This window comes from Maridesulfovibrio pacificus (SeqCode) (assembly GCF_048612815.1).
GTDB classification, from domain to species: Bacteria; Desulfobacterota; Desulfovibrionia; order Desulfovibrionales; family Desulfovibrionaceae; genus Maridesulfovibrio; species Maridesulfovibrio pacificus.
In genome coordinates, this window is the sequence record NZ_JBLZNE010000001.1 from 1,582,843 (window position 1) to 1,640,513 (window position 57,671).

56 protein-coding genes (2 of these 56 only partly in view) are annotated in these 57,671 nt (G+C 46.6%); 16 read left to right on the forward strand and 40 right to left on the reverse strand.

Translation table 11 applies throughout. The features are described from left to right. Nucleotides 1-771, forward strand: partial view of a methyl-accepting chemotaxis protein gene (locus ACNI23_RS07400; RefSeq protein ID WP_420247583.1) — the end only. 1,650 nt of this gene lie to the left of the window's left edge; 771 of the gene's 2,421 nt are visible here — the last part of the coding sequence; the start codon falls outside the window, past its left edge; its stop codon occupies nucleotides 769-771. Nucleotides 772-846: 75 nt separating this feature from the next. Here the strand turns inward: ACNI23_RS07400 and ACNI23_RS07405 are convergent, their stop codons facing one another. The 8 genes from ACNI23_RS07405 to ACNI23_RS07440 form a co-directional block, all read right to left on the reverse strand. Further along, nucleotides 847-1,842 carry a DUF6976 family protein gene (locus ACNI23_RS07405; RefSeq protein WP_420247585.1) on the reverse strand — a complete coding sequence of 332 codons (996 nt, stop codon included), beginning with the start codon at nucleotides 1,840-1,842 and terminating at the stop codon, nucleotides 847-849. 8 nt (nucleotides 1,843-1,850) lie between these two features. After that, nucleotides 1,851-2,084, reverse strand: a complete 234-nt coding sequence (locus tag ACNI23_RS07410; RefSeq protein ID WP_420247587.1) for a hypothetical protein — start codon at nucleotides 2,082-2,084, stop codon at nucleotides 1,851-1,853. Between the two features lie 195 nt (nucleotides 2,085-2,279). Then, nucleotides 2,280-3,272 (reverse strand): hopanoid-associated sugar epimerase, encoded by a 993-nt coding sequence (hpnA, locus tag ACNI23_RS07415; protein WP_420247589.1) that lies wholly within the window; start codon nucleotides 3,270-3,272, stop codon nucleotides 2,280-2,282. Nucleotides 3,273-3,450: 178 nt separating this feature from the next. After that, nucleotides 3,451-4,080, reverse strand: a complete 630-nt coding sequence (locus tag ACNI23_RS07420) for a hypothetical protein (protein ID WP_420247591.1) — start codon at nucleotides 4,078-4,080, stop codon at nucleotides 3,451-3,453. 151 nt (nucleotides 4,081-4,231) lie between these two features. Continuing rightward, nucleotides 4,232-5,974, reverse strand: coding sequence for a carbon starvation CstA family protein (locus ACNI23_RS07425; protein ID WP_420247592.1), 1,743 nt, complete (start codon nucleotides 5,972-5,974; stop codon nucleotides 4,232-4,234). Nucleotides 5,975-6,359: 385 nt separating this feature from the next. Further along, the gene (locus tag ACNI23_RS07430) at nucleotides 6,360-7,112 is read right to left on the reverse strand and encodes an N-acyl homoserine lactonase family protein (RefSeq protein ID WP_420247594.1); all 753 of its coding nucleotides are present in this window, start codon (nucleotides 7,110-7,112) and stop codon (nucleotides 6,360-6,362) included. A 78-nt stretch (nucleotides 7,113-7,190) separates the two neighbouring features. Then, nucleotides 7,191-7,526: a YciI family protein gene (locus ACNI23_RS07435; protein ID WP_420247596.1), complete on the reverse strand. Its 336-nt coding sequence runs from the start codon at nucleotides 7,524-7,526 to the stop codon at nucleotides 7,191-7,193. A gap of 9 nt (nucleotides 7,527-7,535) precedes the next feature. Beyond that, a complete protein-coding gene (locus ACNI23_RS07440) occupies nucleotides 7,536-7,952 on the reverse strand; it encodes a MarR family winged helix-turn-helix transcriptional regulator (protein ID WP_420247597.1) in 417 nt (138 codons plus the stop codon). 440 nt (nucleotides 7,953-8,392) lie between these two features. Between ACNI23_RS07440 and ACNI23_RS07445 the strand changes: the two genes are divergently transcribed. From ACNI23_RS07445 to ACNI23_RS07470, 6 genes are all read left to right on the forward strand, one after another. Further along, complete coding sequence (locus ACNI23_RS07445; protein ID WP_420247599.1) at nucleotides 8,393-9,166, forward strand: DUF169 domain-containing protein; 774 nt, start codon at nucleotides 8,393-8,395, stop codon at nucleotides 9,164-9,166. Nucleotides 9,167-9,340: 174 nt separating this feature from the next. Then, nucleotides 9,341-10,501 (forward strand): sulfite exporter TauE/SafE family protein, encoded by a 1,161-nt coding sequence (locus ACNI23_RS07450; protein ID WP_420247601.1) that lies wholly within the window; start codon nucleotides 9,341-9,343, stop codon nucleotides 10,499-10,501. A 123-nt stretch (nucleotides 10,502-10,624) separates the two neighbouring features. After that, nucleotides 10,625-11,251 carry a hypothetical protein gene (locus tag ACNI23_RS07455; protein ID WP_420247602.1) on the forward strand — a complete coding sequence of 209 codons (627 nt, stop codon included), beginning with the start codon at nucleotides 10,625-10,627 and terminating at the stop codon, nucleotides 11,249-11,251. Between the two features lie 52 nt (nucleotides 11,252-11,303). Then, entirely contained in the window at nucleotides 11,304-12,248 is a 945-nt protein-coding gene (locus tag ACNI23_RS07460) for a phosphate/phosphite/phosphonate ABC transporter substrate-binding protein (protein WP_420247604.1), read from the forward strand. Between the two features lie 10 nt (nucleotides 12,249-12,258). Further along, a complete protein-coding gene (locus tag ACNI23_RS07465) occupies nucleotides 12,259-14,187 on the forward strand; it encodes an ATP-binding protein (RefSeq protein WP_420247606.1) in 1,929 nt (642 codons plus the stop codon). A gap of 45 nt (nucleotides 14,188-14,232) precedes the next feature. Beyond that, nucleotides 14,233-16,179, forward strand: a complete 1,947-nt coding sequence (locus tag ACNI23_RS07470; protein WP_420247608.1) for a PEP/pyruvate-binding domain-containing protein — start codon at nucleotides 14,233-14,235, stop codon at nucleotides 16,177-16,179. A gap of 12 nt (nucleotides 16,180-16,191) precedes the next feature. On the opposite strand, the gene ACNI23_RS07475 is transcribed toward ACNI23_RS07470, so the two are convergent. From ACNI23_RS07475 to ACNI23_RS07510, 8 genes are all read right to left on the reverse strand, one after another. Next, complete coding sequence (locus tag ACNI23_RS07475; RefSeq protein ID WP_420247611.1) at nucleotides 16,192-16,935, reverse strand: tetratricopeptide repeat protein; 744 nt, start codon at nucleotides 16,933-16,935, stop codon at nucleotides 16,192-16,194. A 76-nt stretch (nucleotides 16,936-17,011) separates the two neighbouring features. Further along, nucleotides 17,012-18,628, reverse strand: a complete 1,617-nt coding sequence (locus ACNI23_RS07480) for a SpoIID/LytB domain-containing protein (protein WP_420247612.1) — start codon at nucleotides 18,626-18,628, stop codon at nucleotides 17,012-17,014. Continuing rightward, nucleotides 18,618-21,008: a right-handed parallel beta-helix repeat-containing protein gene (locus tag ACNI23_RS07485; RefSeq protein WP_420247614.1), complete on the reverse strand. Its 2,391-nt coding sequence runs from the start codon at nucleotides 21,006-21,008 to the stop codon at nucleotides 18,618-18,620. Before ACNI23_RS07485 ends, ACNI23_RS07480 begins: the two co-directional genes overlap by 11 nt. Before the next feature lie 2 nt (nucleotides 21,009-21,010). After that, on the reverse strand, nucleotides 21,011-23,185 hold the full coding sequence (locus ACNI23_RS07490) for an AsmA family protein (protein ID WP_420247617.1): 2,175 nt from the start codon (nucleotides 23,183-23,185) through the stop codon (nucleotides 21,011-21,013). Nucleotides 23,186-23,204: 19 nt separating this feature from the next. After that, nucleotides 23,205-24,176 carry a TP0624 family protein gene (locus tag ACNI23_RS07495; protein ID WP_420247619.1) on the reverse strand — a complete coding sequence of 324 codons (972 nt, stop codon included), beginning with the start codon at nucleotides 24,174-24,176 and terminating at the stop codon, nucleotides 23,205-23,207. A gap of 14 nt (nucleotides 24,177-24,190) precedes the next feature. After that, the gene (locus ACNI23_RS07500; RefSeq protein WP_420247621.1) at nucleotides 24,191-25,396 is read right to left on the reverse strand and encodes an S-layer homology domain-containing protein; all 1,206 of its coding nucleotides are present in this window, start codon (nucleotides 25,394-25,396) and stop codon (nucleotides 24,191-24,193) included. A gap of 18 nt (nucleotides 25,397-25,414) precedes the next feature. Beyond that, entirely contained in the window at nucleotides 25,415-26,521 is a 1,107-nt protein-coding gene (locus tag ACNI23_RS07505; protein WP_420247623.1) for a hypothetical protein, read from the reverse strand. Between the two features lie 30 nt (nucleotides 26,522-26,551). Further along, nucleotides 26,552-27,493 carry a hypothetical protein gene (locus tag ACNI23_RS07510; RefSeq protein ID WP_420247624.1) on the reverse strand — a complete coding sequence of 314 codons (942 nt, stop codon included), beginning with the start codon at nucleotides 27,491-27,493 and terminating at the stop codon, nucleotides 26,552-26,554. Nucleotides 27,494-28,015: 522 nt separating this feature from the next. Here ACNI23_RS07510 and ACNI23_RS07515 point away from each other — a divergent pair. Continuing rightward, complete coding sequence (locus ACNI23_RS07515; RefSeq protein WP_420247626.1) at nucleotides 28,016-28,486, forward strand: hypothetical protein; 471 nt, start codon at nucleotides 28,016-28,018, stop codon at nucleotides 28,484-28,486. 60 nt (nucleotides 28,487-28,546) lie between these two features. Here ACNI23_RS07515 and ACNI23_RS07520 read toward each other — a convergent pair whose 3' ends face one another. Together ACNI23_RS07520 and ACNI23_RS07525 are read right to left on the reverse strand one after the other, a co-directional pair. Continuing rightward, nucleotides 28,547-29,038, reverse strand: coding sequence for a YajQ family cyclic di-GMP-binding protein (locus ACNI23_RS07520; protein ID WP_420247628.1), 492 nt, complete (start codon nucleotides 29,036-29,038; stop codon nucleotides 28,547-28,549). Between the two features lie 94 nt (nucleotides 29,039-29,132). Then, nucleotides 29,133-29,462, reverse strand: coding sequence for an STAS domain-containing protein (locus ACNI23_RS07525; RefSeq protein ID WP_420247630.1), 330 nt, complete (start codon nucleotides 29,460-29,462; stop codon nucleotides 29,133-29,135). Nucleotides 29,463-29,601: 139 nt separating this feature from the next. Between ACNI23_RS07525 and ACNI23_RS07530 the strand changes: the two genes are divergently transcribed. After that, nucleotides 29,602-29,898 (forward strand): YciI family protein, encoded by a 297-nt coding sequence (locus ACNI23_RS07530; protein WP_420247632.1) that lies wholly within the window; start codon nucleotides 29,602-29,604, stop codon nucleotides 29,896-29,898. Between the two features lie 81 nt (nucleotides 29,899-29,979). On the opposite strand, the gene ACNI23_RS07535 is transcribed toward ACNI23_RS07530, so the two are convergent. After that, entirely contained in the window at nucleotides 29,980-31,110 is a 1,131-nt protein-coding gene (locus ACNI23_RS07535; protein WP_420247634.1) for a hypothetical protein, read from the reverse strand. 463 nt (nucleotides 31,111-31,573) lie between these two features. Between ACNI23_RS07535 and nhaB the strand changes: the two genes are divergently transcribed. Continuing rightward, nucleotides 31,574-33,196: a sodium/proton antiporter NhaB gene (gene nhaB, locus ACNI23_RS07540; RefSeq protein WP_420247636.1), complete on the forward strand. Its 1,623-nt coding sequence runs from the start codon at nucleotides 31,574-31,576 to the stop codon at nucleotides 33,194-33,196. Nucleotides 33,197-33,355: 159 nt separating this feature from the next. Continuing rightward, nucleotides 33,356-33,754: a tRNA (N6-threonylcarbamoyladenosine(37)-N6)-methyltransferase TrmO gene (tsaA, locus tag ACNI23_RS07545; RefSeq protein ID WP_420247638.1), complete on the forward strand. Its 399-nt coding sequence runs from the start codon at nucleotides 33,356-33,358 to the stop codon at nucleotides 33,752-33,754. Nucleotides 33,755-34,102: 348 nt separating this feature from the next. On the opposite strand, the gene infA is transcribed toward tsaA, so the two are convergent. From infA to ACNI23_RS07605, 12 genes are all read right to left on the reverse strand, one after another. Then, on the reverse strand, nucleotides 34,103-34,321 hold the full coding sequence (gene infA / locus ACNI23_RS07550; RefSeq protein ID WP_015852266.1) for a translation initiation factor IF-1: 219 nt from the start codon (nucleotides 34,319-34,321) through the stop codon (nucleotides 34,103-34,105). A 185-nt stretch (nucleotides 34,322-34,506) separates the two neighbouring features. Further along, entirely contained in the window at nucleotides 34,507-34,773 is a 267-nt protein-coding gene (rbp, locus tag ACNI23_RS07555; protein WP_319780147.1) for an RNA-binding regulator, read from the reverse strand. Between the two features lie 284 nt (nucleotides 34,774-35,057). Continuing rightward, the gene (gene ilvC, locus ACNI23_RS07560; RefSeq protein ID WP_420247639.1) at nucleotides 35,058-36,047 is read right to left on the reverse strand and encodes a ketol-acid reductoisomerase; all 990 of its coding nucleotides are present in this window, start codon (nucleotides 36,045-36,047) and stop codon (nucleotides 35,058-35,060) included. Nucleotides 36,048-36,170: 123 nt separating this feature from the next. Beyond that, entirely contained in the window at nucleotides 36,171-36,653 is a 483-nt protein-coding gene (gene ilvN, locus ACNI23_RS07565) for an acetolactate synthase small subunit (RefSeq protein WP_420247641.1), read from the reverse strand. A gap of 9 nt (nucleotides 36,654-36,662) precedes the next feature. Then, on the reverse strand, nucleotides 36,663-38,357 hold the full coding sequence (gene ilvB / locus ACNI23_RS07570) for a biosynthetic-type acetolactate synthase large subunit (RefSeq protein ID WP_420247643.1): 1,695 nt from the start codon (nucleotides 38,355-38,357) through the stop codon (nucleotides 36,663-36,665). Between the two features lie 12 nt (nucleotides 38,358-38,369). Next, nucleotides 38,370-38,588, reverse strand: coding sequence for a DUF465 domain-containing protein (locus ACNI23_RS07575; protein ID WP_420247644.1), 219 nt, complete (start codon nucleotides 38,586-38,588; stop codon nucleotides 38,370-38,372). Between the two features lie 30 nt (nucleotides 38,589-38,618). Then, nucleotides 38,619-38,939: a DUF167 domain-containing protein gene (locus ACNI23_RS07580; protein ID WP_420247646.1), complete on the reverse strand. Its 321-nt coding sequence runs from the start codon at nucleotides 38,937-38,939 to the stop codon at nucleotides 38,619-38,621. Further along, the gene (locus ACNI23_RS07585) at nucleotides 38,936-39,439 is read right to left on the reverse strand and encodes a DivIVA domain-containing protein (RefSeq protein ID WP_420247648.1); all 504 of its coding nucleotides are present in this window, start codon (nucleotides 39,437-39,439) and stop codon (nucleotides 38,936-38,938) included. The genes ACNI23_RS07580 and ACNI23_RS07585 overlap by 4 nt, the downstream gene beginning before the upstream one ends. A 15-nt stretch (nucleotides 39,440-39,454) precedes the next feature. After that, on the reverse strand, nucleotides 39,455-39,745 hold the full coding sequence (locus ACNI23_RS07590) for a YggT family protein (protein WP_420247650.1): 291 nt from the start codon (nucleotides 39,743-39,745) through the stop codon (nucleotides 39,455-39,457). Between the two features lie 191 nt (nucleotides 39,746-39,936). After that, the gene (locus tag ACNI23_RS07595; RefSeq protein WP_420247651.1) at nucleotides 39,937-40,647 is read right to left on the reverse strand and encodes an HAD family hydrolase; all 711 of its coding nucleotides are present in this window, start codon (nucleotides 40,645-40,647) and stop codon (nucleotides 39,937-39,939) included. Between the two features lie 11 nt (nucleotides 40,648-40,658). Further along, entirely contained in the window at nucleotides 40,659-41,453 is a 795-nt protein-coding gene (locus ACNI23_RS07600; RefSeq protein WP_420247653.1) for a hypothetical protein, read from the reverse strand. Nucleotides 41,454-41,491: 38 nt separating this feature from the next. Then, complete coding sequence (locus ACNI23_RS07605; protein ID WP_420247655.1) at nucleotides 41,492-41,860, reverse strand: hypothetical protein; 369 nt, start codon at nucleotides 41,858-41,860, stop codon at nucleotides 41,492-41,494. 197 nt (nucleotides 41,861-42,057) lie between these two features. On the opposite strand from ACNI23_RS07605, the gene ACNI23_RS07610 reads away from it, so the two are divergent. Beyond that, nucleotides 42,058-42,243: a twin-arginine translocase TatA/TatE family subunit gene (locus tag ACNI23_RS07610; RefSeq protein WP_015852278.1), complete on the forward strand. Its 186-nt coding sequence runs from the start codon at nucleotides 42,058-42,060 to the stop codon at nucleotides 42,241-42,243. Between the two features lie 72 nt (nucleotides 42,244-42,315). Here the strand turns inward: ACNI23_RS07610 and ACNI23_RS07615 are convergent, their stop codons facing one another. Genes ACNI23_RS07615 through ACNI23_RS07645 form a run of 7 tightly spaced genes read right to left on the reverse strand, consistent with a single transcriptional unit; the run spans nucleotide 42,316 to nucleotide 48,563 of the window. Beyond that, nucleotides 42,316-42,891, reverse strand: a complete 576-nt coding sequence (locus tag ACNI23_RS07615; protein WP_420247657.1) for a CDP-alcohol phosphatidyltransferase family protein — start codon at nucleotides 42,889-42,891, stop codon at nucleotides 42,316-42,318. Nucleotides 42,892-42,903: 12 nt separating this feature from the next. After that, on the reverse strand, nucleotides 42,904-43,860 hold the full coding sequence (locus ACNI23_RS07620; protein ID WP_420247659.1) for a hypothetical protein: 957 nt from the start codon (nucleotides 43,858-43,860) through the stop codon (nucleotides 42,904-42,906). An 18-nt stretch (nucleotides 43,861-43,878) separates the two neighbouring features. Beyond that, nucleotides 43,879-44,928, reverse strand: coding sequence for a TP0624 family protein (locus tag ACNI23_RS07625; protein WP_420247660.1), 1,050 nt, complete (start codon nucleotides 44,926-44,928; stop codon nucleotides 43,879-43,881). 55 nt (nucleotides 44,929-44,983) lie between these two features. Next, nucleotides 44,984-45,904 carry a tRNA (adenosine(37)-N6)-dimethylallyltransferase MiaA gene (miaA, locus tag ACNI23_RS07630; RefSeq protein ID WP_420247661.1) on the reverse strand — a complete coding sequence of 307 codons (921 nt, stop codon included), beginning with the start codon at nucleotides 45,902-45,904 and terminating at the stop codon, nucleotides 44,984-44,986. Next, complete coding sequence (coaD, locus tag ACNI23_RS07635; protein WP_420247663.1) at nucleotides 45,905-46,405, reverse strand: pantetheine-phosphate adenylyltransferase; 501 nt, start codon at nucleotides 46,403-46,405, stop codon at nucleotides 45,905-45,907. It lies immediately after the preceding gene. After that, entirely contained in the window at nucleotides 46,393-46,953 is a 561-nt protein-coding gene (gene rsmD / locus ACNI23_RS07640; protein WP_420247664.1) for a 16S rRNA (guanine(966)-N(2))-methyltransferase RsmD, read from the reverse strand. The genes coaD and rsmD overlap by 13 nt, the downstream gene beginning before the upstream one ends. Before the next feature lie 2 nt (nucleotides 46,954-46,955). Further along, complete coding sequence (locus ACNI23_RS07645) at nucleotides 46,956-48,563, reverse strand: MBL fold metallo-hydrolase RNA specificity domain-containing protein (protein WP_420247667.1); 1,608 nt, start codon at nucleotides 48,561-48,563, stop codon at nucleotides 46,956-46,958. Between the two features lie 122 nt (nucleotides 48,564-48,685). On the opposite strand from ACNI23_RS07645, the gene ACNI23_RS07650 reads away from it, so the two are divergent. The 3 genes from ACNI23_RS07650 (at nucleotide 48,686) to wtpA (ending at nucleotide 51,562) form a co-directional block, all read left to right on the forward strand. Further along, nucleotides 48,686-49,573, forward strand: coding sequence for a DMT family transporter (locus ACNI23_RS07650; protein ID WP_420247669.1), 888 nt, complete (start codon nucleotides 48,686-48,688; stop codon nucleotides 49,571-49,573). Nucleotides 49,574-50,043: 470 nt separating this feature from the next. Then, the gene (locus ACNI23_RS07655) at nucleotides 50,044-50,259 is read left to right on the forward strand and encodes a hypothetical protein (protein WP_420247671.1); all 216 of its coding nucleotides are present in this window, start codon (nucleotides 50,044-50,046) and stop codon (nucleotides 50,257-50,259) included. Nucleotides 50,260-50,584: 325 nt separating this feature from the next. Continuing rightward, nucleotides 50,585-51,562 carry a tungstate ABC transporter substrate-binding protein WtpA gene (wtpA, locus tag ACNI23_RS07660; RefSeq protein WP_420247673.1) on the forward strand — a complete coding sequence of 326 codons (978 nt, stop codon included), beginning with the start codon at nucleotides 50,585-50,587 and terminating at the stop codon, nucleotides 51,560-51,562. Between the two features lie 134 nt (nucleotides 51,563-51,696). On the opposite strand, the gene ACNI23_RS07665 is transcribed toward wtpA, so the two are convergent. Both ACNI23_RS07665 and xrtD read right to left on the reverse strand, forming a co-directional pair. Further along, on the reverse strand, nucleotides 51,697-54,081 hold the full coding sequence (locus tag ACNI23_RS07665; RefSeq protein ID WP_420247674.1) for a tetratricopeptide repeat protein: 2,385 nt from the start codon (nucleotides 54,079-54,081) through the stop codon (nucleotides 51,697-51,699). Nucleotides 54,082-54,117: 36 nt separating this feature from the next. Beyond that, on the reverse strand, nucleotides 54,118-55,626 hold the full coding sequence (gene xrtD, locus ACNI23_RS07670; protein ID WP_420247676.1) for a VPLPA-CTERM-specific exosortase XrtD: 1,509 nt from the start codon (nucleotides 55,624-55,626) through the stop codon (nucleotides 54,118-54,120). Between the two features lie 421 nt (nucleotides 55,627-56,047). On the opposite strand from xrtD, the gene ACNI23_RS07675 reads away from it, so the two are divergent. Beyond that, a protein-coding gene (locus ACNI23_RS07675) for a GGDEF domain-containing protein (RefSeq protein ID WP_420247678.1) crosses the window boundary here: on the forward strand, nucleotides 56,048-57,671 show its 5' portion. 647 nt of this gene lie beyond the right edge of the window; the window shows 1,624 of its 2,271 coding nt (coding positions 1-1,624); its start codon is at nucleotides 56,048-56,050; the stop codon falls past the right edge of the window.

Sequence of the window (57,671 nt, forward strand, 5' to 3'; positions counted from 1 at the left end):
GAAGTAGACGTTGTTGATAATGCAGCAACTGACCAACAAAGGCTTCTTTCAGAAACCGTGGCGGCTTTTGGACAAATGAATGACAGTGTTCTCGACATAGCTGAAAATGCATCTCTTGCAGCAGGTAAGACACAGGAGACCAGAGATAAAGCCGAAGAAGGAGCTCGCATCGTAATGGATGCCTCCACAGCAATTAATTCAGTGCAAACCCAAACTGAAACCATGCGTGCAAGCATGACCGAACTAGAAGAACAAGCGGATAAAATTGGAACTGTCCTCAATGTGATTAACGACATCGCCGATCAAACTAACCTGCTGGCCCTTAATGCCGCTATTGAAGCCGCCCGCGCCGGGGACGCCGGACGAGGATTTGCCGTTGTAGCTGATGAAGTGCGCAAATTGGCTGAAAAAACAGTTGAAGCCACGAAGGAAGTTGAGACTGTAATAATAGGAATCCAAAATCAGGCAGGTACCACTCGCCAATTAACGGAAAAGACTAACAATCTTGCTGAACAAGCTGCTGAATTTGCAAATAAATCTGGAAAATCACTGCAATCAATTGTTGATCTGGCTCAGGATTCAGCATCAAGCGTAAGCAACATCGCTACAGCAGCAGAACAACAATCCGCCAGCTCTGAACAAATTAATAAAGCAATGTCAGAAGTAAATCAGCTTGCAATGAAAGTTGCGGATAGGGTCAAGAATTCAGTTGAGTCACTTAATGGGATCATCAGGCTGGCAGAAGAACTTGGCGATGAAGCCGGCAAATAATAAACACATATTCTAACAAACAAAGCCCCCGGCAACCTTCTGGTTACCGGGGGCTAGATAATATTAAATGATCATTTAACTATCATGAATATCCACATAAACCAAAGTCTGGTTCAAAAGCTGATATGCAATTTCGCCAAATGTTATGGGCCCTACAAAAGGATCTGTCTTTTTGCCTTCCAGTTCTGAATAGAGATAATTAAGGATGCAGTTGCAGGAAAAAGCGATCTTCTTGCCTGCAACATTATTTTCCATGAGCTGTTTACTAAAGGCTCCAGCATAGTCAGCTAAAGGCTTAGCATGCTTATAGTGAACGCCGGAAAATACGGGTGCGTAAAAACTGACGCCGTCTTCAGGTGACACAGCCTGAAAACTAATATTAATCAGTGCTCCGTAATAGTCGGCAACAAGAGGCAACTTTGTATCAAGGTCTTTCTCGGCGATATATTCCGCAAAATTCTTTTCAATTCCGTTGACCAGGACAGACTCAGCTGCAAAAGCATCCTTACTAAATGTCAGAGTATCGCCGTCCCCCTGTTCAAAAATGTTGACAATCCCAACATCAATTGTCTTACCGGGAAGCAAGTCCACATGCATTACCAAAGCTTCTTCTTCATAACTATTACCGGTAGCACCGCTGAAAACCTTTGGCTTCACCTTTCCAAGATCATCAAGCAACACACCGGAAATCCAACCAACCAGAGGCTGAGACCCGAAATCCTGATAATTTGGCGCGTTGAGGGCAAAAGACACATGTGCAGGGCTGGAAGCAGGTATTATTATAAAGCTAAACCCGCCTTCTCCGGCATCAAGATATACATTCCCGAGCTCGTTCTGAGCATATTTTTTCAAGGTAACCGAAGCTGCAACATCAGAAATATCACTTACAAAAAGCTGCTCCTGAGTTGCAAGTCCACCCTTGGAAGAAGAAACAAAATAAGGAATGGTTCCACCAATCCACTTACCCTTAGGAAGTTCGGCTAGAAGCTTTTCATCTCCAGCGATCAGGAGTATTTTTCCCTCAGCAATCATATCAACAGTTTCTTTGACGCTACGAAGTACTTGGTTCATACCCCCTCCTAACCGAACATGGTTTGCAGATCTTCTTTCGCCGAAGCATTATCTGCATTTTTAGTGTAAATAGCATGAAGTTCAGCAACGGCCTTAGACACATTCTCCGGAGAACCATCCGCTTTAACATTACGTACAAGACGCCCCAACAAAATTTTTGCAGCCAAAAATTTTAAAGTGTAAGCTTTCTTGCCAGTTACAACATCTTTCCACCTAGAGTTTGAACTCGGAGGAACACCCATTAAAATACCCTCCACTTTAATTAAAAACGACTCAACTCAATCCACTAAATAAAACATTCTCTTTTGATGATTACCAGCATACTAGCATTCATCCTTTTTTTTGTCTTGCTCTTTAAAAAAATACCTTCACACACAAAAAAACCCGGAAACGTTAATACGTAACCGGGAATTATCATTACTTATCGAAAAAACAGCTTAATCGAGCATCTGCTGATCTTTAAACCAGCAAACCGCATCCTGAACCGCTTCAAGAGCCGGACGATGAATGTAACCCAATTCTTTTTCTGCCCGCTCAGAACTGTAATACATCTTTTTAGATGCCATGCGCACACTATCCATGGTCGCCACAGGATTCTTGATCAATCCCAGCCTTGCCATAACTTCTCCGGTAAACCCCGCAATATACATTACGATCTGCGGGACCTTGAATCTTGGCCCCGGCTTATCAGTGATCCGGGCGGTCATGGCAAACAAATCCTTGAGACTGATATTATCACCGCCAAGGATATATCTTCGACCAATTGTACCCTTCTCCAAGGCAAGTAAATGACCGTGGGCAATATCATCAACATGAGCCACATTCAGCCCTGTATCAGCATAAAACATTCCGCCGTCACGAGCAGCATTGAGCACCATGGTTCCAGTTGGAGTAGGTCGCGAATCACCCGGCCCGACCGGAGTTGAGGGATTCACAATCACAGCCGGAAGGCCCTCGTCACGAACCATATCCATAACCACTTTCTCGGCTAAAAATTTAGATTTCTTGTACGGACTGATCATATCCGCAACTGTTGATTCAGCGTCCTCGTCAGCAGGGCTCCCATCAGCATTACTACCAAGCACGCAAACACTGGAAGTGTAAACAATACGTTCCACACCGGATTCAAGGGCTTTCTGCATAAGCAAACGCGTGCCTTCCACGTTAGTACGGCTCATGCTTTCCGGGTCGGGAACCCAGAGACGGTAGTCCGCTGCCAGATGGAAAAGATATTTACACCCTTGCAAAGCCTCTTCAAGTGCGGACTCGTTATTCAGATCTCCACTTATAAATTCCACTGGTTCTTTAACAAGCTGCTGTGCCCGAACCGTGTCGCGGACAAGAGCTTTAATATGGAATCCTCTCGCAGCAAGGATTTTGACAAGACGTGACCCAATCAATCCGGTTGCACCGGTGATCATTACGTTCATAATTTATGGTTGTTTATTGGTAAGGTATAGATATGAAATATTTTACTGGGCCTGTTCAGCTTTCCTAAGAGGGACTTATACGAGCAGGAATAAACTTACGGAAAGCCGTGCCTGCCGTTTGCAGGAATGAATGAAGGAATGGTTTGTGTCAAGTTTGGAATTATAAATATATTGTTGCTTAATTCAATTCATCAAGAAAATTTTCATTATGTGCGGCTTTAAGTCCGGCCCGTATTTTTACTTCAATTTCATTATAAAGATGCGGAGGACAATCCATATAAAACGGTTTGCTGTACCACGCTCCCTTAAATCTTATGACACAGTCATCAGGATGCCAGTTGATCTTCTTCATATCTGCAAAACTGATTTCAACATACTCATCAGATTTAGCCAGTATCCCCTGTCCCATGGCTTGAGGATTTTCCATCATAGCAGCCAGAACGACTATCCCATTAGCTGCATCTTGCACCTTTCCCGTAAACATTCGAGAATAGACTGATTTATCAGATACTCCGAATTGATAACGGAAAATATGCCCCATCAAGGCAAGGGCCATAAGAATCAGCACCCCGAATCCACCTATGGCAACAATAGAAATATAAAGAGCCGTCTGAAGCTCCCTCACGCCTCCATCCACAAAAATAACGATAAGGCCCATCAAAACAATAAACATCACCAAGACAGCCAACAGCAATTTACCGAACTCCAGCATTCGATATTTATCCGCAAGAATATGCTTGGCGTTCCAGTTCCAGATTATTCCTGATTCATTGATGGTTATATCTGTGGCCCGGTCTTCTGGTTTCATGGGTTGCGCTCCTATGCCAGCACTGCCTGATTTATACACTTATCATTTTAACCTCTCTCAAAAAATATGTACACATCCTTCACAAAATACCCCCGGCAGCCAACAGGCTACCGGGGGCTTCTTCATTCATAATATGTGCTGAAACGATCAGCTAGGCGCTATCAGTAACTCCTTGCGCATCTTCTTCACCACCATAAACCTTCTTCATGATCAGATAGGTTTCAGCAATCATCCAGATTTCGAGCACGAAGACGATCAAACCGACAACGAAGAGCAGCCACTTGCCGCCTGCGTAGAATTTCTGGAGGTTAAAGACCATTGCCCAACCGGTCATGGCGATCATAAAGACCATGGGGATACCGGTGTAAATGGCTTTAACTTTTTTACGTGCAAGATAGACAGTGATAATCAGCAAAGCCAATGCTGCCAGCAACTGGTTTACAGTACCGAACAGCGGCCAGAGAGCGAGTGCTCCTTTTTTCAGTGCGCCGATGGAAAAACCACCGTTAAAGCAAAGTATGGCAGCAGTCCCCACGGCAATCAAAGTTGCGGGAACAGCGCCGGACAAGGCTGGCATTTTATATGCCTGAGCCAGTTCCCCCACAACGTAACGCTGAATACGGGTTGCGCTATCAAGGGTGGTAGCTGCGAAGCTGACCAGAAATACACCCATGATTGCAAGGGCAATGTTTGTGGGAATACCGTAGCTGGCCATCAGGTTTGCAGAGCCTTCAACAAAAGCACCAAGTTTTGCGCCGAGTCCGGCTGCGGAAGCCCATGATGCGTAGTGGGTTGTGAAAGCTGCGGTTCCGGTCAGGAACTGACCGTCAGCTGTGTGCTTTCCAAGTCCAAGTCCGGCACCGACAGCAACGATAACGAGGATAGACAATGCTGCTTCCATAAGCATGGAACCGTAACCGATCATACGGGAATCGCGCTCGGTCTCGCACTGCTTGGCGGAAGTACCGGAACTTACCAATGAATGGAAGCCGGAGATAGCACCACAGGCGATAATTACGAACAGAAATGGCAGCATCGGCGGAGCACCCTGCGGATCAAGATCCAGTGCCGGAGCTACGAATGTGGGATGAGCCACAACAGCACCGACAACCAACAAGATCAAAGCGACGAAGAGCTGGTGTCCGTTGATGTAGTCACGAGGCTGCAGCAGCGTGGTGACCGGAAGGATGGACGCGATAAAAGCGTAGGCCAGCATAATCAAAGTCCAAACTACGATGGGGTTCATACCTGCGATGGCGGGCATTTTGAAGGGCAGATAAACACCGACCACAACAAATGCGTACATAGCGATAAGAGCAAGAATGGACCATACAGTATGGTTCGCACCTTTCTTGTACATGAGCCAGCCAAGTCCGACAGCAATGGGAACCTCACTCCAGACCGGAATTACCGCGGCAGGATACATATTGAAAAGAATAGCGATGATCAGTGCAAACACGGCAATTACAATCAGCAGCTCAAAAAAGATAATAATCAAGAACAATGAGCGCACGCGATTGTTGAGCAATCCTGCTGCGAGATCACCGACAGAACGGCCCTGATTGCGTAAGCTGACCACGAGAGAGCCGAAGTCATGAACAGCACCCATAAAGATGGCACCGAAGAAAACCCAGAGGACAGCGGGTACCCAACCCCAGATAATAGCAATTGCGGGACCTACAATGGGACCAAGTCCGGCAATGGAAGTAAAATGGTGCCCGAAGAGCACTTCCTTTTTAGTAGGAACAAAGTCCTTACCGTCTTCAAGTTCACAACTGGGACAAACCTTGTTCTCATCAACCTGAAAAATCTTTTTTGCCAGAAATTTGCCATAGGTATGATACGCAACAATATACCCCACAAAGCAAAGACCGGCGATAACGAGTGAGTTCACCTCAATACCTCCAAAGAAAAAGAACCAATACAGGCAGAAAGACATGATGCCTTTCCGAAACCACACACTTTACAAGCACTCTGCTTTTAAAACCCGTTCCGGATTCAAACCGCCCGTTGTTAAGAAACAACATTATAACAATGAACCCGGCCCCCTCGGGACAGCAGTGGGCACTTATAATAATTTTAGGACTCTACTACCTAAATTATTTCAGCATGAATTACCAGTTCCCTTTTAAAAACCTCGTAACCTCAACCGTTTGCAATTTCACGATTCAAAATAATACGTGCGATATTAGCGATTAACCTGCAACAATTTCACCGAAAATATTTTTTGCGCAAATAATGCGGGTACAATTTAATTTCAGAATCATTACAACACACTCTTAAGTGCCTTCCACCACATCACCACTCGCAAAAGCAGGCTCATGCAGCGGAATAAGTATATCGGCCATCTCTTTGACCTTTAACATTATGTCATAAGCTTTATAGGTATTAACCGAAGTACCCGGAGGGATAACTTCCATCTCCATACCCCGTACTTCCGGCGGAGGATTGAAGTTCTCCATAATCACACAAAATCCGGTAATAGCTGCTAGTCCACCTTCAGTGTCAATCAGGACAGTCATGCCGCCCGGTGTGTGCACAGGGGTATGCATCATGCGGATACCGGGAGCCACATCGTAATCGCCGTCAACAGCAACCACCTGTCCGGCCTCCTCCACATCCTCCACGTAATCTTCCAGATAGCGGAAATCCAGCGGATGAGGATCGTGCACGTGATCAAGCTCCTTTCGGTGCACATAGAATTTTGCATTGGTGCATTTGTAATCGTTCTCGCAATGATCGTTATGCAGATGGGTATGGATAACAATGTCGATGTCTTCGGGCTTGAGGCCGAATTTTGCCAGTCCGTCTTCGAAAGTATGAATTTTGCCACCAAGATCAGCTTCGCGGTCCTCGGAAATAATGGGCTGCATTTCGCCGGTATCAACAAGAATTTTCTTATCGCCGCCCTCAAGATACCAGCTGTAAATGGGGATGATGTAAGGCTGGCCGTAGTCATGTTGATAGGTCATCATGCCTTTGTCGAATCTCTTCGTACCTACAACGATGGGGTGAATTCTGTATTTGGACATTGTCAGCTCCTTACCCGGACAGCTATCCGCCTGATGCTGCTTTTATTATATTAATGATGGCTGCAACATAGCACTGATTTACTTCGGTATCCATTGCTTTAAACGTGACTCGGAAATGAATCCCTCGATGACAAAGGGATCGCCAGCAATAATTTCAGCAGCCGAACCATCATCTTCAGTTTCAAAAAGAATCATGCCGCCGGAGCCATCTGCAAACGGCCCTCCCCGAAATCCTGCCAGATTGCAGGTCTTCCAGTATTCCACATGTGCAGGCACTGCCTTGCCGATTGCATCCGGGTTGCCTTCCATTAAATAGTAATAGACGAACGTTCCCTTCGAATCATTTTCCATATCGCCTCCAAATGCCGGGGTTACTGAAAACATCACCAGAAACGCCAAGAGAACCCACTTCATAATTCCTCCTTATTCCATGGGGCGGATGGCACCTAAAACCTTAACCACCTGCCTCAGTTCATATTCTGGAATATGTTGCAGCCATTTTTCATTTAATGCTTTCATCTTAACCATACATCGCTCAACAACATCCCGGCCTTCTTCTGTCACCTCACACAGGACGACACGGGAATCATCCACGGATCTGGAAGTTTGGATCAAACCAAGAGCGGAAAGGCGCGCAATAGATTTGGAAACGTTCGACTTCTCATAGAGTAAATCCGAAAGAATCGCCTTTTGCGAAACAGGACCCTGCTCTTTTATAGCTACCAGCACTACAAATTGCTGCTGCGCCAAACCGAACTCACGGGTAACACGAGCACCCTCCCGCTGCAGATAAGCTCCCAGACGGAGCAACTCGATCACCATTTTATTAGCGTATGACATTACTTCTCCATTTAGTTTCCTAGTCAACCTTTCATTTAAATCTCCCGTTTTTAGTTTCCTTGTCAACTAAATATTTTCACAAGACCGGTAAAATACCCTCAGAAATCACGTGAAAATATAAACAACACAAGAAGAGGTGTCTTAAAATATATTTAAAACTAACTTTAAAACAAAAAATATAAATCAGAACAAATATCTATAATGTTCTGAAATTAATATTTTTATTAAATATATTGTTATTTTTTTCACGATACTTTATTCAAACACATGTGCTTCAAGTGAGTCTTAATGTGAAAAAATGTTATTTTTTTCTTTATTCCAAAAAAGTTTGTTTATTTTTTCACAGGCCCATAAAAAGAGTGTAAGTTGAAAAATCAACGAACAATCACAGCACAATTGTTATTTAAACCTAAATAAAAGAAGGAAGTGAGGAGGTCACTATGACTTACAAAGAGATCCAAGAACTGCTGATGAAGGAAATGAGACTTTATCATTACCCTGTAGCCGTTAAATATTTCTTCGATCAGGCTGAAGTGGACGAATTCAAGGAAAAAGCCGATTTCCACGTTCCTCTCAAGCCCATGACCTTCTGCCAGTGGGAAATAGCAGCCCGCATGAAAGGCCAGACCGTATACTCTGATGTTGAAGGTCTCGGTTGCGGTAACGCAAAATATGCTTTCGCATGGAAGGAACTGGATGAAGGTGAAATTAAAGGTCACTCCAAATATGTTGTAGATATGGAGCAGGCTGAGAAATTCGTACTCAGCAAGCCCCGCATCAAAGAAGGCCTCATCGGTATCGCAGTTGCCCCCCTTGGCTCTATCGATGGTATCTTCGAACCTGACGTAGTACACTTCTACTGCGACAACATGCAGGCTTACCACTTTGCAGTAGACTACGCTGCAGCCACCGACACCCATCCCCTGCGCCCCAATATCACCATGAACTCCTCCGCTTGCGCAGGCTGCGTGTTCACCTACAACGAGCAGGAATTCAACATGGTTCCGGCCTGTTCCGGCAGCTACAACGCCGGTAAAACCGAACGTGGTGAAATCAACGTTATGATTCCCGGCACCAAGTTCAAAAAAATGGTTCAGAGACTTGTGGACCGTATGGAAATCGCAAGTTCCTCCATCACCAAACCCGGCGACGGCTTCCCCGGTCAGGATGTCTGCAAAAACTGTCCTCTGATTATTTTCAAGAAAGAAAAATAGTAAAAGCAAAAAAGCTATCCCCGGACACTGCAATGCCCGGGGATAGCACAAATAGGAATGAAGGCGCTGTTCCTGTTCAATCTGAATCTGATAGGGTCTCCGGCTGCAGACACAGCCGGTAAGGAAGCAGAAAGCAGACACAGCAAAACCAACTTTCGATCAAGGAGATACACTATGTTTAAATCACGCAAAAGCCTTTTGATCATGGCTATCGCGGCACTGGCAGTGGTGGCCTATATCCAGCCCGCCTTTGCAGACCGCCTCGCAGATGCCATCAGCGCTACACCCAAAGGTGCTGAAGCTGGCCAGATCAACACCGAACTCGCTCCCGGTTTCCTCGGAATTCCCGGCGGTCCCAGCGTTAACCTCGTAATCGGCTTCGTATGGGCGATCTGGGTAGGTTGGATTTTCTCCACCGTTGGCGCATTCGGCGGTATCATGGCCGGTGTCGGTCACATCACCATTTACGGTTTCGGTAACTACGCATCTACCTTCAAGAAGACCTCTCCGGTCATGAACAAGCTGGTAACCGACTCCATCCGCGTATCTAACCAATGGCTGGTTGGTACTTCTGCGGCAATGTCCTCCTTTAACTACTACAAGATGGGCCGTCTCGTTCTGCCGCTGGGTCTTTCCCTTGCAGCAGGTTCCATTGCAGGTTCCTATCTCGTACCCTGGCTTACCGCCGGTAAAATCTCTCTGAAATCCTACATCGGATTCTTCGGTCTCTTTGTACTCGCTCTTGGTTGCTACCTGTTCTACGAAACCACTCCTAAAGGACAGGCTGGCAAAAAGCAGGCTAAAGAAGCAGCAAAGGCTTTCGAAGCTTCCATTAAAGAAGAAAAAGAAGGTGCAAAAGTTGATACCGCAGCCATGGGCGTAAAGGTTGTCAACTTCTCCATGACCAAGTGCGTATTCACCTTCTACGGCGTTGAATTCTCTTTCAACCCCCTTATCCCCGTAGTCGGCGGTTTCATCATCGCAGCACTTGCTTCCTTCCTCGGCGTGGGCGGCGGATTCCTGCTCGTGCCCTTCCTGACCAGTGTTGCAGGCCTGCCCATGTACCTCGTTGCAGGTACTTCCGCACTGGCAGTACTAGTAGGTATGACCACCTCCGTCTTCACCTACATGGTTGTTAAAGATACCCCCGTGTTCTGGCCCCTTATCGGTGTTGAACTCCTCGGTATCCTCGTGGGTTCCTTTATCGGCCCCCGTACTTCCAAATACATTCCGGACGTATGGCTCAAGCGACTCTTCGTCGTACTGGCTCTGTACGTAGGTATCCGTTACTCGTCCAAGGGATTCCTCGGCTACAGCCTCCTGCCTCCGTTCTAATTAACGATGCCTCCGGCGGCTGGGGAAGGGAAACTTTTGAAAAAAGAATCCCTTCCCCAGTCCCTATCCCTTCCAAACTTTTTAATATGGCTTAGCCTCTTTGTAAGCTAGACCGGAGTAAAGATGTTCGAGTCAATTTATCCCATCATAGACAGCCTGCTTATCGCACCCTACCGCATCGGTTTACCTGCCCTTGCGGCTTTTTGGCTTGGTACTGCGGTAGTAGCCCTGTGGTGTACTATTGTCGGAGAAATATCCATGAGCCTGATCTACATCTGGAACAGGGAATATTACACTGACTTGAACCGCAAAATGACCCGCATGAACAATATTTCGATTGAAGCTATTCGCCATAAACAAAAAGATACCTTCAAATCTGCCAACAAGTGGGCCAATGAATATTTCGGCAAAGTTTTCTTTTCCCATGCTGCGCTGTTTGCTGTTTCGCTCTGGCCCGTTCCTTTCGCTATGGCTTGGCTGCAAAGCAGATTCTCCGGAATCGATATCCACACCGTGCCCTTTACCAAATTTTCACTCGGCTATCCTTTCGTTTTTATTTTATCTTATATTATTGTACGCTACGGATTCTCCAAGATAAGACCATTTATACCTGTACTTAAAAAAATTGACGACTTGAGAGCGGAAGACGCAAAAAAGGCCGGGGAACTCACTTCATGGGACGAACTTGCGCAGATTCCTGAAGAAAATAAGGAAACTGCAAGCGGTAACAGTCTTGAAAGCAGGGCTTAATCATGAACAGAATTCTCACCGGGAAAGGCGTTCCTCTCTTGAGGGAGAATTCATGTTCAAGCTCAGATACACTCTCCCGGCAATCTTCCTGTTGGCTGGAGCGGCAATATACTTTTTCGGTTCACAGCCTGAAGAAAAAGTTGTGCGCGTGGACATGTCTATCCGTGAGGAAGTGCGCGTACCGGAACCACGTCCAGCCATAACCTATGCCTACCTGCCCCAGTATTCACACCGGGTTTCATATTTACGGCACAGTAAACTAATCGACTACCTATCCCGCGAGTCGGGTTTTACAATTCGTCAGGTATTCCCTGATACTTTCGAAGAACATCGCCGCATGGTCAAAGACGGCGAAATCGATATTTCCTTCTCCAACCCCATGACCTACGTAAGCATTGCCAAAAGCGGTGCACGGGCCTTTGCGCGAATCATCGAACCTTCCGGCAGCCCCACATTCAGGGGACAGATTATCACCCGCAAGGACAACCGGGCCATCACACGACTCAAAGACTGCATCGGAAAAACATGGATCGCCGTGGACCCTCTTTCCGCGGGCGGCTATCTTTTCCCATTGGGCCTGTTTCTAAAAAATGGAATCAAGGAATCTGATTTCAAAGAAATATCATTTGCCCCCGGACCGGGCGGTAAACAGGAAAAAGCGGTCCTCGCAGTCTACGCCGGTAAATACGATTTTGCATCCATCCGTGAAGGAACCCTCAACGTTGTTCGCGATAAAATTAACATCGATAAGATCAGGATAGTTGCGGAAACCGAACCTTTTCCGGGCTGGGTCTATGCCGCCCGCAAAGGCTTGTCTGAAAAAGTCGTCGATAAAATCAAATATTGCATGTTCCGTATGTCCATGGATGAACCGGAACAGGCCGCGATTCTATATCAGGCAGGAATGCGAGGAATAATTCCTGCTCAGGACAGCGATTACGATTCGGTAAGGAAGCTTACAGAAGAATTAGGACTGAACATTGATTACGGACAATAGGGAGGCCAAAATGATAGAAATTTTCTCCCGGCTTAAATTCCGGACTAAGATCAATTTAGGACTGACCTTAATTGTTGCTTTTACATCACTGATCATTGCAATTTTCGTCATCCGAATGTCCTCAGATGCACTAATTGAGCAATCCCGCAAACGTGGTGAAGTACTGGCCGGTAATCTGGCTATGCGTGCGGAAAACCCTTTGCTTTCAATAGATTTGCTGAACCTTGGTTCTATGGTTAACGAACTGAAAAAAGCTGACGATGAAATCGTTTACGCATTTATCATGGACGACCAGAACCGTGTGCTTGCAAATACCTTCAATGAAGGCTTTCCAATCCAGCTTAAGGATGCGAATAAAGGGGAAAATAACAAAATCAGCGTAGTCACCGTTGATACTGGCAAAAAGCGTATTTTCGACTTTGCCGCCCCTATTTTTCTCAGCGACAAAAAGCTTGGGACAGTCCGTATCGGCCTTTCGCGGAGCGGAATCCATGCCGTAGTCCAAAACCTTATTTTCGCCATTTTTGCCCTGACCGGAGCTGTACTTCTTCTTGCGGTACTCATCTCTACACAGTTTGCACGACATTTAACGTTCCGTCTCGGCTCACTGCAAAAACATGCGGAAGATATAGTTGCCACCCACCTCGGCCCCAGCCTGCGTAAAGAAGATTGCAAGGCAGTAAAATTCACAGACAGGTTTAAGCGAGCCATAACCCACACACCGAAAGGGGATGAAATTCAGGAATTGACTGACACTTTCGACGCAATGGGCATGAGTCTTGCCTGCCATATTGAAGACCTTCAGATAACTGAAGCAGACCTGACCAGACAGAAAGAACTGCTCAAAACCATCATCAATGTTTCACCTGATTTCGTTTCCCTGCTGGGTCCGCAACTGACCTATCTAGCTGTAAATAAAAGTTATGCTGAGCATCTGGGACATACAGAAGAAAAGATCATAGGTCTGACCGATCAGGAGCTCTATCCGAATGATATCGCCGCAGCGCGCATGGAAGAAGCCCGTATGGTTCTTGAAACCGGGCGCACTGTGAACAAAGAAACACGCGAACCGGAAACAGACGAATCTCCGGCCCGCTGGTTTCACACTATCCGTGTTCCGGTTCATGGTCAGAACAATAATATTATCGGCGTACTCTCCACTGCCCGTGAGATAACCGAGCTCAAAAATTATCAGGCGCAATTGATCCAATCCCAGAAGATGGAATCCATAGGCAAACTTGCCGGGGGTGTCGCTCATGAAATCAACACCCCGCTTGGGATCATCCTCGGCTATGCCCAACTGTTGCAAGAAGATTTCAAACCCGAGGACCAAATATCCAAGGATCTTGAGATCATAGAAAAACAGGCCCGGGTATGCCGTAAAATCGTTGCCGACCTGCTCGGATTTTCCCGCCAGAATGAAAGTGAAAAAATAACCATGTGCTTCAACAACTCCATTCTGGAGGTAGTGCAGTTGGTCAGCCATACTTTCAAACTGGAACAGGTAGAAATTTCCACTGATCTTGATGACCGTTTCCCCATAATCCACGGGGACCCCGAAAAGCTTAAACAGGTCTGGCTGAACCTGCTTTCCAATGCACTGGAAGCAATTGATGAGAAAGGACGCATCCACATCTCAACTAAGCTTGATACTGATTCCATGACCATCACCGCTGTCTTCGCTGACAGCGGGCATGGAGTTGAACTGAAGAATATAAATGCCATTTTCGACCCCTTCTACTCCACAAAACCTGTGGGCAAGGGTACAGGATTGGGCCTTTCCGTTTCTTTCGGGATTATTAAAGACCACGGCGGCACCATTAAAGCTGTCAGCCCGCTTCCGCGAGTATTGCGCCGCAGGCTGGAACTGCCCGAAAACACAGGTCCCGGCACTATGTTCGAAGTCACCCTGCCCCTTGATGAACTCTCTGAAGAGTAACTTAGGGTTTTATAAATACAACCACTTGTGATATGATTCACTACTATGAAATTCCGACACGTATTCAGCCATTGGACTTACGAGACGTTCCCACCCGGACGGTTGCTCAGACGCAGGTACAACTCTTTTAAAAAACTCATGGAGCTTGAGGAAGAGTGCCTTAAAGCCATCTCGCATATCGAAGATATCGGCTTCGGACAAACCGTCACCGACTGGGCCTACGTGGAAAAACAGGCCGCTGATCTGGGTATCAATATCCGAATCATGCTTGAGCATTTACAGGACATGAACCCTGTGCGCTTCATGGACATCATGGACTATTACAACAAGATCAATTTCTACGTACGCATGGCTGTAACCGTACCTGATCCTGAAATTTCAAAGCCATTTACCTTTCCCCTTGAAGATGCAATCGATTATGAATTCAAAGCCGGAGCCTGTGCCGCCGACCTCGCTAGGCTGAAGCAGGCAGGAGTGCCTGTTCTGGACGGCATGGTCATCGGTTCCGATGTTTACAATTATTTCATTGAAGCCAACAACCTGCGTATTGCCATTGATGAGATTCTGGAATCAGCGGTAACAACAGGAATTGCAGACCTGAATAGAATTTCCCGGACCATCATTGATCGCTTTATGCAGGGCGTAATGCCGGAAACAATTGCCACTGAAATTGAAATTGCCGCCCTTGAGACCTCGCGCGGAAGCGGCAATCTGAGCCTGACCGCATCATCCACTCCGGAAGGAAGCCTCTATGCCCTGCCCGAAAGCTGGTGCACCATCTCCCCTGTCCCGGTACAGGACATTGTTGAGGCATGGAAAAAAGCGGTTACCTGCAAATTTTCTGCTGAATCCATAAGAGCGCGTATTGAATCCGGTTATGCAGACCGAGAATGCCCTGCCTCGGTAGTCATTCAACCCATGAAAGACATCCATGATTCAGGGGTTATCGAAACCCTGCACGAATCATCCGATCTGCCGCCCAAAGACCGGGAAAGCGGTTGCTCTGCAATTTTCAGCCACAATTCCACAACACCTTTCCTGCTCTCCAGACGTGAAAAGCAGAGGATTATCTCTCGTCCTGAGAAATCCCCGCTATCCACCCACTCGGCAAAGACAATTGCTTCTCTGGGTAAAAATGCTGAAGAATTGTTCGATACTCCGCAAAAATGCTACTGGATCACGGACCTGCGAAACAGAGTCATGATCACATCGGCTCGTTCTTACCCATTTCAAGGGGAAAAAGAGACTGTACGCATCAAACAGGCCCTTTCTTACATCGCCAACTTGAATATTTCGCCGCGCAATACTGAAATGTTCCTGCCGGAAAAAAGCCGCTCCATGTATGATCTGGTGCGCTTTGCCAATGAAAAAGGCATTGAGGAAATGTTCTCTCTGGTCAGCAAAAAAGGTTTGGGAATTGATGGTGCAAAACATCTGAAGGCTCGCCAGCCTATTTCCGTAACTGTGCTTAACCTTGCGGACGGCCTGTTCAGTACGGCGGCCGGGAAGATGGATATTTCACCGGATGACATCAAATCCGCGCCCATGTGGGCTCTCTGGTTCGGGCTTGGTGCGGACCGCGCAGGTTGGGATGGAGACAACAGCATTGAAGGCTACGCCATTCTTTCAAGAACCTACATGAATATCACCCTGAAATCGGAAAAAGACCTGACCGAAGTGGATGCTGTCTGCGATCCCGATGCACAGGCCAACCACATCCATTTCCGTTTCAAAGGCGGCAGTGGAAGCCCGGCACAGCGTATTGCGCGAATCAGATTCATTAATACTACCTTGAAATCACAAGGATTTAAGACGAATCATCAAGGAGATATGATTGAAGCTAGATTTAAGGGAGGCAGTGAACCGGAAATTCAAAAATTGCTGGCAACGACAGGACATTTAATAGCCCACATAGGCACTCATTATCCGGTAGTTAAAGAAGGAGAAAATGCCGATCAGGTAGCGGCAAGATTTATTTCGGGACTGGGGTAATAGACTCTCGGCTCAGCTTTTGACCTGCGATTTCTTATGAATCTGGACCAAAAAGTGGACCAGTTTATCCTCAATTTCACGATCATCCACATATTCGATGATCATTTCCTTGGCTTCTTCAAGATCATACTCTTTAAGAAGCTCGCGCAAGCGCATACGCAACTGCGCTTTTTCACGCTTTATCTGCAAATCTTCCAGAATATCTGTAACGTAATCAAAATCTTTCTTGGCGAGGGCTTTACGAAAATTGGTCCGTACGAAATGAGAATAAAAACGGCCTGAAATACCGGAAAGAAGCGTACCCAGCCAGACACCTATAACCAGCGTTACAAGGTCGGCGGCCCTTTCCTTGGCAATGTTTATCCATTCGTAGAAGTCACGATCACGCAATAAGTCCTGTGTCTTGCGCATTTCAAGAACCATGCGCTTAGCCACAGGATTGTTTTTATTGATATCCAAAGCCTTACGGAACTGGGCCTCAGCCAGTTCCAAATCACCCATCTTAAAATAAGCCCGCCCGAGCAGGCTGTAAAGCCAGTCCGAGCGGGGGTGATTCTTCAAACTTTGTTCAAGGCTGGAAACCGCAAGCTCATAATCACCGCGGTCAATCAATTCCTGCCCCATCCTTCCACATGAAACTTCTGATTCAAGGGAAGCCTGTGAAACCGTATCTGCACGACATTCAATGATGCCTATCATCACGGTCAGGGTTAAAATAACGCATATCAGCCAGATAATTCTCTCTGTTCTGTTCATTAAGGGCCTTTATCTACCAAAGTAACCGTAAATAAATTCATTTTACGAAACAACATCTCAGACCAAAACTTCAGCATTACCAAAGCTGCTTGATGCTGCTACCCGGATAGTAAAATTTCAAAATGTGATCGTATTTCTTGGTTTTACCCAATTCCGCAGCTCCCCACTGCGAATATCCTACACCATGCCCCCAACCACGGCCTTTGAATGTATAATAATCTCCCGTCTTGTCAATCTTCAGGAGAATATCAGGCAACTTCAACACACGTGAGCTTCCGAGGGTCGTCCGTGTCCGCAGATCCCGATGCCCTGATTTGTACTGGATACGAACTTTGACAATCCTGCCGGAAGGCCCATTTTCAAGGGCTTTTATGGACCGGATACCGGGAACCGAAATACCGATTTTCTTCAGCTTGGCTTCAATATCCTTCCTACTGTATTTCTTGGTCCATGAAGCCATCTTACCCTTTAAGCTTGCCGAGTCTTTCTGAGCAATAAGGTAATCCTTACCTGCACCGAATATAGCCTTGGCATCGGCGGTAAAACCACCGCTGTTAGCCGTATACTGGGAAAGGATCGGTTTCTCCTTGTAAAGCATAACCTGACCGCTGGTCTGTTTCACCGCCTTGTCAGTGCGCTTATCCTCGCGATCCACCCCAGCGTACATCTGATCATAGGTGTCGGCGTAAACATCATAAAACAAGTGGGTACGATGCTTCTTCTGGTAGTAGGCATAAGTCCTTGCTGCGACGGCCTGAGCTTTCAAGGTCTCGGCAGGCCATGAAGCGTAGGATTCCGCCGGAACCACTGAGCGCAAATAATCTTCTATCTCGATAAGATTAAGGACCAGCAATTTACCCTTGCGGATACTGACATCGATAATTCCGCGCACCTTCTTGGTTTCTGAGCCGTAACTGACTTTAAGTGAGCCGTTGGACTTAAACTTAATCCTCGTAGCGCTGACCACTTTGCCGTCAAGAGTCAGCTTATTACCGGAAATACCAACCTTATATTTCCGTCCGCAGCCCAGTTCATCAGTACAAATTTTATCCTTGCCCGTTCCGGTGGTAACGATCATGGACGTAACCTTGCGGCTTAAACACACGCGCAGTGTCGGCTCCTTGCCGATCTTGGAAGGTATTTTCTCACCGGGCTTAACCTCAGTTTTTTGGTCCGGTTTCTGATCAACTTTCTGTTCCTGCTTAACCTGCATGGAAGAGATCACAGCCTCGGCCTGATACTTAAATTTACCATTGGGAAAATAACGCAAATACTGCCTGAACACGGAATTAGCCCGGTCATATCTGTTCATCTGGTAATAGAGAAATCCTAGGCGATAAAGAGCGGTATCAGCATAATCCGGGTAGTTACGGCCAACCATGCGATAAACGTCAGCAGCCTTTTCCGGGGCATCAAGAAATGTGGATAGCACCATAGCCTTACCGAACATTGCATTGACTCTGGTTTTAGCCACCGGGGAATAGTCTACAGCTGTATCGTATTGTTCAAGGGCCTCAAAATACTTTCCGATATCAATCAGATAGCTGGCGTAATTAATATGCCACTGGGCCTGAGCCTGATCTTCCAGTTCAATCGGAGAATACTTGCGGGCTTGAGCAGTTATCGGAATCAAAAGCATCAAAAGCAGAACCGGAAGAAAAACATTATGAAGCATACTAAATTTATTTTTCATCATTTTTATCCTTATTTTTATCTTCTCTTGCTTTCTCTTCATCAGTATCGATCGGTACGGACTCAGTCGGAACCGCAAGATGATCAAGATAATCCTTCATATAAAGCAAGTTGCTGTCCGCCGGACTGAGCTGCAACGCCTTATCCAAGACCTGCCTTGCCTGCTTGATATCACCCTTATTCAGCAGGTAACGCACATTGAGCTGGTGCAACCGGACATCATACGGAAACTTTGAAATACCTTCATCCAAAATTTCAGATAAGGCCACATCATCACCCAGAGCCAGTAGGGTGTAGGAAAGATAAAGGTAAATATCACGGTCATCCTTCATCTTAACCGCCTGAATCAAAGCCTGATAAGCATCGCCGTAATGCTGACTGTGAAAGGCATTCACACCTAACGCCTTGAGTTCGGCAAATTTTTTCTCACGCAATTCCGGAGTAATTTCCTTGTCGTCAATAAGCACGACCCTGCGCCCATGCGGATACGGTGCATCGAGGATTGATTTTACAAGAATATCACCCGCCAGCTTCAATTTCTCAACCGAAGCCGAACCGAAATAATTATCGCTGACCACAAGCTTACCTGCGGCTACAATATTGCGCTCATTATCAAAAATATTATTATCCTTGATCTCAACACTTCCGCCTTTGAAATCAATTCCCTGCGTGCAATTGGTTATACTTGAGCGGACAACGGAACCGTTCCCGGCACTGAGAACCAGCCCCTTCCATACTCCGGATATACGTAATCCCTTGAAATCATAATGACCTGTTTCAGTCACGGCCACTGCATATTCGCCCCCACCGAATGAAGAGGAGCGGATTTCAGTATATCCGCCAGCAGAAGTAACGGCCTTGCTAAACCCGTTGAATTCACACTGGGAGAACAACGCCTTACCACCGGACATAACTTTTATGCCCACAGTGGAATTGGATTCCAAACGTACCGGGGCACTGATTTCACCTATGGATTCAAGTTCGCCGAAGACATCAATCCGGCCCTTGTTTTCAAAACGTATCTTCGTACCGGACTGAAGGGTAAATTTAGAGCCTTCAGAAACCGTCACCGGAAATCCGATACGGTAATTGCCCTTGACCAAAACCCCGCTCAATTCACCGAAAAGCTCACGCTCATCAAACTGAGGCATGATAACCTTATGAATTCCATTTAAAGGAGAGAGATTTCCGGCTTTATCTTTTATGCGAACCCGATAGAACACAGCTGTTCCCTGCTTCACATCAGTATCAACAAATTCAGGAGTCCGGGTCCGGGCGATAGTTTCAAATTCACCAACCGGATCATTTCCCTTTTCTACTACAAATTCTTCAAGATCGGCTGCAGATGGTACCAACCAATTAAGTTTAACACCGTCGCGCCCGGTCTGAAATTGTATTGTCTCCAGAACCGGCGGAAGCACGCCATCAAGGGAGATAAGCGAACCGGATTCAATCCAAAGCCTATCCACACCATTCGCCTTACGCATTTTAACCATCACAGGCTCATTAGCTGCTTTATCGCCCTCAGCAACAACATAAAAACCTTCATAAACACCCTGTGAAATCTGTGGCAGCGGTATGTTTTTCTTGAAATCCCCAATACTGAAAGAACACTTCAATCCCGGCTCGGCATCAACGCGTACCGCCACCCTCTGCCCAACGCCGAAAAGCAGATTATCCACGTTGGTATCAACTGCGATAACCTCTGGAAGCTTAGGCCCCTTGGGACAATCCGGCAGTACTTGCGCCATATTCCATGCCCAATCATACACAACCATACGCATCTGCCGTCTGATAGGATCGGAAAAGACTTCCTCAACAATAGTTCCGGCAAGACCAATCACTCCGGTAGGAACGGAAATTCTGCGTTTCGAGGCACTGTCCCGCCACTTACCAACCAGAGTCCCGGCTGCGTTATACATCATAACTTCAGCGTCCAGCTGGAATAAATCAAAAGCCAAAGCCTTGATCATGTCCGCGCTGTAAATATCAGTCTTGACGATGCCATCCGCATTAAGAAGCTTGCAAAGATCCACATCACTCATCTTACGCCAGCCGTCATCTCGCCCCAGTTCAGCAAGAGTGTTATCCACCACATCCTTCTGCAAGGGCATGAAGCCCTTACCGGCCAGCTGATTAGTGATTGCCGCACGTGCAATATCCGCAACAAACAAACGATCATCATCAAGCACAAGAACGGATTTATGTTCTGTAGAGTTCTCAGCATGTTTGATGTATTCAGCAGGCAACACCGCGATTTTATACGGAATAGCCTCTTCCTCTGTATACTGAACGGCTTGAGTGCTCTTCTTGGCAAAACAACCGCCCAGCAAAATTGCTGCCAGCAGCAGAAATATTAGAGAACTGTGCTTGTTAATCATGGCTATGACTTCAACTTCCTGTCTATGTTAAAGGAATTGACCGTACCGAGAACGGAACGAACCTTCCCCTCCAGCTGCAAATGCTTGTCTGCAATAGAATACGCCCCCCCGCCCCAAGCCTGCAATTGCCGCCCGCTAAGGTTAAAAGAATTAATCAGCAGCTTCTTTCCGCTCAAAGCCGCACGCATCCGGGCTGTGGAAAAATTAAGCCCCTCCCCGCCTTCAGGATTAAAAGAGACCGCATCCAGCAAATCGAGGAAGAATCCCAGCCGAGGATCAAGGTTGGCAAGGTTGAAAATATGCAAATCATCAATCTTTGCAGATGCCTCCCCGCGAACGGATTGAACCAGCTCTTCAGCATCGCCGCCCTGCATGAACAGATTAGCGTTAAGATAGATTTTACCGCGCAGGGAAACGGAAAGATCCTTTGCAAAACAGGCAATCAGGCTGGGCAGGCTGGTGCCGCGTCCCTTTACATTACATTGTGCTGCAAGTTGATCCTTGGCCAGCACAACATCTGCGTTCAAATTAAGATGAAAAAGTTTACCACTGGCTTTAAGCAAGGCACGTTCGTTACCGGAATGGACAAATATAGAAACATCGCTGAAAGGCCAGTCATTATAGTAAAAACGACGAATGGCAGCCTTGCCGCTGATATCCCGACCCAGCAATGCTTCAAAATTAAATTTATCTTTTACTTTAGCCACATCAGATTCGGTATCCCCATCATCCTTTTCAGGAATGCGGACACTCAAAGATTTTAACTGCGCCTCATAGCCGGTCAGATGATTGCGAGGGGTATTAAAATAACCGGAAGCTGAAATTTGTGTTTCCTTGTGGCTCAACTGAGTATCAAAAACGGTCCGCAAAGGATTTTTTTTTTCAGCCTCGCAAGTGATTATGTAGTCAAAAAGTGTGAAATCGAGGGCCTCAGCCTTGAATTGGACCTGCTTCATATCAATGGGGAACGCCAATGATGCCTGTGCATTGAAAGTTCCTCCGGATGCGGAAGCAACAGTAAAACTGCGCACGGAAACAACGGGCTTGCCGTCCTTAAGCTCAACATCAGCATCTATCTCGGAAATGCTCAGTTCCTGCTTTTTGCCATCCAAAGATTCCAGAACCAGCACCAAATCCTTGGCACTTACTGTCATCTTACCGGACAAACCCTTGTTCGCGACACTAGAAGGAGGTGTGTGCAGTGCAAGAGACTTAAAAATTAAGGTACCTTTCGGCTTGATGGACTTCAATTTGGCTGACTCACACAGAGAACGAGTGGCATTACGTCCCCGTTCACTTTTCCGGGCCATTGCATAAAGTTCTCCGGCATCAACCTGAGCTTCATCGAGCGTAACCTGAAATGTTCCTCCCTGCCCCATTTGCAAGGACAGGCCTTTGCCGCTGGTGGAATCAAGTATCAGTCCCCCGGCCTTGATATCCATACTTCCTGCAGCACTATCCATACTGAAATCAAGATCTGTAGTTTCAAACCTTCCGGCCTCGGCCAGCTCTGGAATGGTAGAATTGGCCATATAACCGAATCCGGTCAAAAAGCCCAAAAAGGCTGCCGGATCAATTGAGCATTCCGTAGCTTGAAGATTTAGTTTCAGCGGAGAGGTGGAAACCATATCCAGACGCCCGGAAAACTTAAATCCAAGCTCGGCAATGGAAGCACTGCGCACATTAAAGACAAAGCCGCTGCTTTCCTTTTCCACACTGGCAGAGACAGTAAGAGGCTCGGTCTGATAACTGTTAGTCAGCTGCAACTTGCCGGAAACAACATCAATTTTATCAGGGAAGAGAGAAGGCAGTTCAAGCGCACCGGAAGAAGCATCTCCCCCTTTTCGATGAGCCTGAGCCATCACGTCCGGGTCCTGAAGGACCACATGACGCAGTTTAATCTCACCGCTGAGCAGGCTGGGGATATCGGGAAAAATTTCCAATTGCGGAATACGGACTGTATCCATACCGCTCTGAACACGCAGGTTGGTAACCCGCAGGGAAGGAAGGGGGGAGTAACGGAGTTCGATATCCTCCATTACCACCCCCATATTAGTCATATCTGAAAGCAACTTCTGTGCGGCATCCACAAAGTGAATCCTGACCAGCACCATGGAACCGACCATAATCACGGCCGCAATAATTCCGCCAATGAGGAGTCCCTTCTTGTGCATCATCACAGATACCGCCTTTTTATTACTTAAGAACGAATACTACCCTTGCCTGTGCCAGCAGGTTGTACTTCTGGTCATAGGCAAATACGGTAGAAGCATCTTCAACGCTGACCACAGCATCAGTTACATTTTGTACGGTCTTGCCTTTAAGCACCATGGGAGACTTGCTGCCCCATGATTCAAGCAAAGCACGGGCTTTTTGCAGGTCAGTGGTATAACCGCCGCAGCCTCTTTCGATCAGGACCTGATTAAGGACCTTGGAAGGATCAAAAAGAACTTCATTCTTTTCAGTCAGGATGCGGTTAACCAGCGCAGGCTTGAAATCAAAGTCACGCACGTCAACGATTATGCCATCAACCGGGGTAGCCACAGCTTCCTGAATTTTCTCAGAAGCAGGTTCAGTTGTCTGTACTGGAGCCTCAGCAGGTACTTCCACCTTTTCAACAACTTCACTAGGAGCTTCTACCTTTGCAACTACTTCTTCTTTCTTATCTTCCACCGCAGGAGCTACGATTTCCGGAAGAGTTTCAGGTTTGAAAGCAGGAATCTCACGAATCTTTAGTTCCTTAGGTTCCTTTAAAATAATTTCATCAAAAGCACTGTATACAGAGTCATGACCGTGCAGGTTCAAGCGCAGGCAGACTCTGGCATAACCCTCGGTGCGATCAAAAGATTCGCCACAGGGAACAGCACCGCGCAAGGTACCGTCAACAGTAGTCTTTACCTTTTCACTTGCAAGCATTCCATCACGGACAGTTGTTTGACCGCTCAGGCGTAATCCCTGAAAGATTTCAAGCATTCTTCTCTGAGCAACCACTTCGGCAGCGCGTTTGGCCCGATAACGGCTCTGTCCCGCCTCGGACTCACCTATTACCTGAATGTACCCTTTCTGGAATACTTCATCCGGATTAACAACCTCGACAATCTTTTCTCCGGCTACAGCGGAGCCTGCAAAAAGCACTACCGCTGTCAGGGCTAGCAATATTTTTTTCACGTTATCCTCCACTGTTAGTAAATATTCATTATGTTACGCAAACGCATCAGAGAAAGAATGAGATCCGCACCATCCATATTGGCATCAGGACGGAAAGCGCCAGACAGGTCGGTTTCCATCAGATTACGGTTAACCACGGTAACAATGGCGTTGTACCATGCGTCAGTGGACTCCACATCAGGATAGAGAGACTTTTTCTGACCCATATGCTGAGTAGACATGGAATCATCACCGGTCAGCTTGATAAGCACATCTTCCAGTACAAAAGCCAATTCCTTGCGGGTCATAGGCTTCTTGGGATGAAAAAGATAAGCACGGGTCTGCTCATCATAAGTGGGTTCGAGCCCCCGGACATGCCACTTAAGCACAGTCATAATTTCAGGCTCAAACATATGCCCTACGACATCGGCGGGAGTGAACTCGGCTTTTTTATCATCACCGGGAACAGGAATTCGTCCGGCAAAAAGTCTGTCCAGATGGAGCTCATCCACCAGCAGTGCGGCAACGTCAGCCCGGTCAACTTCTTCCTTAACCGCGATCTGCTTGGCAACGTCAGTCAGAGTATAATTGCTCATGGCCCGCAGAATCTTCTGGGCGCGATTGTAAAGTAGATTTGCTTTATCGTGCCACTTGCCCGGAGAAGCGGAAAGAACAACGCCGAGAACATCTTCGGCCTTACGGAATTCTCCACCCTTGAAATAGGCTTCACCCATGAAATAATGCGCTGCTTCAGTATGGCGGTAGTAAGGAAGGTCCTCTTCAACCACGTACTTAAGCATCAGCTTGGCATCGGCATAGAGGTCTTCAGCCCTCTGCAACCACCCGCGAGTGGCGATATGGCTGTAAACCCGAATACCGGTCACGTAGACACTGAATTTCTGGGACCTGTCGCGCCTTGCCTCACGCACAGCCTTATCAAACTGGTCAATGGCCCTTTCAGCATCGACGGCACTGTATTCTACATCGCTTTCAGCCTCGGCACGCATTGCGTAAACCAGAGCCTTACCTGCAATGGCAGGTGCATATTCATCGTCAAGGACTACAGCCCGCTCAAAACGGACAAACGCCTTATCAGGCATACCCTGGTCTATCAGTTCCATCCCCATCAGATAATGATGGGCCGGGTTGTCCTCAATAGACATGGGTTTTACTTTTTTTCCGCATCCCGCAAGGGAGAGAATCAAAAGCAGGCCCGTGAGAAATATTAAATATTTTTTCATCCGGTTATCCTCCATGCATTAGAATCCTTCAGGATTCTGCCAACGGAATTTTAAATTCCTACCATCCATTTTACTCTGGAATTTCTCCACCCCTACATTCTGCAATGCGGTGGAAACGCGCTTAAGCAAGGTTTCGGCACGCAAAGTAGACCAATAGGTCACTTCCATATTCATACCGTTCTGGCGCTTTACTTCCTTACGCACAAATCCGGGCACATCCTCAAGAGCTGTACCGATATGGGAAAGCTCGGGAAAACCAAGGAAAGTCAATGTGTAGCGAAAGCCCTTACCTCGATCCAACTCAGACTCCATGTGCTCAAGCAACTCACGCGCAATCCGTACCGAAGCCCAGTAAGCTTCAGGTTCAGCGGCTTCAACAGCCCGACTATATACTTCAGCAGGTTTACCGGAAAGGCTCACATATTTTTCAATAGGCCTGCGCACTTCACCGACCTTGAGTCCGTCAGAAATTCTAACGCAGGTCAAATGCATTACAGGATTGGCATCCCTCGGCAACTCAAGATCGACAGTAACAACGTAATCAGCCTTAAGCAGCCTGTTGAACTTGGCAGCCTTTTTAAGATTCATGGAACCTTCAATCTCGCCGTACTTGGCGCGGGACATGGGCCAGTCGATCACTTCAAACTGGAATTTGTTCCCGAAAGTACGCGAAACAGCATGTACAAGTTCTTTCATTGACTGGGGCGGAACGGAATTGAATCCGGCCCCGGAACCGAAAATGAGCAATCTCGGCAGGCCGGACATTTTTTGCAGAATGGCAAGGGTGGTGTAGTCGGAATACATGAGCTTACTGTCGACAACAGCATCAATAGTAATGACGTACCCGTCATCAGTAGCCCCTTCCCTCAACACCTTATACGAAGAGATATACCCTTTTGAGTGGCTGGCTATTTCGTCACGGACCAATACCCCGGATTCTACAAGAGACTCAGAGGCTAAAGCCGTACCGATCTGCATTTCAACAGCAGTGCGCAGAGCAGAATTGAGCGCCTGATGACGATCAACCCCCTCACCGGTGGCCTCCACAGCAAATGCTGTGGAGGCAGCCAGTAATATTGCAAGCGAAATGGCAACCACTTGAGAGTACAGTTTTGCTAAGGACATACAGACCTCATCTTTTTGCGGCAGAAGAACCTACCATTCACTGTTACTCTGCTTTCTACGCTGCTTAACGCGGTGCTGCTTAACGATCTTCACTTCATTACCGGAAATGTAGACACGGCCCTTCATGTTCAGTTTTCTGAGCATGCGAACCATGTTGCGCTTCAGGTGTGCGGAATCAATGGAAGACTTGTACCACAATTCGTGATGGGAAGAAGTATTCAGAGCATTGCTCTTAGGACGATGGCTATCGTAACCGGTGAAGATAGTGATGTAATCTTCAACGTCGAGCATATCATCATCGCTGAAACCATCAAAAACAAGAGTCCATTCGAGAAGACGTCCACCGGAACCGATACCGGAACCACCGCCGGATCCGGATCCGGTACCGCCGCCATCGGAAACGCTGCCGCCTTCGGGATGATACTGGTCAAGACGATCCGCAAGTACAGCGCCTACGTCTGAACCGATAATTTTGGACATCTTACCGACTGCTTCGAGCACATCGTTACGGCTGTAAGGTCTGGGAACAAGCTGGTACTGCTGGGGTTCGGCCTCAAAATTCCCCATTCTGGAACCATCCCATACGGACAGGAGTCTTCCTTCTACACGAGCGGTAACCCTGACGCTGTTCTGGTTACTCTTGGCATTGGGGTAAATACTGAAAATACAAAGGACATCAATACCGGCATCCTTAGCGATTTGGATAAGCTCGGCATCATTGCGTCTTGTGCGGCCCTGAACATGGGTCATATGGGTCAAGGCTGTTTCGTCTTTAACATCGAAACCAAGATTGACCATCTCGTTGGAAATCGCGTTAAGTACCCGTTTAAAAACTCTTGAACTGCGGGGAACTGTATCTGGATCAACATCCTCGCCGACAATCATAACCCTCGGAAGATCAGTAGCCAAAGCCATGGAAGGCGCCACCAAAAAGCAGACTATGGCAATGAGAAGCAGTATTGGTTTCCTCATGTCACTCTCCTTGAAAATGTATGGTTACATCATTTTGCCCGATTCCCGATGTCCGGACAGCATCTATAAAACAAATCCTCAACCCTTATCCCGACTTCGGAAATGGTTGAACCTGCCTAAGTTAAGACAACTATAATTAGTAAATATATTATATTACACGACTTATGCAACATAATTTAAATTTACCATTCCCGTTGCATACACACACGACTTTATTTCTAAAATAACCCTGAAATATTGAAAGAAACACATCAACGAGTCAAACCACTAAAAACTACTCGCATTACCAAATAATTTTCTTATATCTTTTAAGGGCCCCTCTTGCCGATACGGTCAGGCTACATTGTGTATATTGAAAAACACCCTGTTTTATGTATACCACATATAAACGATCTTTATCCACGTTTTTTATATTGAAAACATTGGTTGGCAAAAGCGAGGGGAAAAAGAGATCCCGATTCCCCACATACTTAGTATAAAAAGAATTCTGGTTAACAACCTCAAAAATGAAGGCTTTTCTTAATGAGACCCAAAAAGACGAATACAGCGACTAAAACTTGGGAGATGATGCAGTGCTCCCGCGAAGCACTTGGTGCAACCTGCATGCAGAAAATATTCTCAAGAGGTCAAAGCCAAATCAACCGTTACTGTTCATCACCACAACACGAAGACCACCAACGCAATCCACTGGACAGGCTTCATCTGCTATTCAGTAAACTTGAAGAAGAAGGAGAAAAGGAGCTTGTTATCGCCGCGCTCAACCACCTCTGCGGCTCAATCGGGTACAGAGTCAAAGAACAGCAGGTGATCATTCCCGACAAAGCGACCGTGGAAGAAGAATGCCTTGATGACTATCCGGAAAAAGTTGAATTGGACAGATTGATCGCCATCAATGCCGCTCCGGAACTTGTCCGAAGACAGGGTGAACACACCTGTCGGGAAATAATGGAAACAGTGACCAGTTACGAGGAACACTGTAAAAAGAAGGGATAAGAAAAACCCCGTCCTGAAATTGATTCAGGACGGGGTTAAAATTCAAACGAAGTTCTTTTACTAATTCTTCATATTCACAAACTGAAAAGGCATATCGAGATCCGAATCTCTGACCAGAGAAATAACGGCCTGCAGGTCATCCAGTTTTTTGCCGGTAACGCGGACCTGATCATCCTGAATAGCTGCCTGCACTTTCATTTTACTGGCTTTGATAAGTTTTACGATCTTTTTAGCTGTATCCTTATCGATCCCTTCCTTCAATTTAATTTCCTGCTTGAGCTGAGCACTTGAAGTAGGCTCCACTTTACCGAACTCAAGAGATCTGGGATCAACCTTACGTCTGGTGAAATGAGTGATCATCATATCCTTAACGGCCTTGATTTTCATTTCATCGCCGGTAACGAGGCTGATGGTATTTGTCTTTTTATTCAGATCAATCTCAGTATTCACCCCGCGAAAATCGTAACGGGTATCAATTTCTTTAAGTACGTTGTTTACAGCGTTATCAACTTCCTGTGCGTCGATCTGGCTGACAATATCAAAAGATGGCATTGTATATCCTCCATATAAAGATAAATAGCTGTTTGAAGTCGCCCGTAATCTAACAATCGGCAAGACATAGTCAAGTCCTGCGTGCCCATGAGGATTAAGATTTCAAGGCTTCACCAACTGATGGGTATATGTTAAAAATGGTATTAAGCTTAGTGAGCTTGAATATCTGCTCCACTTTTGAATGCAGTCCGGCAATCAAAAGACGTCCGTCTTTAGGCATGCAATTCGTAATAGGAATCAATCCGGCAAGACCGCAGGAATCCATAAAGAGTACGGCAGAAAGATCAAGCACAACGTTCCTGTCTCCTTTATTAACCAAAGAAGACACATGCTCCAGTAATTCGGAAGAATTAGTTGCATCAACCCTGCTTTCACCAACATGCAGAATGACAAAGTCCCCGACCCTTTCATGAGACAAAATCATAATCTGCTCCTTACCAATTTATATAGTTAGCCTGTATTCCATTGCTGTATACAAAAAGACCTGTCAATTCGAAACATTACAATGTACTACAACACCAACTAACAATATTTAGCATTCCAAGCCGGAGAGGGCAACAGCTATGTATATTCTGAATCTAAACTACATTAAGCCATTAGAAAATATTGATGCATTACTGGAAGAGCACATCAAATTCCTGGAAAAGCATTATGAAAATGGAACTTTTATCGCTTCCGGGCGTAAAGTTCCACGCACCGGAGGAATCATTCTCGCCAGAAACATTGATCTGGAGCAACTTGAAAAGACCATTAATGAAGATCCCTTCAAACGCGAAGGAGTTGCTGAATACGAAATTATTGAATTCATCCCTACAATAATGGCAGATGGGTATGAAATTTTAAAAGATACTTCAGAGTAATATCCAACCTTTTCCGCCAGAAACAACTTTTCAATATATCCCCATCCTCCCGGAGCTTCTTAGCAAAATTTTAATTTTGTACTATTTTAATGAATTAATTCTATTTGTGAGCTTTCGAAATTCATTTTTCATTTCAAGATTCTGAAACACAACCAGATCAGGAGTTTGCAATTCAGAAATGCGATCCAGCATGGCATTGGCATCCTGCATAAGGGTAATCAGGCTGTGCGCCCCTTGAACCGTCTCAAAGGTATTCAGAGCTACCTCATATTCATGAGAAATACCGGATTTTGCATCCGCAACACGTTTTTTATTCCTACGCAGGTAGTCATCATACATCTTAGCTGTTCTAACTGTCAGCCCCTGTGCTGCAAGATTAGTCTTGTATATGCCCCGATATTTAGCAGGTTCACTATTGATTTTTTCTACAGTCCTCTGAATTAACCCTTCCTGCTTCTTAATTATCTCCGCTATACGGACCAGATAAACATCATCGATTCTCTGTTCATAATTATCATAAAGATTAAGCAGAATACGCAGAAGCAAGGTATGCATGCCATAATACCGCTTGGCCATTTCAATGTTCTCATTTGCTTCAGCTGTAAGACGCTGTAATTCCGTAGTGATCAACTTAACATTATTAAATACGGAAACAAGGCGCACGTCATCATCACCGGTGACGCTATAAACAAGTGTTTCCACCTGTTCCCGGTCAACTTTCATACCGATACCCTGCATCTCGCTAAGCAACTGATCAATCAAGCCTTCAATACGCTTATCATTTTCTTCCTCACGTATTTCAAGCTCCCGAATCTTTGCATCAATGGAATCAGCATCTTTTTTCCAGACTTCCCACTTCTTAACTTTCTTAGGGGCAGCAAGGCGCTCGGTCTTAAGCTCAGCCACCTGTTCTCGACAATACCGCGAGTCCTCTTGTAATTTTCGGATGGCAACCTTGGATTCCGACATACCGGAAATCCCCAGAACCTCGATACATTCATCCAACAAATCATTAATTTTACTATCTACACTATCCTTATCAGCTTCCAGAGGGTTCCAGGAAGAATCAGGCACATTGGAGCGCAGATCCAACTCCGACACGGCATCAGAAAGCAAGGGATGAACCTCGCCCCAGACATCCTCAAGCGAGGAAGCTTGGGCAGAAGAGCCAAAACAAAAAAACAACGCAATCAAACAACAAAAAAATCTCACCAGTCTCCACCTCTAAATACAAATACTGAATAGTTCGAAGCATAAACATAACACCTTACAAAAGCAGGTGTCATGTATTAAATGCAAAACTTAAACGCATCATTATAAGACGCCAAACAACAACTTAACCTTTTCATTTCAATAAAATGTGAATTTTTTCCCATTTATAAACTAAAAATCATATAATACTATGATTTACCCCTTCACGTCTGGACATAACCTCAACAGAGGCATATAAAATCCGCCGAAGGATAGTGGATTACATCCACCTCGTCATACTGATACCTGCGACACCGCCTCTGGACCATCGCCAGAAACAGGCCCTCCGGCAGTGCCCTATCCCCGGTTTAAAGCTGCACGCAATTCCCGCGAGCCATCTCAATCACACTACAAATACGAGATATGCCGGGACTCTTACTTCAGTATTTATTGTTTTACAGATCTAAGCGAATGGAGAGAAGCTATGACCCAATCATTGGCAAAAACTTTTGTGAATACCTTTCTGGGGCATGCCCCGATGTGGTACAAACTGGCTATTCTGGCCTTCCTGATCATTAACCCCATAATCATGGCCACCGTAGGACCTTTCGTAGCGGGCTGGGTTCTTATTGCGGAATTTATTTTCACCCTGACAATGGCTCTTAAATGCTATCCCCTTCCTGCTGGCGGCTTGCTGGCAATGGAAGCAGTTCTCATCGGACTGACCACTCCTGAAACCATCTATCACGAAGCTCATCACAACTTTGAAGTAATTCTGCTGTTGATCTTCATGGTAGCTGGTATCTATTTTATGAAGGACTTCCTACAGTTCACCTTCACCCGCATTCTGGTCAACGTCCGCTCCAAGAAGCTGATCTCCCTATTGTTCTGCTTTGCCGGAGCCTTCCTTTCCGCATTCCTTGATGCGCTGACCGTTACCGCCGTTATCATGGCTGTTGCGCTGGGCTTTTACAGTGTTTACCATAAATACGTTTCCAGTGGTGCTGACGCAGGGTCTCACAACCTTGATTCCGATCTGCACCTCAAAGAAAAGAACCGTGAGGAACTCAAAGAATTCCGAGGCTTCCTGCGTAACCTGATGATGCATGGCGCAGTAGGTACAGCTCTCGGCGGTGTGTGCACCCTAGTCGGTGAACCCCAGAACCTGCTCATCGGTCACGAAATGGGCTGGCACTTCATCCCATTTGCTGTAAACGTAGCGCCCGTAACCATGCCTGTATTTGTAATCGGCTTGCTCACCTGTCTCCTGACAGAACAGTTCAAGATCTGCGGCTACGGCTACAGCCTTCCGGGCAACATACGCTCCTTCCTTTTTGAAGAAGCCATGCGTCAGGAAGAAAAACAGGGACAGGCAGGTAAGGTTAAACTTATCATTCAGGCACTGATCGGTGTCTGGCTGATTCTTGCACTGGCTTTCCACCTGGCTGCGGTTGGTATTGTAGGCCTCTCAATTATTGTACTTCTGACCGCCTTCACCGGTGTCATCGAAGAAGGCCGCATCGGCCCGGCATTTGAAGAAGCCCTGCCCTTCACCGCTCTGCTTGTTGTATTCTTCGCTGTAGTTGCCGTTATCCACTCTCAGGAGCTTTTCAAGCCGATTATCTCATACGTACTGAGCATGCAGGGTCAAGCGCAGCTTATGGCCTATTACGTGGCAAATGGAGTCCTCTCAGCTATCTCTGATAACGTATTTGTTGCAACAGTCTACATCTCCGAAACCAAAATGCATTTCGTACACGTACTTGATGCGATCCCCGGTATCGGCATGAGCGGACAGGAGCTGATGGCAAAACTGACCGATCCCCACGCGGTACGCGCGGATATCATCGCAACACTGCCTCAGGCAGCAGGTGCACAGGTTCAGGCAGCTATGCACCAGTTCGACAAACTCGCTGTTGCAATCAACACCGGAACCAACATTCCGTCCGTTGCAACACCGAACGGACAGGCTGCATTCCTCTTTCTGCTGACCAGTGCACTGGCCCCTGTCATCAGGCTTTCCTATGGCAGAATGGTCTTGCTGGCACTGCCCTACACCATCACCATGTCCATCACCGGACTGCTGGCTGTAGACTGGTTCCTGTAAGCCATACACAATAAATAACCACAAAAAAGCGGGTAACCTGATGATTCAGGTTACCCGCTTTTCTTTTGTCTCTCTCTGGACATTGAAAAATAAAAAAACTACCTTCTACATGAAAATCGAAATCAACTACAGTTCTAAAAGACGCACCGGAGACTATTTATGGACACGACTCTTGAAATCATCGGTTATTTACGATCAGACATAAAAACACGCGAGAATGCCCCTAAGCAAGGCTGCGAGGGCGGAATTGAAGCTACAGTTGAAATAAACGAAAAATACAGGGATGCACTGGATGGATTGGAAGCAGGATCTGAGATATTGCTCTTCACATGGCTCCACAAAGCAGACAGGAGCTACCAAAAGGTTCATCCGCGTGGCGATGAATCACGTCCAAAACGGGGCGTATTCTCGACCCGCTCCCCGGACAGACCCAATCCTATCGGCCTGCATCCGGTGACCATCACCGCCATTAACGGCTGTAAAATAAAAGTCCGTCCTATGGAAGCCATAGACGGAACACCGCTGGTCGATATCAAAATAGACCAGCGTAAAAAATAGGACATACCTCCATGCCGGCAGAGACTAAATTCTTAGCACCCACCATCGCAGCAGCCACTAAATTCATCGATATGAATTTTGTATAAAATAAATCAAATCTATTTCAAGGATGACCACCATCGCAGCAGCCATGAAATTCATCGATATGAATTTAATATAAAATAAATCTAATTTATTTTAAGGATGACCACCATCCCAGCAGCCATGAAATTCATTGAGATGAATTTTGTATATAATAAATCAAATATATTTTAAGGATGACCACCATCCCACGGGGTCGGTTACAGAAGGACCGACCCCGCATGGGGTATTCCATCGATACAGGTATCGTGAAATCTCGGGTAGTTACTACCGGGGACGGTAAGTAATTCTGCCGCGAGTGAGATCGTAAGGAGAGAGCTCAACTGTAACTTTATCACCGGGCATAACTCTGATGCGGAATTTACGCATTTTGCCGGAGATGTGAGCCAGAACCTCATGACCATTTTCGAGCTCTACGCGAAACATAGCGTTAGGGAGAGCTTCTTCTACAATACCATTAACTGCAATGCCTTCTTCTTTAGCCAAAACTTTTCCTCTTACTATTATTAGTTATCATAAAAAAAGCCCGCATACGCAACTGCGACAGCGGGCTTATTTTTCGATTTTCCCGGATACGGGAATATCAAGACTGTCTTTAGGTACAAAATGGTTCCAGCGAGAATTACATATTCTCACCAGCCCAAAGGGGCTTTATACCAATTCGCAACAAATTACCAGCGTCTGGGACGTGGTTCGCGGGGACGAGCTTCGTTTACTTTCAGATTACGTCCGCCAAAGTCAGTACCATCAAGATTTTCAATAGCCTGAATAGCGCCTTCATCTTCCATTTCAACAAAACCGAATCCGCGGGGGCGGCCAGTTTCACGGTCATTGATGAGTTTAACGGAAATAACTTCACCAAACTCTTCAAAAGCGGCCCTTACATCTTCCTCAGAGGAATTCCAAGGCAGATTACCCACGTAAATGTTCTTCGACATCTCAAAAAACTCCATAAAACGTTAAGACTTAAAACAACCCAGACAGCCGGCTCGAATCAAAATTCGTCACCACACTTTGCTACAGGCCAGAATTACGCCTCTAACCCATAAACCATTCAACTAAATACCCATACAGACAATCCACGATATTCGGCTGAAATCCGGTATCCTATTTAGCCCCATACCTCAGCAAGGATAAAAAAGCAACAGGCCTGCGTAAAAAAAGTATATAAATTATACTTTTTTCACGCAGGCCATAAACTATCGAAAAAAAGAGTAACTACTTACTTCTTAAGCCAGCTCATCATTTTACGGAGTTTGCCACCGACCTGTTCGATCTGATGTTCTTTACCGATGCGACGCATAGCAGAGAAGTGAGCCTTACCGGTCATGTTCTCAGCGATAAATTCACGTGCGAATTCACCCTGCTGGATTTCTTTAAGGATCTTTTTCATCTCTTCACGGCTCTTATCGTTGATAACGCGGGGGCCGCGAGTCAAGTCACCGTACTCAGCAGTATCGGAGATGGAATCACGCATCTTGGCGAGGCCACCTTCATAAATGAGGTCGATGATCAGCTTGCACTCGTGCAGGCACTCAAAGTATGCGATTTCAGGCTGGTAACCGGCTTCAACAAGAGTTTCGAACCCAGCTTTGATCAGCTCGGAAAGACCACCGCAGAGAACAGCCTGCTCACCGAAAAGGTCAGTTTCTGTTTCTTCGCGGAAGGTGGTCTGCAGAACGCCGGAACGGGTTGCGCCGATACCTTTTGCGTAAGCAAGTGCGATATCAAAAGCTTTACCGGAAGCATCCTGATCGACTGCGATGATTGCAGGAACAGCTCCGCCTTCAGTGTAGGTGCGGCGTACGAGATGGCCGGGTCCTTTGGGAGCAGCCATGATTACGTCAACGTCAGCGGGGGGAGCAATCTGTTCGAAATGAATGTTGAAACCGTGACCGAAAGCAAGAACGTCGCCGGACTTAAGGTTGGGGGCGATGTCATTTTTGTAGACTTCAGCCTGAACCTGGTCGGGCAGAAGAATCATGATCAGATCAGCCTGAGCAGCAGCTTCAGCAGCGCTGACAGGTTCAAAGCCGTGTTCCTTGGCAAGCTCATAGTTGGCGCCGCCGGGACGCTGACCTACAATAACTTTAACACCGGAATCACGAAGGTTCTGTGCGTGGGCGTGGCCCTGGCTACCGTAACCGATGATGGCAACTGTCTTATCTTTAAGCAGATTCAGATCAGCATCATTTTCATAATAAACTTTCATTGCTTTCTCCTGATTTTTCTCTTTAATTCGGACACGAAACTCGCGAATAGTTTCCCGGCGGCTCGCCTTGAAAAAAGCCAGACGGAGGGCACTCCTGTGCCGAAATGTTGATGAAATTTTTACCTAAACTTGCAGGGCGCGCTTCATAGCGACGGTACCTGTGCGGGCGACTTCCTTGATACCGAATCTGGTCAATAGGCTGATCAATGCTTCGATCTTGCCGTGGTCACCGGTGACTTCAATAGAGAGTTCATCCGGGCTCACATCAACAACTTTGCAACGGAAGATATCCACAATACGCAGAATCTCAGCTCGCTTGTTGTCTTCGGCATTTACCTTAAGAATGACCATTTCACGCTCAACAGCCTTGTGTTCAACCATGTCCACAACTTTAATAACCGTAACCAGCTTGCGAAGCTGTTTAACGATCTGCTCAACGATATGTTCATCGCCGATGGTTGTGATAGTCATGTGGGAAACTCCCTCCTCAAGGGTGGGAGCAACGTTGAGGGATTCAATGTTGAATCCTCGCCCGCTGAACAGTCCTGCAACTCTGGAAAGAACCCCGGGCTCGTTTTCAACTGTCACGGATAAAGTATGTCTCATTACTTCCTCCTAAACGAGCAGCATGTCGGTTAATGAAGCGCCGGCCGGGACCATGGGGTACACGTTCTCTTCCGGATCTACACGGACATCGATGATGGTCGGCTTTCCGTTAGAGAAAGCTTCCTTGAGCACCGGCTCGAGGTCTTTTTCTTCAGTAACCCTGTACCCGGCAGCTCCGTACGCTTCGGCAAGTTTAACGAAGTCCGGCTGGGCATCCATGCAGGTTTCACAGTAGTTGCGATTGTAAAAAAGCTCCTGCCACTGGCGGACCATTCCGAGATATCCGTTATTTAAAATAACAATTTTTACGGGAAGGTTGTTGCAGACAGCAGTCATCATTTCCTGAATATTCATCTGAATAGAACCGTCACCGGCAATATTCACCACAAGTTTGTCCGGGAAGGCCATCTGGGCACCGATAGCTGCGGGAAAACCGAAGCCCATGGTACCGAGACCACCTGATGAGAGGAAAGATTTGGAGCGTTTAAACTTATAGAACTGGGCAGCCCACATCTGGTTCTGGCCTACTTCAGTAGCAACAATGGCTTCGCCGTTACTGATTTCGTAGACTTTCTCCACAACTAGTTGGGGCTTGATGTATTCGGTGTCGCCCTTTTTATATCGCAGGGGATGAGTTTCTGACCATTCCTGAACCTGCCTGACCCATACAGCGTGGGCAACTTCCCAGTCCACGGAATCAAGGTTCGGTTCCATTTCACTCTTTAATGCAGACAGTGCGCTTTTGCAGTCAGCGACCAGAGGCACATGTACGGCTACGTTCTTCTGAATTGAGGTGGGGTCAATATCGATGTGAACAAGAGTGGCTTTGGGGGCAAAAGTGCTAACCTTACCGGTAACACGGTCATCGAACCTCGCCCCGATTGCCAGGACGAGGTCCGCGTTATTTATTGCCATGTTTGCGGCATAGGTGCCGTGCATTCCCAGCATCCCCAGCCAAAGGGGATCATCTCCGGGAAAGGCGCCCAGCCCCATAAGGGTAGCGGTCACCGGAATGTTCAGGCTCCGGGCGAGCCATGTCAATTCATCCTCAGCTCCAGAGCTGATAACCCCTCCGCCTGCATAAATCAAGGGTCTTTCTGCACCTTCGATCAATTTAGCGACTTTTTTAATCTGCCGCGCATGCGGTTTCAGATTGGGGTTGTAGCTCCGCAGCGACACATCTTCAGGCCATTCGAACTCGAATTTCTGTTGCATAATGTCTTTGGGAAGGTCAACAAGAACCGGGCCGGGACGTCCTGTGCGGGCCAGATAAAAGGCCTGTCGAACAGTGTAGGCAAGGTCTTTAATGTCCTTAACCAGATAGTTATGCTTCGTGCAGGGTCGGGTGATTCCTACGATATCCACTTCCTGAAACGCATCGTTTCCGATCAGCGGTGTAGGAACCTGTCCGGTGAAAATTACCACCGGAATTGAATCCATATACGCCGTTGCTATGCCGGTAACAGTGTTGGTTGCTCCGGGACCTGATGTCACGAGGCAGACCCCTACATCGCCGGTGGCGCGTGCATAGCCGTCCGCAGCATGAATTGCACCCTGTTCGTGCCTTACAAGTATGTGCTTAAACGGATAATTGGGCAATTCGTCGTATATATCAATTACGGCTCCTCCTGGGAATCCGAATACGACGTCCACACCCTCCTTTTTCAGACATTCAAGAAATATCTGAGCTCCGGTGAGCTCCATGGCTACCCTCCCTTATTTATGCTTGTCGAGCAAAGCTTGCAGCTTTGTCTTTCCAGCGAGTTTTTTCTTTTTGAGTTCTTTGACCTCCTGAGTTTCAGTGTCACTCAGGAAGGACTTAGCTTCCATTTTATCAATGAGTTTCTTGAATTCATTGTGCTGATTCCATAGAGCGTTAATTTCGCTATTCTGGCCCACTAGCTGCTCGATCAGATCAATTTCTCTCTGTTCCATTTGAAACTCCTTTTTGCAATGGTTTGCAACTCAGGCGCCGGCAGGGATTATCCCTCCCCAGCGCGGTTCAACATCGGACTCCACCAGTAAAACCTTTTTACGGTTGGAATGCCCTGATGCAATGGAAATATTTCGCTTTTTGAGACCCAGACGGGTCGCGACAAATGCGGCAAGAGCCTTGTTGGCTTTGTTATCAACAGCGGGCGCATTTATCCGCACACGCACACTGTCCTGATACTCCCCGGTAACACCTTCGTTCTTGGCTCCGGGTTGCACCCATACAGAGACCCTCCACGAACCTTGTCCGCAGGGCCTTATGTAAGATGGGAGTTCAGCTATAACTTCGCTCACTTGGCCTTCTTGAAGAATTTAAGTTTGGATTCGATGGCTTCGACTTTATCAACTTCGGGATCACCTATCTCCAAAGTTTTGAGATGGGATTCAAGGAGAGCTTTCAACTCGACCTCAAACCGGATTCTCTGCCGTTTCAGCTCGTTGATATCCTCATGAATCTGAGCAAGCCTGTTATGGGCCTGCTGCAAAATCACCTCCGCCCTTGAATGGGCTTCATTGATGATAACCTCGGCCTCTCTCCTTGCGGTAGCCTTAAGGTCGTCCACCATCTTCTGGGTGGTCATCAAGGTATCGCGCAGTGTTTCTTCACGCTGGCGAAACTCAGTGATAGTGCTCTCACGACGGGAAACCATCTTCTGGAGCTGCTTTTTCTCATCGGCAGAAGTCCCCAGAACCTCCGCGAGTTCAACCATGAGCTGGTCAACTTCACTCTTGGAGTATCCGAATAGTGACTTCGAGAATTTTTTATTAAGTAAGTCTATTTTTGAAAGACTCATGCCCACCTCCGGCATTTACATACCATAAGCGAGTCTGGTGAGATTACCCACCAGAGCAATGTCGATCATCTGGATAACCAGAAGGACAACAATGGGTGAAAGATCAAATCCACCAATATTTACAAAAGGAAGATACTGACGAACCTTGGCAAAAACAGGTTCAGTCACACTACGTAAAAATCTGACAATGGGATTGTAGGGATCAGGATTGACCCAAGTAATCAGGGCGGAAATGATAACCACCCACATATAGAGATTAAGTACGAGCGAAAGGACCTTCGCCACGGCAAGAATCACGTAATCCATTTAACATACTCCTAACGGGCTGGATCAGAAGCGGCTGCTTCCGATCTTGACTATAAATTGGCACAGCAGGATTCAAGAATCAACTGTTTTTCCAAATTTAACTAAATTCTATTAAATATAAGAACATGAATCACAAAGAAGACACAGGTAAATCAACCCCTGAAGGTGCTACCCTGCTCTTTTATATTAATTTAAATAAACTTTTGCTGATCGCAACCGCAACTGGACCAGACATCGTTCCGGGCCTTTTCCAGCAGGTTGCAAAGAGTCCAATAACTGTCCACATGCAAACGGGCGCTAAGAGTCGGGCTGCGGTAAGCCCAGAACTCAACTCCGGCACGCTCGGCACAACTCTCATCCACCCATGTATCACCGATATAGACAACCTCTTCAGGCTTCATTTTCCATTTATCAAGAATGTAATGAACGCCCTCAGGATGAGGCTTGGTATTAGGCAGGGTCTGCGAAGTAACCATGGGGGCAAAGAAGCCCTCAATATCAAACATCTGCAAAACCAGCGGGAGAGTATCAGTACGGTTGGTATTGATGCCCATACGAATATTATTTGTCCTCAGCCACTCAAGTAGACGGATCAGTCCATCTTCCACTTCAATATAATTAATCCCTTCTTTAAGAGAGGGATCTAAGCTGAAAGCAAAGGCTTCTTCATGAAATTCTTCAGGCAGGATATGCTTCAGGGCAGCGGCATGAGTTAATGCGTGGACAGCCTTTTCTTCTTCGGCATCCATAGGGTCAAGTCCAAACTTTTCCTTGAACTTGTTGTAGTACCACTTATTGGATTCAAAGGAATTGATCAAGACCCCGTCGCAGTCAAAAATCACACCTTTGATTTCTTTAACCACGTCAGGAGGTGTTACGGCACTGAGATATATTGATTCCATAGGATTTCTCCCTAAACTTCTTTCACTTTAAGAACTACGGTAAATTCCCGGTCAAGCCATGGCTTGTCTTCGGGCAATCCGGAAAGGCTCAGTAACTTCCACACCTTTTCGCGGAGCACCAAAGCTTTCTCCTCCAACAATCCTTCCTTTTCATAAAATTCAATATCGCGGTCCTTCCAAAGGGAGACTGCATCAACATCACTTGTAATCAAAACAGAATTCTCAGGCAGAAGCAATGCAAAGCCTTCCAGTACCTTCTGCCATGGCAGCTGAACATCTCCGCCGCCCAGTCCGGGCAGGTTGGCCATAAGCCCGCCAAGGGCCATAGCCTTGCGGTCATCTTCGCTATCCACATCCAGACCGAGACTTTCGCCAAATCCGGCCCATTTCTCGTTCAGGTTTTGCTCAAGGGATCCAAGTTCTATATTTTTTTCTTCGTAGGCGTAACAAAGAGCCAGAACCACCTGGTTCTGAATGCGTGCTTCTTCATCGCTTTTGTCAACAACATTAGGCGAAATACGTGCAGCCAGCTCATTCTGGATGGCGCTGGTTCTTTCACCGAACTGATCTTTGTCATTGGACTGGGGGTTGGCGATAAACTTGAACATAGCGCCGAGGCTTTCACCGTAGCTGATAAAATCATCAACCATACGGCGGCAGGTCTGAGGTTCTACAGGCAGATTTTCCGGCCGATAGACAGGCACATCCCCGGTTTCATCACGATCAATGCCCGGATCAAAAATCAAAGCACCCTCAACCTTTTCCTCCACCAACTCTTCATGCATTTGCGGAAAATATATCAGCACGGCAGAACTCCTTTTTAGACCCAATTATTCTCTGAAATTTATTCTTTACGCGGTTTGAAACGGCTGCACACGCCTTCACATTCTGGCTGCTCAAAAAGACAAACCTCTTCATGCAGCGCAGCACAGAAGGGAAAACCCTCTTCATCACGCGGAACCATCTTGCGACACACCACTGTGGATTTCAAGTGTTCTTCTATTCTTTGTTCCCAAAGATCACGGAAAGCCTGTTCATCCAAATGGAAATTATCGGCCTGCAGAAGAAGTTTGTCATACTCCCCTTCCAGATCCTTAAGAACCCGGCACCGCCATTCGCGATTATATCCGGGATTAAGCGTTTCTTCGTAGAGACATCTTCCATTCTGATAAAACCGGCACATACGGCCCGGCATTTTAGTTACCTTAGCCAAAAAACATCCCCCCCGGGACAACACGGCCAGCGGCCTTAAACTGTTAAACATTCAAAGGTTGAAGTATGTACGCATCGTTGCTTTGTAAAGATCAAAAATATAAATTTTTCCGTGTCATTCCAAGATAAGAAGACATTCTTGACCAAAGAGCGAGGCACGTGTAAAAGTTCACTACCGTCTAGCATTGGAGGATAAAAATGTTCGGTTTAGGAATAACAGAGATTCTTTTAATTTTGGGTATTATCATCCTGATTTTCGGAGCTAAAAAACTTCCCGAAGTGGGTAGCGGTCTTGGCCGTGCAATTCAGAATTTTAAAAAGGCAAGCAGCGAATCTGAAGAAATTGACGTAACTCCGTCAAAAGACAAGAACAAAGACGCTTAGTCTTTGCTGCCAGCTTGATTTATTTTGCAGGCCCAGTCTGCAACACCCCGGTTTGTTCTGCAAGCCGGGGTTTTATTTTGCCCCGTTTTCAAGAGCCTCAGCAAACATTCCCAGTCCGCGCCGAAGATATATTGCCCCGGAAACAAAAGTAAAAAAAGCAGTGACAATATCTATTTCCGGATGCAGGAATCCCACATCCAACCCGAACGCAAGTCCGGTCAGGACAGAAAAGACAACCAAGAGCTGTAGTGCGGTAGTAATCTTGCTGGACCAAAGGGGCTTAATTTTCTTTTCCACTTCCACACCATAAAATTTCAGCAAAAAAAGCCCCCCTACTATGATCAGATCGCGTGAGACAGCAAGGACGGTCAGCCAGACGGGAATGAATTCTTGTGCGGAAAGACAGATGAAGGACGTTACAAGCAGAATTTTATCAGCAAGGGGATCAATCATGGCCCCGAATTCGGTGCGCTGTTTCATGACCCGAGCCAGAAAACCGTCCAGCCCATCCGAAATCCCGGCAACCATAAACAGCAGCCAAGCAGCAAGAAAATTGCCGTCAAGGTAAGTAATAACAAAACCCGGAGTCAGCAATATCCTGAAAATGGTGATCAGATTGGGTATGGTCCAGATTTTCCGGCTCTGCACGATCCGTCCTTCTTATTTTGCCTCCTCAAGTCCCTCCAGACTGAAAGTCAGCCCGCGGGGAGGCAGGTAGTCATTTAAATATCCTCGCAGCACCCACTGGTCGGAAACTTCAAGGGACCAGCTCGCAGAAACTGCGGTGGGCTGCATTTCAACATCAAGCAACTTCACTTCCTGTACTGCGGAATCCCAAGACTTAAGCTTACGTCCGAATTCACGCACGCCTTCGGGGTTAAACCAGCCGTTGACGACCAGAACAGCCTTAGGATTCATGAGTGCTTCGATATTTTCAGAACCAAAATATTTGCCCCATAGTTCACGCCAGACACGTTCCATACTACTCCCTGAAGCATACCATGTCCCGTGGGATGACTTTAGATCTCCAGTCCAACGATTTTTGGAAGCATGACGCACGGAAAGAACTACAGCAGTTTCGTTACTATCGGCAGCTGTAACATTGCTCAGTCCGTAAAGAGCAATCAACTCATTGATTTTGCCATTCTGTTCCAGCTGCTGAGCCTCGTTAAGGGCATATTTTCCGTTGGAAACATCGATCTTGACAGGAACTGCGGAAACTGAAAAGAGTCCCATTTTTTTCATCGCAGTACGCAAAGCCTTACGGTTCACGCTAACATCAATGGCAACAGAAACTCCGTCTTCAGCCATTTTGACGTTCATGTCCTTATAGCCCTTGATGTACTCTTCATAATAACTGCCGAAAGCCTTCTTAACCGCCTCTGTTCTTTCTGCGGACAAAGTGCCGGGAAGCATGCGTGAAGCCTCAGCAAATAGAGCTTGAGCGAAAGCTTCAGTGACTGCTTCCTGACGCATAGTTCGCTGTGAAACTTCCTTTTCAGGATCAACGGGCTTAAAAATCTGAACTTTAACTGCATGGGCAGGCAGAGCGGAAAAAAGCAGCACCGCAACGCAGGCTGTCAAAACAAACGGCTTTATCTTATCTGAAAAATTCAACTTATCGCTCCGGTAAATTTATCGCTGTTGATTATGATCGACAGAATTTGCATCAAGAGACTCTTCCTGAATCTCACTATCATCATTCACCGCATTAGTATCCTGCGGCTGTTCTTCATCTACAGAATCCACAGATTCATCATTGTCTGCAGCCCCGGCGGCCTTATCCACGAGGATAACCACCGAACAATTCTCGCTCACAATCTTACGTTTAAGCACAGCTCTAACCTTAACAGCATCATCAAGAGAAAGAATAAAATTGCTGCGGGAAGTTCCGTGGGTGTTGACTGCCTTGACCTTCAATGGAAAGTTTCCAACCCGTGAACGCAGATTTTCAGACTTATCATCAGTCATATAAGTCACAAGTCCACGCTTAAGAACAGACTCCCTGCTGACCGCAAAAGGACCGTACACTCCAACTCCCCGACCATCATAGATAAGAGGGAGGAGTACTGGTTTATAATTAAGCCCACGGGCATCAATCAAAACACCGCTATAGATTGAACTGTCAATGTAACCGTTTTCCCCGTTTTCCAAAGCCTGAAATTCAGCCCCGGCCTCACCGCGTTCACCGGATATGGTCGGCGGAATACCGGTCTGGAAGGAAAGTGTAGGTGGAATGATGATGGACGAAAGTCCGTTACGCAGGTTGAGGGAAGAGGTAACAACCACGGCTCCGCTTTCATCAACAGCAGTATTTAATAATGAATTCTGCACATAACCGCGCAGGGAATTCAATGACTTAATGTCATCCTCAATGAGAGCAGAAACATTGCGGCGGCTGTCCAATGGCAAAGAAAGGATCATATCCAACAGTTTCTTGCGGGACTCAACGCCACCCTGCCGCACGGCAAGGGCCTTGCTGCGCGCAGGATCAATGCTACCCGGCAACAGCTTGATGGTAGAAGAAGCGGAAAGAAATCCGTTTCCCCAATTAATAAGGGTTCCGTCGGACTTCTCAATCAATCCGCCATAACCGTTGCCGTTCTCTGCAGCTTGTCCCTGAGCGGACACGGAAGAGACTGCAAATATCAGGATAAGTAAAACGAAAAATATATATTTTTCCATATGCATTCCAAATTAGCTTAATTATCTGTTCTGGGATTACTTACCCTTCCCGGACTCAATCCGCAAGCCACTGCTCTACAAATGTAACAGCCTTGTCATACTCATGGGGTGCGAACCAGTGAATATCCTTCTCGCGCTTGAACCAGGTCAGCTGACGCTTGGCATAGGCGCGGGTATTCCTGGCCCATAGCCGGATGGTCTCATCCATGTCGATTTCGCCCTTGATGTAACGCATCAGTTCAATACAACCGATCCCGGTCCAACCGGGCGCATTCTCATCAGGACAATTTTCCCAAGCCTTACGCGCTTCTTCAACTGCCCCGGCCTCAAGCATCTTTTCAATGCGCAGCTTAAGCAGCGGAGTCAGCTCATCAAGATCAACCTTAATGCCGATCTTCAAAAAATTATACGGGGAAGGCGGGACCTCGCGATTGTGCCACCAGCTAAAGGGCTTGCCCGTAGCCTCATAAACCTCAAGAGCGCGGGCATTACGCTGACGGTTGTTGGGATGGGTACGCTTGCAGTATTCCGGGTCCACCTTCTCCAGCTCGGCATACAGCGCCGGACCGCCCTCTTCTTCCGACCGCTTGCGGATACGCTCCCGAATCTCATCCGGGATGTCGGGGATAGGCGCAAGACCGGAGATCAAACTTTGCAGGTACATACCTGTTCCGCCGACCAGTACCGGAAGTTCACCAACTTCGGCAGCATTAATACGCCCCTTGGCAAGGTCAACAAAACCGGATGCATTAATGGTCTCAGTGGTCGGCAGAAATCCGTAAAGTTCATGCGGACAGACAGCCCTCTCTTCCGGGCTGGGCTGGGCGGTGATTACCGGAAAATCAGTATAAACCTGCCGGGAATCAAAATTGATTACCCGCACCGGAAATTTCCGGGCCATTCCGAGAGAAGTGGCTGTCTTCCCGGCCCCTGTGGGACCGAGAATGCATACAACTGGTCTGCGCTTTTCCATCATCTATTTTCCGGGAACAAGCCTTTCAATTACTTCATCGTATATCTGACGCGGCACAAGACCTTTGATATCCCCGCCGTTCACAGCCACATCCTTGATGATTGTAGAGCTGAGGTACATCCACTTGTAATCGGTCATCAAGAAGACGGTCTGGATATCGTTATCCAGACGGCGGTTCATGAGTGCCATCTGAAACTCGTACTCGAAGTCGGAAACCGCACGCAATCCGCGCATGATAACATTGGCCGGGCTTTGCTCCACATAATGAACCAGCAAACCGTCAAAAGATTCGACCTCCACCTGCGGGTGGTGCTCGAAAATGCGTTTTGCCATGTCCACCCGCTCCTCAAGAGAAAACTTTGTATTCTTGGAGGTGCTGCCCGCTACGGCGACAATAACTTTATGAAATGTCTTGATTCCACGCATGACCAATGAAAAATGACCACGGGTGAAAGGATCAAAAGTTCCGGGAAATACTGCTGTTACTGGCTTTACTTCTGCCATAATAAAATCCTTGTTTGACCGTAGAGTTTGTTTACCAGCAAATCAAGGCGCTCCACATGTTCCGATTCAGGTGGCTCGACTTTATCCTCGACTTCCGCCAGCACAAACCCGTCCTCGGAAAGCCAGCCGCTTTCAAGGGCCGCATCAAGGGCCTTGGGCAGCAGGTCATACCCGTAAGGAGGGTCGATAAAAATAAGATCGTAAGGTTTATCCGGGGCTTTTCCGAGCACTTTAAACAGATCGGTCTTAAAGACCTTGTACTCCTTGGGCGAAACTCCCAAATCCTTAAGATTGGTACTAATCAAGTTCGCGGCACGTCCGTTTTTCTCCACAAAAAGAGCGAACTCCGCACCGCGGCTCAAAGCCTCAATGGCAAGGCTGCCGCTCCCGGCGAACATATCCGCAACACGCAGACCGTCCCACTCCACGCCCCTTGATTCGAGCATGGAAAAAATCGCCTGCCGAACCTTGGAGGTTGCCGGACGATATCCGGGTCCGCTGGCGGTTTTTATTACCCGCCCGCCGTATTTGCCGCTTATAAGTCTCATATCTACAATTCCGAAATAAGTTCCACAACCTGCCGGTTGATTTCAAGCAGCCTGTCCCGCAGCTCGGTCTGGCTGAGGAAGGGCTGGGCCTGAACTTTATCAAGCCTGTTTCTGAATTCAGTAAAAAGCTTCTCAGAATCCTTGAGCAGAAAATCCCAGTCGATTTCCGGCTTGGCAGGCTTATCCTTGACCACTGGTTGCATTTCGCCGCCGGGAACAAGCATGAGTTCTTCCCGGTAATCAGCAATATGCACCTTGTAACCAAGCTCCTGCTTGATCAGCCCTGCCAACACTTTTTGGCCTTTCGGCTCGCCGTGGGTCAATATGACTTTCATGGCCGGACTGTCAAAGTTTTTCAGCCAGTCAATCATTTCATCCTGACCGGCATGACCGGAAAAACCGTTAATAGTGAAGATTTTCGCCTCCACAGCCAGTTTTTCGCCGAAAATGGTGATGTTGTCAGCGCCGTTTACAAGCTTACGGCCCGGAGTACCCACACCCTGATACCCTACAAATACCACACTGGAGTCTTTTCGCCAGATATTATGGCGCAGGTGATGTTTGATACGCCCTGCGTTGGCCATACCACTGGCAGAAATAACAATGGCCGGACCATCTGTATTGTTAATGGCCTGCGATTCTTCCGTGGTCAGGGTAAATTTGAGGTTGGGCAAAGAAAGAGGATCATCGCCGTTATGCATCAACTCTTTAGTATTGAGATCAAAAAATTCCGGGTGGTTTCTAAAAATTTCGGTGGCTCTGATAGCAAGAGGACTGTCCAGATACACAGGCATGTCAGCCGGAAGCTTGCCGGCTTTATAAAGCAGGTGCAAAGTGTAGATCAGCTGCTGGGAACGCTCCACAGCAAAAGCCGGGATAACAACCTTGCCGCCGCGCTCGTAACTCCATTTAATTGCCTCAGCCAATTCATCGAGGCTATTGGAAGAATCCTTGTGGTTGCGATCACCGTAAGTTGATTCCATGAGCAGGTAATCAGCCTTATCAATGATGCTGGGATTGCGAACAATGAGCTGGTCCTTGTGTCCAAGGTCACCGGAAAAAACAACTTTGGTAGTCTCTCCGCCCTCTTTGATCCATAACTCAATAAATGCGGAACCTAAAATATGCCCTGCATCCTTGAAGTTTACAGTCACATCTTCAGCAGGATCGAAACTGGCTCCATACTGAACTGTACGCATTAGCGGGACAGTCTTCAGCGCATCATCCTGCTGATAGATGGGAGAGATAGGAGACATGCCCTTGCGCAATCTTTTACGGTTGGTCCACTCCGTTTCCATTTCCTGAATGTAGGCACTGTCCAGCAACATGATATCAAGCAGATCGCGGGTCGGAGTGGTCATGTAAATGGGACCTTTGAACCCGGCTCTTACCGCAGCTGGAAGCAGTCCGGTATGGTCGATATGGGCATGGGTGATCAGGATAAAATCGAGATTCTTAGGGTCGTATTCCGCAATACCCCGGTTACGTTTTTCGATCTCGGCGTTACCCTGATGAAGACCGCAGTCTACAGCAAATCTGGTATTTTCTGTCTCAATTATATAGCAGGAACCGGTAACTGTTTTCGCGGCACCCATAAAAGTAATCTTCATTATTCCTCCCTAATCTAAACTTGAATCTATTACGACTATGCTTGGTTTTCTTTTTTTGATAATTCGAATGCACTGTTACATGCACCATTAATCAGATTCAGGCAACAGCGGAGCAATTAGAAATGCAGCAGCACGATCAGAAAAAAGCGTACCTCTATGGGCTTTCAGCCGTTCTCATATGGTCCACGGTGGCCTCGGCATTCAAAATAGCCCTGGGCTACATGGACCCGCTGCAACTGCTTTTCTATGCGGTTATATTCTCCACCTTTTCCCTCTTCCTGATTTTGAAGATACAGAATAAAACCGCGCTGATAAAGCGCATGAGTAAAAAAGAATTACTTAAAAACGGCCTGCCCGGACTACTTAACCCATTCCTATATTATATAGTACTGTTCAAGGCCTACGACCTGCTTCCCGCACAGGAAGCCCAGCCGCTCAACTACACATGGGCTATCACCCTTTCGCTGCTTTCCATTCCTCTGCTGGGCCAGAAGATGACCATGCGGGAACTGCTGGCAATCCTGACCAGCTACATGGGCGTTGTAATCATCTCCACCCACGGCAACCTGCTTAACATCCAGTTCAGCAATGGTTTCGGGGTATTTCTGGCTTTGTTCAGCACCATACTCTGGTCGCTCTACTGGATCATGAATACAAAAAGTAAATCCGACCCTCTGGTGGGGCTGTTTTTAAACTTCTGCTTCGGCCTGCCGCTGGTAGCCGGGGCAATGCTGATCTTTTCCGGCCCGCCACCATTCAACGTTCCGGCGATTCTTTCTGCTGCATATGTAGGCTTTTTTGAGATGGGGATAACCTTCGCACTCTGGCTGAACGCCATGAAGCTGACTGAAAAGGCATCGCGGGTAAGCAACCTGATTTTCCTGTCACCATTTCTTTCACTGATCTTGATTCACTTTATTCTTGGTGAGGAAATCCTGCCTTCAACGCTGGTAGGTCTTCTGTTTATTGTGGGTGGGAATTTGATTCAGCAGTTGGGCAAGAAGAATTAAGCTACAAAAATACAAAAGGACCGGGCTGGAGGTGTCCCGGTCCTTTTTGTACTTAAAGGAGTGATGATGAGGAATGAAGACTATATGTATATTCGGGCACTTGTTGAAGAAAGTGCAGGGGAACAACTTCTTCGCCCGTCTTGAATTTCTATTTAGCATCTAGCGTGCCAAAAACACTATCCCTTTATTTACAGGCACTTAAGAAATTACATACTTTTCCCCTCCCAACGTGCACACTCTTTTGCACATCTTTTTTGCACATATGTGCAATGCACAACTTCAAAAACTGCACATCCATTCAGTCATCTACTCAATGTTAAGTTGAAGAAATGACGACAGAACGGTTAAAACCGCGCAACCCACTGTACATAACAGTTTTTTCGTATTATGTTATTACTAGTGGTAAACAAAGAAACATTGAATCGAAACTCAATATACCGAGACACCACTTAGAAGATAAGGAGGAAATTATGCATACACGCCTATCAGATGTGTACCTGAACCATGAAATCAATGAAAAAATTGAAGAAGCCTGCCAGAATCTGGGAATCAGCAAAAGCATGTTTTTAAATGTGCTGCTGCAGGAACTGTTCAGTAAGGCCGGCCCCGAAGACCTTTTCTATAACCGAGTGAAGCTTTGCAACGACAAAGACCTCACACCCAAAACCGAACAGATTCCTCAATAACAAAAAACACTGAGAATTACGGCCGCCAAAACAAACCACAAAGAACAGCGGCAACACAGACAAAAGCGGCGCAAAAATCAGGAAATTACTGGCAAGACGACCTGCATTTTTGCGCCCATGTTTCTTCATAAATCCCACCACAGGGAATTTACCACGCAGCATATTAATGCTGCTTTTTTTTGTTCCTCTCTATTTATATTTCAAACTCAAGACATTTTTATTATGCTCTCCATAACATATGTAACATTTGACAATAATTTCCCTTCAAAATATACGGTTATTCCAATTTCCCTATAATTTTAATTATCTTAAACTGGAGAAAAAAATGCGCTCAACATCATTAGGAGTGATTCTGCTTATGCTTTCACTGGTATCCGCTATTCCGGGATTTGCAGCCGAAAAGCTCAGCGGCGATGTAATCATGTTCCACGCCGGCAGCCTTTCCGTTCCGCTTGCTAAAATGGAAAAGGAATTCGAAGCCATGCATCCCGGCGTTGACATCAAACGTGAAGCCGGTGGTTCCACTAAAATGGCACGTATGATCTCTGAAGAGGGCAAACCTGCTGATATCATGGCTTCTGCAGACTACGTGGTCATCGACAAAAACCTGATCCCCAAGTTCGCAGACTTCAACATCCGCTTTGCAACCAACCAGCTTGTGCTTTGCTACACCGCCCAGTCCAAGTACGCATCTGAAATCAATGCCGACAACTGGTATGAAATCATCCAGAAACCCGGCGTTGTATGGGGCCACTCAGACCCCAACCTTGATCCATGCGGATACCGCAGCGTAATGGTTATGCAGCTGGCCGAAAAATTTTATGGCAAAGAAGGCCTCTTTGATAAGCTCATCAAGCAACGTAAAAAAGAATGGGTCCGCCCCAAAGCAGTTGAACTGATATCACTACTCAAAAGCGGAAACATGGACTACGCGTGGGAATACCTCTCCGTGGCAGTACAGCACGGCCTGAAATACATTACCCTTGATAAGCACATCAACCTTTCCGACTACAAATACAACAACTTCTACAAGCAGGCGAAAGTAACTGTAAGCGGCAAGAAACCCGGAAGCACCATCGACCGTGTCGGTAAATCCATCACTTACGGTATCACTCAGCTTAAGGATGCTCCCAACAAAACGGCAGCCACTGCTTTCATGGCTTACATGCTCTCCCCCGAAGGCGGCCTGAAAATCCTGAAAGAAATGGGACAGCCTCCTTTTGTCCCAGCCATTATTCCTGATGAAACTATGCTTAAGAACATGCCCGTTGAACTGCAGAAACTTGTTAAAGTAAATAAATAATCCGACCAAACAGGAAAGCCGGGATTACCCCGGCTTTCCTCAATTTCCGCCCATGCGGTAATTATAAATGGTCAGATCCTGAAAAAAGAGGATGCATATTTAGCATCCTCCATATTTTTTAATATATGTGCAAACTAAAGCCGCCTAAGCAAATTAACCGCATCTTTCCGCTCTGGAAAGTCGTCTTTGCTTTTCAGCAGGTTATTCAAGATTTTCTTCGCCTCATCATTTTTCCCTTCACGCGAATATACCAAGGCCTTATGAAACCGGGCTGCTGAAAAATCCGGCAGCAATTGCAAAGCTGAGTTAAATACGTGCAGGGCCTGCTTGTATTCGCCCTTCAGGTAAAGCACGTAGCCGAGGGTATCCAGAGCTTCCGGGCGTTTACTGCTGGCCGCCACCCGGGCGAGCCTAAGGGCCTGCTCCATGTCTTCTTCATTGTCAGAGAATCTTGTTGCCAGCAGGTAAGCCAGATTATTTGCCGCCAGCTGAAACCCGGGATGCTGTTCAAGAAGTTTGGAATACACTTCTCGGGATTTTTCATATTCCCCATTCTGCTCATAAAGAAGACCAAGCAGAAATTGGGGTCCGGGGTTTTCACCGTTCGTTTTTATCTCTTCCTTAAACTTGTCTATACCTTGTTTAAGCTTTTTATTACCGACATAAAGATCACCGATACGCATATATGGGAGCATCCATTCAGGCGCAAGAGTTATAGCTCTGGAGTAATTGGTTTCTGCGTCTTGAAAATTGCCCCATGCTGCGTGCACCTTACCGAGAAGCTCATAGATACGGGCATTGTCCGGGAATTTCTGAAGCAATCTTTCACAAAAATTAGTTGCAGCTGTATACTTGTGTTGAAGAATGAAAATATCCACTTTACCCTGAATAGCGGCAAGGGAATCGGGTGCGACCTTCAGTGCCGCAGTATAATGCATCTCGGCCAGCGAATTCTTACCCAAAGAGCGGGCTAATTCAGCCAGCTTCATCTCTCCTACCGGAGAATCGGGAAACTTCTCACTCAATTCATTATAGGTGCGGCTGGCAAGATGTTTATCACCTTTAATGTAATAAACATCACCTATTGCAGCCAGTATCTCTATATCATCCGGCCTTTTTTCTCTAAGGCTCTCCAACTCTAAAATAGCCTGATGCCAATCCTTGCGATCAAGATAAGTATTAATCAACGCTTCCCTGGCAGGGGCATAGCCCGGCTCAAGCTTGATTGCTTCCTCAAGATTTTCAATGGCAAAATCTGTCTTTCCATTAACCAAATGTGCCTGGGCCAATAAGACATAAGCAGGCGCACTTTCCGGGTTATGCCTGACTACCTTCCGGAATTCCGAAACAGCGAGATTGCCACGCCCCTCAAGAAGATAAATCTGCCCACGCAGATAATGTGCTTCTACATCCTTTGGATTCAATTCGATTACACTATCAAGCTGCTCAATTGCTTTGCTGGATTCATTCATGTCCAAATACATTGTTGCAAGCTTCTTGCGGTATACAACTTGATCGGGACTTTCAGTCCCTTCGGGGTCCAAAGCCACGCCGTCCAACATAACTTTAACCGCCTCTTCATGCCGCCCCTGCGACATATAAAGATCGGCCAGAAAACTCCTGACCGCCAATGAAGACGCTTCAACGGACAGACCGTCCTTAAGAACCTTTTCAGTTTCAACAAATTTTTTCTGGGAACTAAGAACCTTTGAATACAGCACCCTGTATTCTGCTTCTTTCGGGTAATCATGAACAACTTCAGACATCAGCTCCGCAGCCTTGGCATCGTTGCCCATGGAGGAATAAAACTCAGCGGCAAAAACCTTTGTACGTGGATCAGTGGCGCTGCTCTGCAAAAGTTTTTCCACATACTTCAATGCATTATCCGAATCATTATTCTTACGATAGAATGCAACAACCTCCATCAGCAGGGGGGTGTTCTGAGGAAGGCGATTCAGTCCTTTAAGCAAAGCACCTTCAGCCTTTTCCATATTGCCTTGTCTGATAAAGACACTGCTCATGGAAAGATATACATCTGGATTTTCGGGATCTTCGTTTAAAGCAATTTCTAACATTTCCTGCGCTTCACCGAACTTCTTGCTCTCAACAAGAACAGATGCCAGCACCAAACGTGCCTCAATATTTGAAGCATCTAAATTTAAAGCCTTGCGGGCCATCTCCCCGGCATCATAATATTCACGGTCAAGCAGATACAGCTTACTGAGTTCCACCTTTGCTTCAATCAATGCGGGATCAAGATCTGCTGCATATTTAAAATCGACTAAGGCCCTCTGCAAATTACCCTTCTCCAAGGCAATCTTTCCGGATAATAACCGGCACGGAGCACATTCAGAATCAATGGATAGAGCGTTCTTTATTTCAAGCCCAGCCTCAGTGATCATTCCTTTATTGTAATATTCCACTGCCTTCTGATAAAAGTCATCCCGTCTCTTTTCACATCCTCCAAGGAGGCAGACTGTGACAATTATCAAAAGTAGAGCAAACAAACTCTTTCGCATTGATTTCCCCGTATTTTTAAATTCACCCCCAAAAGACTATTCAGGAATGTAAGGTTTGAGTCTCGTTGAAAAGTTCTTAATAAAATCCTCAAGAATCTGCTGTCCCTGCTCCACGCTTTCATCTTCCTGCAGCAGCAACTCAACCCTGATAAGAGCGCCGTCTGTACGTTTTTGAGTAATGGAATCAACGGCCAAATAAACTCTATTCACATATTCATCTGTTATAACTCTTCCTCGCTGCTGGAACCAGTATAAAGCCAACAACTGTTGTCCCGGTTTATCAAGCAGCAATCTGCGAACCTTAAAAGGACGCCCGCGTTGTGGATCGGCTGGCAGATCTCGGGATGAAGCAAGGCTCCATCCTCCCCCGCCAAACAGGCAGTTTACCGGATTTTGGGCCACTCTCTGTGGTTCCTGATGATCATAGTATGTAACCACGGCCAAAATTTCGCGGCCTGTTCGCTTGTCCTTGAATATCCCGGAGAGATAATCATCAGAACCAAGTGACCCAATGACTTTATCCTCATCGAAGTTTTTTTCTCCAGTATAGTCGCCTATTTCCATTGGAAAGTTATCAAAACCGGTACGCTGCGGAACGACTCTTCCTGTAAACAAATATATATTTCCGGCAAAATAAATCCCAAGGACTACAGCCATTAAAAATACATGTAAGGCCCTGCCGGTCGGTACTCCATAATACCCGGGCCGGGAACCGGCCCTCTGCTCAGGCCTCCGACTCCCCAAAAGATTCAACAGCAGACTCCATGTTGCGAGCGCAATTATTGAAAGCACATAAACCACAACACCGGAAGCATCATGAAAAAAGCTCTCAGCAGTTTCCACCGAAACATTTCGGGCCAGATAACCGACAATGGCTATACGCAAGGCATTAGCAAAAATGGCTGTAGGAACTGTGGACAGAACGACCAGAATACGCTGCCATGTGCGGGAATTAAACCAATAGGCCATCAAAATGCCTAAGAGAATGGTAGGGAAAACATAACGCAGTCCACTACAGGCATCCACCACATGCAATTGAATCACACCCAGATCAATAACGTTCCCCTCCCGGAAGACGGGGAGATCGACAAACTGCATTATGCGCACTGAGATGTCCGAAGAGATAAGACGTAGCTTGAAAGTAAGGATGCGATTAATGAAAGGCGGCGGCGGAACAGCAAACGCAAGCACAAGCAACGGAAAAAAGAAAGCCTTCATGGAGCGCCAACCGTAAACAAAAAATACCACGGACAACACGGTCAGCCACATGGATGCAAACACCAAAGCGTCAACAGCAGCAGCCTTTCCCAAAAAGAACAGCACACCACTGAGCAGCAGAGTCAGATAACCGGACCCCGGCGATGGAGTTATCACTTTCGGAAGTAAGTCTTTACGCTGCCACGCCACATAAAGGGCCAGCGGAACAACCAGCCAGCAATAGGAATAGTCATCGGTGTTCCACCGCCGTAAAAGAGGTGGAAAGGAATCCCAGTACAGCATGACCCATGCTGCAATAACAGAAATGAATGAAAAAAGGGCTGCCACGTATTACACTCCCGAATCATGAACTCCCGCAAGGTTTGCAGGAATAACCAGTTTTATCATTCAGTAACAGAAAAAAGCATGATCAGAAACATCAAACATCCTGAAATAAAAAACTTAGTTAAAAAAGAGCTTCTTGATCATAGTCGCTGTTCAGATTCGTGCATTGCAGCTTCCAATTTTTGCTTGAACTCTTCAGCCAGAACAGCAGCAACATCCACTCTTCCGTCACGCTCCCGTAACAACAGTTTTACGGTTTCAGCCCCCTCCCCATATGGCGTAAATATGCCGAAACAATTCTTAAACACATTGTAACAGCACAGTAACAACCGACTCTGGATTGAGAGTATTTTTCTCACACCGTATAAAATTGGGATTTCACTCAACTGACAAGCTGAACACTGACAATATTCCGGGGAAACATATGTTACAATTACTAAAGAAAAAGGCTGCTGAATTTACCGAAAGCCACAAAGAAGAAATCAATATTCTTGAAGGCCCCGGCATAGGAAGCCTCATACAAAACGTAGGCTGGCTAAATATATTATACTTTGCGATTCAAGACTTTCCGACCCTCGCCGCCATGTATGGTCCGGAATGGGCGGAACACTTGGAAAAACGAATCCGCGCAGTAATTACAAAAGAAGGCAAAAAGAACCTTAACCATTCTGATTTCCACCTATTTTCCTTTAACGCGGGAGAATTCTTCTTACTGGACCCTACCGATAATATGAAAAATTCATCCCTGCAAAAACTAGCTTACAAATTCAAAGTAAAAACTGAAAACAAACTAAAAAGTGAACAGATTGTCCGCACCGGCAACAATGTAACCATCAATAGCGGACACTCATCATTTAAAGCAGAGCACTCCAACGATAAGCTTTGGTCAAACTTCCTTTCAGCAATAGGTGAAGCACGGCTTGAGGCACAAAAAGGTCTGGACATTTCCAACCTTGAATTAAGCAATGAATTCAATGACATTTTGCATGATTCAAACATCCGCTGCCACTACCAGCCTATAGTGAACTTGGAAGACAAATCAATCCACGGCTGGGAAGCTTTAGCTCGGGGGCCGCACAACTCCCCTTTTCGCTCGCCTTTAACCTTGTTTGATATGGCGGAAAAACTTGGCAAGCTTTTCCACTTGGAAAAACAATGCCGGGAAGCGGCCATCAAAGCTTTCGGAAATCACGGCCCCCAGCACAAACTTTTTCTTAACATCCACCCCAGAACAATAGTCGATCCCAACTTCACCACCGGGGAGACCAAAAGATTACTGGACAAATGGGGCCTTAAGCCGGGTAATATTGTCTTTGAAATCACCGAACGCCACAGTGTGAAGGATTTCAAAACCTTCCGCAAAACATTGGATCACTACCGCAACCAAGGCTATCTGGTCGCCATAGATGATGCCGGAACCGGATACTCCGGATTGACATCCATTGCCGAAATCAAGCCTGACTACATCAAAATGGATAAATCCTTTGTCGAGAACATTGAAATCAATCAGGTCAATCGGGCTTTGATCGACACATTTACCGACTTTTCAGAAAAAATCGGCGGAAAGCTAATTGTCGAAGGCATTGAAACCCAAGAGCAGGCGCTTACCCTGATTGATATGGGGGTACATCTTGGGCAGGGATACTTTTTTGCCAGACCGCAGCGCGAAAAACCGCAACTCAGCGAAGAATCTCTAACCCTGCGACGGACCTCCGACCTGATCCCCAACACAGGAATTTACGGAATCCCGGTAAAAAAACTGGTCAACAAGGTTGAATCGGTCGAATCCGACACCCCGGTGCCAATGGTGCAGCAAATTTTTAAGGAGGCTAATGCCCTAAGCAGTATCGTAGTGGTCAAAAACAACACACCTTGCGGTCTGGTTATGGAATACAGTCTGAACAAACATCTTTCCGGCAAGTACGGTGTAGCCCTTTATTCCAATAAGCCCATTTCATCAGTAATGGATGACGGCCCACTCATTGTAGACCTCGAAACCACGGTTGAGAAAGTATCCCAACAGGCTATGGCCCGCCCTAGAAAACAGG

Bases quoted from the DNA above. Each gene is read 5' to 3' on its own strand.
- ACNI23_RS07510 (WP_420247624.1), bottom strand. From the start codon at position 27,493: ATGAGGAAACCAATACTGCTTCTCATTGCCATAGTCTGCTTTTTGGTG.
- ACNI23_RS07470 (WP_420247608.1), top strand. From the start codon at position 14,233: ATGAAATTCCGACACGTATTCAGCCATTGGACTTACGAGACGTTCCCA.
- ACNI23_RS07450 (WP_420247601.1), top strand. From the start codon at position 9,341: ATGTTTAAATCACGCAAAAGCCTTTTGATCATGGCTATCGCGGCACTG.
- ACNI23_RS07595 (WP_420247651.1), bottom strand. From the start codon at position 40,647: ATGGAATCAATATATCTCAGTGCCGTAACACCTCCTGACGTGGTTAAA.
- coaD (WP_420247663.1), bottom strand. From the start codon at position 46,405: ATGGCAGAAGTAAAGCCAGTAACAGCAGTATTTCCCGGAACTTTTGAT.
- ilvC (WP_420247639.1), bottom strand. From the start codon at position 36,047: ATGAAAGTTTATTATGAAAATGATGCTGATCTGAATCTGCTTAAAGAT.
- rsmD (WP_420247664.1), bottom strand. From the start codon at position 46,953: ATGAGACTTATAAGCGGCAAATACGGCGGGCGGGTAATAAAAACCGCC.
- ACNI23_RS07500 (WP_420247621.1), bottom strand. From the start codon at position 25,396: ATGAAAAAATATTTAATATTTCTCACGGGCCTGCTTTTGATTCTCTCC.
- nhaB (WP_420247636.1), top strand. From the start codon at position 31,574: ATGACCCAATCATTGGCAAAAACTTTTGTGAATACCTTTCTGGGGCAT.
- ACNI23_RS07410 (WP_420247587.1), bottom strand. From the start codon at position 2,084: ATGGGTGTTCCTCCGAGTTCAAACTCTAGGTGGAAAGATGTTGTAACT.
- ilvN (WP_420247641.1), bottom strand. From the start codon at position 36,653: ATGAGACATACTTTATCCGTGACAGTTGAAAACGAGCCCGGGGTTCTT.
- ACNI23_RS07575 (WP_420247644.1), bottom strand. From the start codon at position 38,588: ATGGAACAGAGAGAAATTGATCTGATCGAGCAGCTAGTGGGCCAGAAT.
- tsaA (WP_420247638.1), top strand. From the start codon at position 33,356: ATGGACACGACTCTTGAAATCATCGGTTATTTACGATCAGACATAAAA.
- ACNI23_RS07645 (WP_420247667.1), bottom strand. From the start codon at position 48,563: ATGAAGATTACTTTTATGGGTGCCGCGAAAACAGTTACCGGTTCCTGC.
- ACNI23_RS07440 (WP_420247597.1), bottom strand. From the start codon at position 7,952: ATGTCATACGCTAATAAAATGGTGATCGAGTTGCTCCGTCTGGGAGCT.
- hpnA (WP_420247589.1), bottom strand. From the start codon at position 3,272: ATGAACGTAATGATCACCGGTGCAACCGGATTGATTGGGTCACGTCTT.
- ACNI23_RS07435 (WP_420247596.1), bottom strand. From the start codon at position 7,526: ATGAAGTGGGTTCTCTTGGCGTTTCTGGTGATGTTTTCAGTAACCCCG.
- ACNI23_RS07505 (WP_420247623.1), bottom strand. From the start codon at position 26,521: ATGTCCTTAGCAAAACTGTACTCTCAAGTGGTTGCCATTTCGCTTGCA.
- ACNI23_RS07655 (WP_420247671.1), top strand. From the start codon at position 50,044: ATGCATACACGCCTATCAGATGTGTACCTGAACCATGAAATCAATGAA.
- ACNI23_RS07430 (WP_420247594.1), bottom strand. From the start codon at position 7,112: ATGTCCAAATACAGAATTCACCCCATCGTTGTAGGTACGAAGAGATTC.
- rbp (WP_319780147.1), bottom strand. From the start codon at position 34,773: ATGTCGAAGAACATTTACGTGGGTAATCTGCCTTGGAATTCCTCTGAG.
- ACNI23_RS07530 (WP_420247632.1), top strand. From the start codon at position 29,602: ATGTATATTCTGAATCTAAACTACATTAAGCCATTAGAAAATATTGAT.
- ACNI23_RS07480 (WP_420247612.1), bottom strand. From the start codon at position 18,628: ATGAAAAATAAATTTAGTATGCTTCATAATGTTTTTCTTCCGGTTCTG.
- ACNI23_RS07650 (WP_420247669.1), top strand. From the start codon at position 48,686: ATGCAGCAGCACGATCAGAAAAAAGCGTACCTCTATGGGCTTTCAGCC.
- ACNI23_RS07590 (WP_420247650.1), bottom strand. From the start codon at position 39,745: ATGGATTACGTGATTCTTGCCGTGGCGAAGGTCCTTTCGCTCGTACTT.
- ACNI23_RS07525 (WP_420247630.1), bottom strand. From the start codon at position 29,462: ATGATTTTGTCTCATGAAAGGGTCGGGGACTTTGTCATTCTGCATGTT.
- ACNI23_RS07515 (WP_420247626.1), top strand. From the start codon at position 28,016: ATGAGACCCAAAAAGACGAATACAGCGACTAAAACTTGGGAGATGATG.
- miaA (WP_420247661.1), bottom strand. From the start codon at position 45,904: ATGATGGAAAAGCGCAGACCAGTTGTATGCATTCTCGGTCCCACAGGG.
- ACNI23_RS07490 (WP_420247617.1), bottom strand. From the start codon at position 23,185: ATGATGCACAAGAAGGGACTCCTCATTGGCGGAATTATTGCGGCCGTG.
- ACNI23_RS07520 (WP_420247628.1), bottom strand. From the start codon at position 29,038: ATGCCATCTTTTGATATTGTCAGCCAGATCGACGCACAGGAAGTTGAT.
- ACNI23_RS07625 (WP_420247660.1), bottom strand. From the start codon at position 44,928: ATGGAAAAATATATATTTTTCGTTTTACTTATCCTGATATTTGCAGTC.
- ACNI23_RS07465 (WP_420247606.1), top strand. From the start codon at position 12,259: ATGATAGAAATTTTCTCCCGGCTTAAATTCCGGACTAAGATCAATTTA.
- ilvB (WP_420247643.1), bottom strand. From the start codon at position 38,357: ATGGAGCTCACCGGAGCTCAGATATTTCTTGAATGTCTGAAAAAGGAG.
- ACNI23_RS07610 (WP_015852278.1), top strand. From the start codon at position 42,058: ATGTTCGGTTTAGGAATAACAGAGATTCTTTTAATTTTGGGTATTATC.
- ACNI23_RS07585 (WP_420247648.1), bottom strand. From the start codon at position 39,439: ATGAGTCTTTCAAAAATAGACTTACTTAATAAAAAATTCTCGAAGTCA.
- ACNI23_RS07445 (WP_420247599.1), top strand. From the start codon at position 8,393: ATGACTTACAAAGAGATCCAAGAACTGCTGATGAAGGAAATGAGACTT.
- ACNI23_RS07475 (WP_420247611.1), bottom strand. From the start codon at position 16,935: ATGAACAGAACAGAGAGAATTATCTGGCTGATATGCGTTATTTTAACC.
- ACNI23_RS07485 (WP_420247614.1), bottom strand. From the start codon at position 21,008: ATGATTAACAAGCACAGTTCTCTAATATTTCTGCTGCTGGCAGCAATT.
- ACNI23_RS07455 (WP_420247602.1), top strand. From the start codon at position 10,625: ATGTTCGAGTCAATTTATCCCATCATAGACAGCCTGCTTATCGCACCC.
- ACNI23_RS07665 (WP_420247674.1), bottom strand. From the start codon at position 54,081: ATGCGAAAGAGTTTGTTTGCTCTACTTTTGATAATTGTCACAGTCTGC.
- ACNI23_RS07405 (WP_420247585.1), bottom strand. From the start codon at position 1,842: ATGAACCAAGTACTTCGTAGCGTCAAAGAAACTGTTGATATGATTGCT.
- ACNI23_RS07460 (WP_420247604.1), top strand. From the start codon at position 11,304: ATGTTCAAGCTCAGATACACTCTCCCGGCAATCTTCCTGTTGGCTGGA.
- wtpA (WP_420247673.1), top strand. From the start codon at position 50,585: ATGCGCTCAACATCATTAGGAGTGATTCTGCTTATGCTTTCACTGGTA.
- ACNI23_RS07420 (WP_420247591.1), bottom strand. From the start codon at position 4,080: ATGAAACCAGAAGACCGGGCCACAGATATAACCATCAATGAATCAGGA.